Source organism: Streptomyces sp. NPDC048196, assembly GCF_040652715.1.
In the GTDB taxonomy this organism is placed as follows: Bacteria; Actinomycetota; Actinomycetes; order Streptomycetales; family Streptomycetaceae; genus Streptomyces; species Streptomyces siderophoricus.
The window spans coordinates 1-57,671 of the sequence record NZ_JBEZMM010000046.1; the positions used below are offsets into that span (position 1 = coordinate 1).

A 57,671-nucleotide genomic window follows, 5' to 3' on the forward strand; every position below is an offset into this window, starting at 1 on the left:
TCCTCCCCCCCCCCCCCCGTGCGCGCCCGCCGCCGGCCCCCCCCCCCCCCGCCGCAGCGCACGTACGGGTGCGCTACAGCCAGGCCGCGAACTCCAACAGCAGCTCGCCGCGCTGGCGGTCGCCCACGGCCGCCTCCCGCACCCCGGCGTCCACCGCCCGGAACAGCGTCCAGTCGCGCAGCCGCCCCCGGTCCACCTCCAGGGAGTCGGCCAGCTTGGCCATCCGGCGGCGGACCGCGGCGGCCGCACCCGACCCGGCCACCAGGTCCTCGAAGCGGTCCAGCACCAGCGCCGCCAGGTCGTACGCCCGCTCGCCGACCACCGGGGACGGGCCGATCGCCAGCCACGGCGCCCGCTCACCGGCCAGCACCTTGCCCTGGCGGAACGCCCCGTGCAGCAGGAACTGCTCCTCCGAAGCGGCCGCCAGATCACGGCGCAGCTCCTGGGCCTCCGTCACCAGCGGACCGGCTGCCCGGGTCAGCCCACCGACCGTCCCCAGCGCCTCCACGTCCTCCTCGGTACGCCCGGCCAGGGTCTCGAACGGATGGTCCGCCGGCGGCTCCACCCACAGGCGGCGCACCGTACCGGCCGCCTCCAGAAGGGCCTTGGCCTCCGGCAGCGAGCGCAGCGACACCCCGCTCTGCAGCCGCTCCAGCAACAGCGCACCGCTCGCCGCGTCGGCCCGCAGCAGCCGTACCGCGCCCCAGCCGTTCCAGGCCGCGAGCGCCGCCGCCTCGTGCCCGGCACGGCGGCCCGGCACCGGCAACTTCAGCGCCGCCGGCGTACCGTCCACCTGCCGTACGAGCGCCAGCAGACTGCTGCGGCCACCGGGGGCGTGCACCCGCTCCAGCGTCAGCTCCCAGTCGTCCAGCCGCTGCTGAACCAGCGTCGGCAGCGCGTCGAGCCACTTCCGTACCGGGCTGTCCGGGTCGCCGCTCACCGAACTCACCAAACGCTGCGGCGGTTCGATGGGTGCCGTTGCCATGCCTGCGCTGTCCCTTTCCTGGGGCCTTTCCGGGGTGGTGACCGCCGGTCGTTCAGAGCGCGCCCGCGGACGCGCTCGCGGAGCCGGACGGAGCGGCGGCCGAAGCCCGCTCCGTGAGCCCAGGGAAGGCTACGCCGCCGCCGCGCCAGCGCACCGCCCGCACCGCCGCCTCCCGCAGCGCGGCGGCCGCCTCCCGCCGCCGGGCCCGGCCACCGGCCCGTACGAGGTCCGCGTAGACGGCGGCCAGCCGGTCCTCCAGTTCCGCCGCCAGCCGCGCCGCGGCGGCCGGGTCGGGCACCGGGAACGGCAGTTCGTACGCGGCCGCCGCGGCCGCGGGCGTGCCGCCCAGCGCCAGCACTTCGCGGCGCAGCGCGTCCCGGCGGGCGCGGTGGGCGTCGTAGGCGGCCTGTGCCTCGGTGCGCCGGTCGCGGGAGATCCGGCCGCCGACCACGCCGTAGCCGTAGACCGCGGCGTGCTCGGCGGCCAGCGCCGCCTGCACGGCGGTCAGCTCCGCGCGGCCGTCGTCGCTCCGCTCGTCGCTCTTCTTCCGGGAGGTCATCGGGGCGGCTCCGTCAGCAGATAGGCGTGCGCCGCGCCGGCCGCGGCCACCGAGGCGAGCAGCCGGGCCAGTTCGGGCGGCGCGGTCAGCAGCGCGGTGGTCCGGTTGTCGGCGAGCTTGCGTTCCGCGGCGGCCAGGGCGCCCTGCGCGGCCTTCTCGTCCCCGGGCACCGGGGGCGCGCCTGCCTTGTGCGGGCGGCCCCGGCGGGCGGAGCCGGCGGGGGAGGGGGCGGCGTCCCCGGTCGTGAACGCCTGGACGTGCCGGGCCACTTCGGAGCGCAGCGGGCGCAGCCTCGGCTCCAGCGCCGGGTGGGCGGCGAGCGTCGCGTCGTAGCGCGCCAGCAGCGCCGTACTGTCGTGGGCCGCGGCCGTGCGCAGCCGGTCGGCGGCGGAGGAGTGCTCGTCCCGGTCGGGGGAGACGTCCTCGGAGCAGCCGGTGAGCAGCGCCGCGCCCCCCAGGGCGGCGCCGGCCAGCAGGGTCCTTCTGCGTGTGAGCGCCACTTTCGGCACGTTGCACTTCCCGGGGTCTTCCGTCGTGATCACCGCAGGCGAGAGTATCCGTGACCACCCACCGAATCGTCAGTACCCCGCCGGAACCGATAGGCTTTGATCCGACACGCGATCCACCCACAACAGCACACGCGGCCGAGGAGTCACCCGGATGAGCACCACCCAGAGCGAGAGGCTGCGCGGACTGCTTGAACCGCTCGTCGCCGCGCGAGACCTGGATCTGGAAGAGATCGAGGTGACACCGGCCGGGAAGCGCCGGGTGCTGCGGATCGTGGTCGATTCCGACGAGGGCGTCCAGCTGGACGAGTGCGCCGAGCTGAGCCGCGAGGCGTCCGTGGTCCTGGACGACACCGACGTGATGGGCGGCGCGCCCTACACCCTTGAGGTGACCTCCCCGGGCGCCGACCGCCCGCTGACCGAGCTGCGCCACTACCGCCGCGCCCTCGGCCGCCTCATCAAGGCCCAACTCACCGAAGCCGCAGGGTCCGGGGAGCTGATCGCCCGGATCACCGGCGTCGACGACGACGGCCTCGATCTGGAGGTGCCGGGCGTGAAGGGGCGCAAGCCGACGGCCCGCCGGGTCTTGTTCGACGAGATCGCCAAGGCGCGCGTCGAGCTGGAATTCAGCCGGAAGCCCGAGAAGCCCGAGACGGCGGACAAGCGCGACGCGCAGCACGAAGAGAAGATCGACGAGAACGACGAGAACAAGGAGGAGGCGTAGCCGTGGACATCGACATGAGTGCCCTGCGGGGGCTGGTGCGGGAGAAGGAGATCTCGTTCGACCTGCTGGTCGAGGCGATCGAGTCGGCCCTCCTCATCGCTTACCACCGCACCGAGGGCAGCCGCCGGCGGGCGCGGGTGGAGCTGGACCGCAGCACCGGCCATGTGACGGTGTGGGCGAAGGAGGACCCCGAGGACCTGGAGGAGGGTGCCGAGCCGCGCGAGTTCGACGACACCCCGTCCGGCTTCGGGCGGATCGCGGCGACCACCGCCAAGCAGGTCATCCTGCAGCGGCTGCGGGACGCCGAGGAGGAGATCACGTTCGGCGAGTACGCCGGGCGGGAGGGCGACGTCGTCACCGGCGTCGTCCAGCAGGGCAAGGACCCCAAGAACGTCCTGGTCGACATCGGCAAGCTGGAGGCCATCCTGCCGGTGCAGGAACAGGTCCCCGGTGAGGAGTACACCCACGGCACCCGGCTGCGGTCGTACGTCGTCCGGGTGGTCAAGGGTGTGCGCGGCCCGTCGGTGACGCTGTCGCGCACCCACCCCAACCTGGTGAAGAAGCTCTTCGCCATGGAGGTGCCGGAGATCGCGGACGGTTCGGTGGAGATCGCCGCCATCGCCCGCGAGGCCGGACACCGTACGAAGATCGCCGTGCGCTCGACGCGGTCGGGGCTGAACGCCAAGGGTGCGTGCATCGGCCCCATGGGCGGGCGGGTGCGGGCCGTGATGGCCGAGCTCAACGGCGAGAAGATCGACATCGTGGACTGGTCGGACGACCCCGCCGACCTGGTCGCCAACGCGCTGTCGCCGGCCCGGGTCAGCAAGGTCGAGGTCGTGGACCTGGCGGCGCGTTCCGCCCGGGTCACCGTCCCCGATTACCAGCTGTCACTGGCCATCGGCAAGGAAGGGCAGAATGCCCGTCTGGCGGCCCGGCTCACCGGATGGCGGATCGACATCCGGCCGGACACCGAGCACGCGTCGCACGCCGGGGATCACACGTCGTAGCCGCCGGAGCCGCGGCCCACGGAAAAATTGGTGGCGCCGCGGCCCTCCGACGGGAATTCTGAGCAACCGTTCGGCCCTTACCCCATCGGGGTGCGGTCGACGCGGGGAGGTAGACTTAAGCAGTGTCTGGCCGGACGCATGCCCGCGCATGCCCTGAGCGCACATGTCTGGGATGCCGGGAGCGGGCGGCCAAGGGCGATTTGCTGCGCATCGTGGAGATCGAGGGCGAGTGTGCCCCTGATCCTCGCGGTACGCTGCCCGGCCGGGGTGCATACGTGCATCCGACACTGGTCTGCCTCGACCTGGCGGTCCGCCGCCGGGCGTTTCCCCGGGCCTTTCGGGGCCGGGGGCCGTTCGACACGACGGACGTGCGTCGGTTCCTCGAACGGCACGCCGGTTGAAGCCGCCCACTGCAACACCGCACAGCAAGAACGCACAGCGCACGGAAAACCGTGCGGTCAGGTACCTCGCGAGTCGGAAGTAGGTCGAGATTGCGATGAGCACTCGATGAGTACGCGATGAGTACGCCCATGAAGTAGCGACGGTCCGGTGGACACCCCGGACCTAGAAGGAGCGAAGTGGCTAAGGTCCGGGTATACGAACTCGCCAAGGAGTTCGGCGTGGAGAGCAAGGTCGTCATGGCCAAGCTCCAAGAACTTGGTGAATTCGTCCGTTCGGCGTCCTCGACGATCGAGGCGCCGGTTGTTCGCAAGCTGACCGACGCTTTCCAGGCAGGCAGCGGCAATGGCCGCGCCGCCGGGAAGCCCGCGGCGCCGCGCAAGTCGGCCCCCGCGAAGCCGTCGGCGCCCTCTCCGGCGCAGGCGGCTCGTCCTGCTGCCCCGAAGCCGGGTGCCCCCAAGCCGGGCCCCGCGGCCCCGGCTCCGGCCGCCTCCGAGGCGCCGGCCCCCGCGGCCCCCAAGAGCACCACCCCGGCTCCCGGCCCGCGCCCCTCCCCGGCGCGCCCGGCAGCCCCCAAGCCTGCTCCGGCCGCGCCCGCGCAGCCCGAGTTCCAGGCGCCCCCGGCCGCCCCGTCGGCCCCCCGTCCCGGTGCCACCCCCGGCCCGCGCCCGGCCCGTCCGGCGCCCGGCGGCGGTCAGGGTGGTCAGGGCCGTGGCAACGCCCCGCGTCCCGGCGGCGAGCGTCCGGCCGCGCGGCCCGGCGGCCGTCCGTCCGGCCCGCGTCCGGGTAACAACCCCTTCACCTCCGGTGGCTCCACGGGCATGGCCCGTCCGCAGGCCCCCCGTCCCGGTGGCGCGCCGCGTCCCGGTGGCCAGGGTGGTCCCGGCGGACCGCGTCCGCAGGGCGGCGGCCAGGGCGGCCCCCGTCCCCAGGGCCAGGGCGGCGCGCGTCCGACCCCCGGTGGTATGCCCCGTCCGCAGGGTGCCGCGCCCGGCGCCGGCCCGCGTCCCGGCGGTGGCGGCGGTAACCGCCCGAACCCGGGCATGATGCCGCAGCGTCCGGCTGCCGGCCCGCGTCCCGGCCCCGGTGGCGGCGGTCGCGGTCCCGGCGGTGCCGGTCGTCCCGGCGGCGGCGGTCGTCCCGGTGGCGGCGGCTTCGCCGGTCGTCCCGGTGGTGGCGGCGGCGGTCGTCCCGGTGCGGGCGGCGGCTTCGCCGGTCGTCCCGGTGGCGGTGGCCCCGGCGGCGGTGGCGGCGGCTTCGGCGGTCGTCCCGGCTTCGGTGGCCGTCCCGGCGGTCCCGGTGGCCGTGGTGGCACGCAGGGTGCGTTCGGCCGTCCCGGCGGTCCGGCGCGTCGCGGCCGCAAGTCGAAGCGGCAGCGCCGTCAGGAGTACGAGGCCATGCAGGCCCCGTCGGTCGGCGGCATCATGCTGCCGCGCGGCAACGGCGCGACGGTTCGGCTGTCGCGCGGTGCCTCGCTGACGGACTTCGCCGAGAAGATCAACGCCAACCCGGCGTCGCTGGTCCAGGTCATGCTCAACCTGGGCGAGATGGTCACGGCCACGCAGTCGGTCTCCGACGAGACGCTGCAGCTGCTCGCCGACGAGATGAACTACATCGTCGAGATCGTCAGCCCGGAGGAGGAGGACCGCGAGCTGCTCGAGTCCTTCGACATCGAGTTCGGCGAGAACGAGGGCGGCGAGGAGATGCTCGTCTCCCGTCCGCCGGTGGTGACCGTCATGGGTCACGTCGACCACGGTAAGACCCGACTGCTCGACGCGATCCGCAAGACGAACGTCATCGCGGGCGAGGCCGGCGGCATCACCCAGCACATCGGTGCCTACCAGGTCGCGACCGAGGTCAACGACGAAGAGCGGCGCATCACCTTCATTGACACCCCCGGTCACGAGGCGTTCACCGCCATGCGTGCCCGTGGTGCCAAGTCGACCGACATCGCGATCCTCGTGGTGGCGGCCAACGACGGTGTCATGCCGCAGACGATCGAGGCCCTGAACCACGCCAAGGCGGCCGACGTGCCGATCGTGGTCGCGGTCAACAAGATCGACGTCGAGGGCGCCGACCCGACCAAGGTGCGCGGTCAGCTGACCGAGTACGGCCTGGTGGCCGAGGAGTACGGCGGCGACACCATGTTCGTCGACATCTCCGCCAAGCAGGGGCTCAACATCGAGTCGCTGCTGGAGGCCGTGGTCCTCACCGCGGACGCCGCGCTCGACCTGCGGGCCAACGCCGAGCAGGACGCGCAGGGTATTGCGATCGAGGCCCACCTCGACCGCGGCCGCGGCGCCGTGGCCACCGTCCTCGTCCAGCGCGGTACCCTCCGCGTCGGTGACACGATGGTCGCCGGTGACGCGTACGGCCGGGTCCGTGCGATGTTCGACGACAAGGGCAACAACGTCGAGGAAGCGGGTCCGTCGACCCCCGTCCTGGTCCTGGGTCTGACCAACGTCCCGGGCGCCGGCGACAACTTCCTGGTCGTCGACGAGGACCGCACGGCCCGCCAGATCGCCGAGAAGCGCGCGGCGCGCGAGCGCAACGCGGCCTTCGCCAAGCGCACCCGCCGGGTCTCCCTGGAGGACCTGGACAAGGTGCTCAAGGCCGGCGAGGTCCAGCAGCTCAACCTCATCATCAAGGGTGACGCTTCTGGTTCCGTCGAGGCCCTGGAGTCCTCGCTGCTCCAGCTCGACGTCGGCGAAGAGGTCGACATCCGGGTGCTGCACCGCGGCGTCGGTGCGGTCACGGAGACCGACATCAACCTGGCGTCCGGCTCCGACGCGATCGTCATCGGCTTCAACGTGCGGGCCGAGGGCCGCGCCACGCAGATGGCCGAGCGCGAGGGCGTCGACGTGCGCTACTACTCGGTCATCTACCAGGCGATCGAGGAGATCGAGGCGGCCCTCAAGGGCATGCTCAAGCCGGAGTACGAAGAGGTCGAGCTCGGTACGGCGGAGATCCGCGAGGTCTTCAAGTCGTCCAAGCTGGGCAACATCGCGGGTGTTCTCATCCGCTCCGGCGAGGTCAAGCGCAACACCAAGGCGCGCCTCATCCGCGACGGCAAGGTGGTCGCGGAGAACCTCAACATCGACGGTCTGCGTCGCTTCAAGGACGACGTCACCGAGATCCGCGAAGGCTTCGAGGGCGGTATCAACCTCGGGAACTTCAACGACATCAAGGTCGACGACGTCATCGCGACGTACGAGATGCGCGAGAAGCCCCGCGGCTGATCACGCAGCGACCTTTCGGGGCCGGTCGGCGGAAGAAACTCCGTCGATCGGCCCCGGCCGTTGCGTGTACGGTTCGAACTGACACGCACACCCCCGGCCCATGCCGGGAGGTGCCCCCAAGGCCCCACGGGTGGCTTGACCCGGCTTGCATGTACGTAGGGACGCTGTCCTTCGACCTGCTTCTCGGCGACGTACGGTCGCTGAAGGAGAAGCGCTCCGTCGTCCGCCCGATCGTCTCCGAACTCCACCGCAAATTCGCGGTGAGCGTGGCGGAGGTCGGGGACCAGGATCTGTACCGCAGGGCCACCATCGGCCTGGCGGTGGTGTCCGGGGACGTCGGGCACCTCACCGATGTCATGGACCGCTGCGAGCGCCTGGTCGCCGCACGGCCCGAAGTGGAGCTGCTGTCGGTACGCCGACGGCTGCACGGCGACGAGGACTGACCTGATGACGGGGCAGGTCGCCGCCGGTGGAAGCACAATTGTGGAAGAAAAGAAGGAGACGGACCAGTGGCCGACAATGCGCGGGCGAAGAAGCTGGCGGACCTCATCCGGGAGGTGGTCGCCCAGAAGCTGCAGCGCGGCATCAAGGACCCGCGGCTCGGCTCACACGTGACCATCACGGACACCCGGGTCACCGGCGACCTGCGGGAGGCTACGGTCTTCTACACGGTCTACGGCGACGACGAGGACCGGGCCAGCGCCGCCGCCGGGCTGGAGAGCGCCAAGGGCATGCTGCGCTCCGCGGTCGGTGCCGCGGCCGGCACGAAGTTCACGCCGACCCTGGCGTTCGTCGCGGACGCCCTGCCGGAGAACGCCAAGACCATCGAGGACCTCCTCGACAAGGCACGGGCCTCGGACGCCAAGGTCCGGGAGGCCTCCTCGGGCGCCAAGTACGCCGGCGAGGCCGATCCGTACCGCAAGCCCGGCGACGACGAGGATGACGAGGGCACCGCGTAAGAATGAAGCGTGAGAGCAACAAGCCGGGCGGCCTGATCATCGTCGACAAGCCGGCCGGCTTCACTTCGCACGACGTGGTGGCGAAGATGCGCGGTATGGCCCGCACCCGCAGGGTCGGCCATGCCGGCACCCTCGACCCGATGGCCACCGGCGTGCTCGTCCTCGGCCTGGAGCGGGCCACCAAGCTCCTCGGCCACCTGGCGCTGACGGAGAAGGAGTACGTCGGCACCATCAGGCTGGGCCAGACCACGGTCACCGATGACGCCGAGGGCGAGATCACCGCGTCCAAGGCGGCGCACGGCCTCGCCCGCGAGGCCATCGACGCCGGGGTCGCGCGGCTGTCCGGCGCGATCATGCAGGTGCCGTCCAAGGTCAGCGCCATCAAGATCAACGGCAAGCGGTCGTACTCCCGGGTGCGTGAGGGCGAGGACGTGGAGATCCCGGCCCGCCCGGTCACCGTCTCCTCGTTCGTGGTGCACTCCGCGCACGAGACCGAGGCGGACGACGGTACGCCGGTGACCGACCTGCTGGTCTCCGTCGAGTGCTCCTCCGGTACGTACATCCGTGCCCTGGCCCGCGACCTGGGCTCCGGGCTCGGCGTCGGCGGCCATCTGACCGCGCTGCGCCGCACCCGCGTGGGGCCGTACAAGCTGGACCGGGCGCAGACCCTGGAGCAGTTGCAGGCGGCGGTGGACGCCCCCGAGGGCGGCGGGCTGCCGATCATGCCGGTCGGTGAGGCGGCGGACGCGGCCTTCACCCGCTGGGACGTCACCGAGGCACAGGCCCGGTTGCTGCTCAACGGCGCGCGGATCGCGATGCCGCGCTTCGAGGCCGACGGGCCGGTCGCGGCCTTCGGGCCCGACGGGCGGTTCCTGGCGCTGGTGGAGAACCAGGGCGGGAAGGCCAAGAGCCTGGCGGTCTTCGCCATCTGACCCTGGAAGGCCGACCGGAATCCCGGTATCCGGGAGAGCCGGAAACCCGGCTTCCGGGAGGGGTGGTGGAACGCGGGCCGCCCGGCAGACACGGTGCCGGTCCGCGCTCCACCATCCCCCTCCTCTTGATCTCTGTCCAGCGCACCTCGGGCATTCACTCATTCGGTCAGGCGCTCGGAGTGAATCAAGGCGCGGACGGGGGCGCGTTCGCCGCACACCCCGCCAGGACGATCACGGCCTGCTTACCGTTCCAAGGACGGTACCGGCGGGAAGGATCGGCAATGGCATTGCTGGATGCCGATGCGGACACCGCACTGGTGCGGATCCGCGATCTGGCAGGTCACACGCGCGGAACGGGTTTCCTCGCGGACCACGAGGGCACGGTGGTCACCAGCCACGAGGCGGTGGACGGCGCGGCCGGACTGGTGCTCCAGCCCATGCGGCCGGTCACGGCCACCGGCGCGGCGGCCACCGCCTGGGCCCGCCCGGTGGAGCCGAGCGCCATCAACCCTCTCCCCGGTAGCGGCCTCGCGCTCATCAGGACCACCGGCTTCCGCCCGGACCGGCTCCGCCCCCTGCCGATCGGCACGGCCCGGCCGGACGCCGGCGCCCCGGCCCGGCTCTGGACGGGCGGCTGGCTGGACGGCACGGTCGTCGGCCCCGCCTCCGGCGTCACGTACACCGCCGGCGAGCGCGTCCACCACCTCGACCACATCCTGGAGCTGGCACTGTGCGCGGGCGGCCGGGAGGCCCTGCGGCTGGGCGGGCCCGCGATCGGCGGGCCGGTGCTCGACGGCCGGACCGGTGTGGTGCTCGGCGTCCTCGGCAGCGCACTGCACGCCGGCCGACGGGCCGGCGGCTTCGCCGTCCCGCTGCGCGCGGTCGCCGAGGCCGCACCCAGGGGCCCGCTGGCCGCCCTGCTGGCGCGCAACGCGGCGACCGTCCCCGCGTACGGCAGCGAACTGAATCCCGCCGGGGTGCTGCGGCTCACGGCCGTCTCCGCGGGCCCGTCCACCGCCGGCCCGGGCCCCGAACCGGTCGAACGTCCCGAAGTGCAGGGGGAGTTGACCCGCTTCACGGAGACGGCGGCGTACGGGGCGTCGGGGGCGCACGTGCTGGCTCTGGTGGGTGGCCCGGGCACCGGGCGGAGCACGGAGCTGGCCCGGCTGGCGGCGCGCCGGGCGGCCGGCGGGCCGCCGGCCCCCACGGTCCGGCTGCGCGGCGCCGACCTGCGGGCCGGCGACGAGGGCCTGCGCACCGCGGTGGGGCGCGCGCTGCGCTCCGCGGGCCGGACCCTCGTCGGCTCGGGACGTACGGCCGGCGATCCGACGGACGCCACCCCCGAGACCGTCGCCGCACTCGCCGTCGGCACCGGCCGCCCGCTGCTGGTGCTCCTCGACGGCCCGGAGGAGATGCCGGCCGCCCTGGCCCGGCACGAGCGGCTGGCCGAGTGGACCGCCGCGACGGTCCACTGGCTGCGCACCGCCCGCGTCCAGCTGGTCATCGCCTGCCGCCCCGCCTACTGGGAAGGAGCCGGAGCGCTCTTCCCGCCGGGGCTGCTGCACCGGCCGCGGCCGGGCGGTGCGGCGCCCGCCCTCCCCGACTGTGTGGCGATCGGCGACCTCCCCAAGAGGGCGGCGGAGCGCGCCCGGGAACGCTATGGCCTGCCGCCCGGCGCCCCGGCCGCCCCGGACGCCCGCCACCCGCTGACGCTGCGGCTGCTGGCAGAGGTGTGGGAGGAACTGGCCGGGGGCGGTGACCGGGCCGGGGCCGAACGCGGGGCCGGAGAGTCGGGCGGGAAGCCGGGTGGTGCGTCGGCCGGGGAGTTGTGCGGGGAGTCGCTCGGCGCACCGGACCGCCACCAGGTCTTCGACGCCTATCTGGACCTGATGTCGCTGCGGATCGCCGTACGCATCGCCGACGGTTACCGGCCCGCGCCGCGTGGCACCGCGGTGCGCAGGCTGGCCGCCCAGGTCGCCGGTCAGGTGCACGAGGCGGCCCGCCGCTGCCTCGCGTCCGTGGAGGGCGCGTTGGAGCGTCCGTCCTTCGAGGAGGTCTTCCCGGTCCGGGCCGGCTGGTCCGCCGCGGTGCTCGCCGAGGGCCTGCTGGTGCCGGCCGGCCCCGGATACCGCTTCGCCCACGACGAGTTCGGCGAATGGCTGCAGGGCGCCCACGTCGATCTCGACCTGCTGACCGTCCCCGGCCACCGCCCCGCCCCGGTCGTCGAGGCCCTCCTCCGGCTCGCCCGGCAGGCGGGGCGGGTCCAACTCGCCTTCCGGCTGGCGGAGTTGGTGCCGGCGGCGACGGCGACAGCGACGGCGGCGGCGATGGCCACGGCGGACGGCGAGGGTCTGCTCGGGGTGTCCCGCGGAGGCGGCCTGCTCCCGGGCCCGCGGGAGGACGTACCGCAGACCCCGCTGCTTACGTGCGGCGGTGACTCCAACTCCGGGGACGACGACGCCGGGAACGGCGGCTCTTGCGACTGCGACTCTTGCGGCGGGCACTCTTACGGCGGCCCCTCCTACGGCGGCCCCTCTTACGGCTGCGGCTCTTGGGCCTGCGGCTCTTGCGGCGGGCTGTCGGCGGACCTTACGGACGAAGGGGCGGAGCCGACTGTCCTGGGGGGCGAGCCGGAGCTGGAGTCGTGGCCGGGTCCGGGGCCGGGTGCGTTGGGGGAGGGGGCTGCGGTTGCGGCGTCACGGGCCGTGGGTGGCCCCCGGTGGGCCCGGCAGCTGCTGGCCGGCGTCCTGCTCAAGCTCCCCGACGCCGGGCCGTACACCGGCGTGCTGCGGCTGCTGGCCGACCGGATCGCCGAACGATCGCTGCGCGCGGGCGGATTCGCGCACACCGGACTGGACGCGTTCGGGCCGTGGTTCTGGGAGCGGCTGGCACTGGCGGACAAGGACCGGCTGGACTTGCTGCGGCGGCTGGTGCCGGCGGACGGGCGGGTGGCCGACGGAGCGGTGGGCCCACCGGCGCGCTTTCTGGACGCCGCGGTGGGGATGCTCCGCACCGACCCGCAGCGCGTCCAGCCCCTCCTCTGCTCGTGGTTCGACGACACCCGCCTCCTGGGCGCGGGACTGTCGAACCGCCCGGCCCACGGCCCCGTACCCCCGCCCCGGGCTTCCGCGCCGTTGCCGCCCGACCCAACGCCCCTGCCGGCCCCCTCCACACCGGCGCCGCGCGAGATCACCGTGGCGGCCGCCGCGCAGGCCCTGCTGTACGCCCACCGCCGGCGGGCACCCGATGCGCTCACCGAGGCGCTGGTGGCCACCGCGAACCCCAGGGGAGACGAGCTGCTCGGCGCGCTCGCCGAGGACGAGCCGTCGACGGTCTGCCGGGCCGTCGCCCGCTGGGCCCACGACCCCTCCCCCCGCCGCCGGGCGGCCGCCGCGTCCTACGGCCTGCGCGCCGCGCCCCACGCCCGTACCGAGGCCGACCGCGCCCTGCTCCGTCAGGCGGCGCTCGACCTGCTCTCCGGGCCACAGGGCACGGCGTACGAGATGCGGTCCGAACCGAGGGGCGAAGCGAGGGGGGAAGCGAAGGAGGAAGCGAAGGGCGAGCTACTCGCCGGACCGCTCGACGAACCCTGGACCGGTTCGGCGCTGGCGCTTCTGGTGGGCGACCCGGTCAGCCGCCCCCGCTACCTGGCCCGGGCGCTGGCCCGCTTCGTCGCGGGAGACCCGCAGCTGCCGCCCACGGCGTTCGCGGGTGCGCTGGCCGAGCACCCCGTGCCGGTGCTGGCCGCCTTCCGGGCCCGGCTCGTCGGGGGCGAAGGCCCACCGGTCGCCGCGGCCCTGCTGCGGCTCCTCGCCGGGCTCGACGCGCCCGGGACCGCCGCCCGTGCCGCCTCGCTCGTCCGGGACTACGCCCGGCGCAGCCCGGACCGCGCCGCGCGCCCGGTCGCGGAATTCGTCGCCCATCGCCTGGAGCGCGGACCGGCCGCCCGCGCCGCGCTGCGTCCGTTCGTCGGTGAGCTGATCACCGACTGCGCGGCGCCGGTCCGGTGCGCGCTGGCCGACGTGCTGGCGGAGGGCGGTTCCGGCGCCTCGGAGGCGCTGCGCGGTGACCTGCTGGAGGCCCTGCTGGCGCAGGAGGAACAGGAGAGGGGCCCGTACGGCTTGGGCCAGGGCGAGCACGGCGCCGCCGCCGACACCAGCGTCCTCGAAGCGCTGCTCCGGGCTGCCGCCGAGGGCTGCGCACGGCGGCCCGCGGAGCGCACCCGTGACCTGGTGCGGCGCACCGGCGCGCTGCTGGCCCGTACGCCGGGCGGCGCGGCCGGCTTCGAGCGGCAGCTGGCGGAGCTCGGCCGCCGAACGCCCGGCTTCGCCCGCCGGCTCCGGGGTGGGGCGGCGGATCCGGCGGGTACCGCCGCGGCGAGGGGAGCCCGCCCCCGTACGACCGCTGCCGGGGGTCGGGGCGGGTGAGGGGACCGGCGGGCGGGGCCGGGGTGCAGGCACCGGCCTCTTGGTCGGATGCCGCCGCGGTCGTCTTAGTCGGCTGCCTACGGTCGGGCACCCGCAGGCAGCCTCCGCAGGCGCCCGCAAGCCCCCGCAGGTGGCCGCAGTGGTCCGCAGGCAGCCAAGGCTGGGCACCCGCGGTTTGGCGTTCGCGGTCAGGTGTCCGTGAGACGGAGACCGGGTACCCGGCCCGGGGCGGAGCCGGTGTGGTGCTGCCATGAAGATCCACCGGGCGGTCGCCGGTGACCCTTCGCGCGAAGCACCACCCGGGGCATGGCAGTCTTAGACCTGCGCCATGCCGACGTGGCGCAGTGGACTGACAAGAGTTCGGGCGAGGAGCGGGCAGAGTGCAGCGCTGGCGTGGCTTGGAGGACATCCCCGAGGGTTGGGGACGCAGCGTCGTCACCATCGGCTCGTACGACGGTGTGCACCGCGGCCACCAATTGATCATCGGCAAGGCCGTCGCGCGCGCCCGTGAGCTGGGGATCCCGGCGGTGGTCGTCACCTTCGACCCGCACCCGAGCGAGGTCGTACGGCCCGGGACCCACCCGCCGCTGCTGGCACCGCACCACCGGCGTGCGGAGCTGATGACCGAGCTGGGGGTGGACGCGGTCCTGGTGCTGCCGTTCACCAAGGAGTTCTCGAAGCTGTCGCCGGCCGACTTCGTGGTCAAGGTGCTGGTCGACAAGTTGCACGCACAGGTCGTCGTCGAGGGACCCAACTTCCGGTTCGGCCACAAGGCGACCGGCAACGTCGAGGCCCTCGCCGAACTCGGGACCACCTACGACTACACCGTCGAGGTCGTCGACCTCTTCGAGCGCGGGGAGGCGGGCGGCGGTGAGCCGTTCTCCTCCACGCTCGCCCGCCGGCTGGTCGCCGAGGGCGATGTGACCGGTGCGCGGGAGGTCCTGGGGCGGCCGCACCGCGTCGAGGGCGTCGTCGTCCGCGGTGCCCAGCGCGGCCGTGAGTTGGGCTTCCCGACGGCCAACGTCGAAACCCTGCCGCACACGGCGATCCCGGCCGACGGCGTCTACGCGGGGCTGCTGCAGGTCGAGGGCGAGGCGATGCCGGCGGCCATCTCGGTCGGCACCAACCCGCAGTTCGACGGCAAGGTCCGCACGGTCGAGGCGTACGCGATCGACCGCGTCGGGCTGGACCTGTACGGGCTGCACGTCGGGGTGGACTTCCTCGCCTACATCCGCGGCCAGGAGAAGTTCGACACCCTCGACGCCCTGCTGGACCGGATGGCGGTCGACGTGAAACTGGCCCGCGGCCTCATCGCCGACGCCGGCTGACTGGCGGGACTTGGCGCCCTGACGGGGCTTGGCGCCCTGGCGGGGTTTGGCGTCCTGGCGGGGCTTGGCCTCCTGACGGGGCTTGGCGCCGCAGCCGGTTGAGGTCTGAGGGCTCGCCGCGGCAGACCCCCGCCGACGGAGGTCCCCCGCCGATGGAGGTCCCCGCCGACGCAAGCCTTTCTCGTCGCCTTTCGGCCGAACCACTTTTTTCCCCGCCGCCCACCCCCCTTCGGGGGGTGGGCGGGTGTAGTGCTGCGGGTGCCGGGTGCCGGGTGCCGGGTGCCGGGTGCCGGGTGCCGTGTTGCCGGGACCGGGTGGTAGTGCTGCGGGTTGCCGGGGCTGGGTGGTAGTGCTGCGAGTGGCATGTTCCGGGCCCGGTGGTATTGCTGCGGGTGCCGTGTCCGGGCGGGTGTTGTGCTCCCTGCAGGGCTTCCCGGCAGCGCTGCGGCGCATGCCAACTCGGCTGGAAGCAGGCGGAGTTCGACCGGGAATGGTTCACTCGTTCGGGTCGGCGTGCGGTATGGGCGTGACGGCTTCCGCGGAGTCGCAGCCCGCCGCGACGTACATGACCTTCATGACGCTCACAACGGTCATGACGCTCACAACGGTCATGACGCTACAAACGGTCACCACGTTCGCAACGCTCGCGACGTTCGCAACGCTCACGCCGTCCACGGAGCAGCCCCGCATCGCATGCCGGGCCGGCAGCCAGGCATGGCAAACGGGTCGGGGCCCGGCACCAACAAGGTGCCGGGCCCCGACCCGTATCGCTCGCTCTGCCCGTGCGCGTAGAGCGATACGCGCGCTACTGCGGAGGCGGCTGCTGCTGCCAGCCCGGGGCCAGGCCGGACTGGTCCGGCTGGGGGGCGTCCGGGGCGGGCTGTTGCTGCTGCCAGTGGGCCGGCGGCTGGGCGGGCTGCTGGGTCCAGCCGCCCTGCTGCGGCGGGTAACCGGCCGGCGGCTGGCCCTGCTGAGGGTGCTGTTGCGGCTGCGCCTGCTGTGGCTGTCCCTGTTGCGGGTGGCCCTGCTGGGCGGCGTACTGCTGCTGTTGCTGGGCGTACGGGTCGCCGCCCATCTGCTGCTGCGGGTACATCCCCTGCGCCTGCTGGGCCCGCGCGAAGTCCTCGGCCACCAGGGCGGAGAGGTTGAAGTACGCCTCGCGGGTCTTGGGCCGCATCATGTCGAGGTCGACCTCGGCACCGGCGGCGAGATGCTCGTCGAAGGGGACGACCACGACGCCGCGGCAACGGGTCTCGAAGTGCGACACGATGTCGTCGATCTTGATCATCTTGCCGGTCTCGCGCACACCGGAGATGACCGTGATGCCGCGCTGCACCAGGTCGGCGTAGCCGTGCGCGGAGAGCCAGTCCAGGGTCGTACTGGCACTGCTCGCACCGTCCACGGACGGGGTGGAGATGATGATCAACTGGTCGGCGAGGTCGAGGACTCCACGCATCGCGCTGTAGAGCAGACCGGTACCCGAGTCGGTGAGGATGATCGGGTACTGCTTGCCGAGGACGTCGATCGCCCGCCGGTAGTCGTCGTCGTTGAAGGTCGTCGAGACGGCCGGGTCGACGTCGTTGGCGAGGATCTCCAGACCCGACGGGGCCTGCGAGGTGAACCGGCGGATGTCCATGTAGCTGTGCAGATGCGGGATCGACTGCACCAGGTCACGGATGGTCGCACCGGTCTCGCGGCGCACCCGTCGGCCGAGCGTGCCGGCGTCCGGGTTGGCGTCGATCGCGAGGATCTTGTCCTGCCGCTCGGAGGCGAGCGTGGAGCCCAGCGCAGTGGTGGTCGTCGTCTTGCCGACGCCGCCCTTGAGGCTGATCACCGCGATCCGGTAGCAGGACATCACCGGCGTACGGATCAGCTCCAGCTTGCGCTGCCGCTCCTCCTGCTCCTTCTTCGCGCCCAGCTTGAACTTCGACGGCTGCGCGTTGGCGCCCGGCTTGCGCTTCTTGGGCTGGTTGCGCAGCAGCCGGTCGGAGGTCAGCTCGACCGCTGCGCTGTATCCGAGCGGAGCGCCGGGAGCCGCCCGCTGCGGCTGCTGCTGGCCGGGCTGTGAGTACGTCGCGTAGTTCGCCGCGGCGTTGGGGTCCGCCTGCTGGCCGGGCAGCGGCTGATACGGCGTCTGCTGGCCCTGCTGGCCCTGCTGAGCCTGCTGCTGTGCCTGGGCGGCCTGCTGTGCCTGGGCCGCCTGCTGGGCCGCCTGGTGCGGGTCGTATCCGGCCTGCTGCTGGCCCTGCTGGGGGTAGCCCTGGGCCGCGGTCTGCGGGTAGCCGTAAGCGGGCTGCTGCGCGGCCGCGTTGGGGTGCTGCTGCGGCTGGCCCTGCTGCGGATAGCCGTACGCGGGCTGCGGATAGCCGTAGGCGCCCTGCTGCTGCGCGGGCTGGCCCTGCTGGGGGTAACCGGCCTGCTGGGGCTGGGCCTGCTGCGGGTAAGCGGCCTGCTGCTGTGCCTGGGCGGCCTGCTGTGCCTGGGCCGCCTGCTGTGCCTGGGCCGCCTGCTGGGCCGCCTGGTGCGGGTCGTATCCGGCTTGCTGCTGGCCCTGCGGGGGCACGCCCTGCTGCGGCTGCTGGCCCTGCTGGGCCGGCTGCTGCTGACCGGCCTGGGCCTGGGCCATGCGCGGGTCGGCCGGCTGGAACTCCGGCGGCAGCGGCGGCAGTCCACCCTGGCCGGGGACGCCCTGCCCGGGCACGGCCTGGCTCGGGACACCCTGCTGCTGACCGTCCGTCGCGGCGCCCCACGGAGCGCCCTGCTGCGGCACACCCTGCTGCTGCGGAGCACCCTGCGGCCCGCCCTGCTGGGGCTGACCGGGCGGACCCTGCTGAGCCTGCGGCTGGCCCTGCGCGCCTGCGCCCTGCATGCCTGCGCCCTGTACGGGTGCGCCCTGCGGCTGCGCCTGCTGCGGCACCGGCGACTGGCCCGCCTGCGCGCCCTGAGCGGCAGCGTCGGGAGCGGACTGGACCGGCTGGGCCGGCGGGGCCTGCTGTGCCGGGGGAGCGGCCGCCGCGGCCTGGGCGGCGCCCTCGGCCGGGGAGTTGGGGGCCACGGCCTCCGGTTGCGGTGCCGGGGCGGCGGCCGCGTGCTCCGTCCCGGGCGTCGCCGCGGCCTCCGGCTCGGTGTCGTCCTCGTCGTCGTCCCAGAGGGAGGCCGACGGGTCGACGCCCGTGCCGGAACGCTTGTTGCCGCCGTCGGACGCGTCGTTCGCGGCCGGCGCGGGCTCCGCGGCAGCCTCCGGCGCGACCGGGGCAGCAGCGGCGGCCGGCGCGGCGCCGTCCGCGCCCTGCGGCCGCAGCGTCGGGAAACCGGGTGGTGCGGCGTCCACGGCCGGTGCGCCCTGCTGCGGCAGGCCCGGCACCGGTGCGCCCTGAGACGGCCCGGTCAGCGGCTGACCGGTCGGGGGACCGGGCGGCGCCGTTGCGGGCGGAGTGGTGGGCGAAGGCGCAGGAGAAGCCGCGGCACCGGCGCCACCACTGGTGTCGTTGCTCGCGTACCAGGCCGGCGCGGCAAAGTCGATCTTGAACTCGCCGGTCAGGTCGAACTCGGACTGGTCGTCGTCAGGATCGTTTCCGTCCGGACGGAAAGCCTCCTGCTCGTTCACTGTGCCTCCTGGTGTACTGCAACGCACCTGAACGGCAGGACCGGATACAGGCGGATCGTTCGGGTGTAGCGGAAGTCGGAACACACCACCCGGGGTTGCGCCAACACTAACTGTCTCCATCCCCGTATCGACTGCCGTCGCGCTGTGCTCCTGCGGCTCTCCCACACAGCCTAATCAAGAGTCGGCCCATAACGGCAGTCGGTGCCATGTCGTCTTCAAGCCCTTCGGCACACCTACGGGCGCACCCGGCGATTACGCCTGTGGATGCGCCCGTGCGGCCGTGCCGAAGGTGTTTGTTCAGGTATCAGTCCATACGGCGCGGGCCGCCCAGCAGGTTGGTCTCCGCCTCCGTGGGCTGGGTCATGACGAATTGGTGACCACCGTCACGACGGCACCACAGCATGGCATTGTCGCTGAGCGTCGGCAGCACCGCGCCGACCTGCTCCGGCAGCCGCATGATGCGCGTCACGACCTCCGCCTCCTCCGGCGACAGCCGCTGCAGGCCGACGAGGTCGGCACGGCTGAGCATCTGCGGCGACCGCGGGCCGAGGAACGGCAGCACGGTCAGCACCGACTGCCAGGGGCTCGGGGCGAGCTGATTGCGCGGCGGCCGCGCACCCATGTCCCGTACGACCAGCACGGGGCTGGAAACCGACGGCCCCTGGGGCGCGATCTGGCGGACGTCATGGACGGACACGCACTGCTGGCCACCGCCCGCGCTCTGCGCCATCTGGCCCCAGGCGGGCGGCCGGGCGGTCTCGACCGCGACCCGGGCGCCGGTGGCGACCGTACGCAGCGCCAGCACCTGCGCCATCCACATGCTGCCGACGAGGACGACCTCCAGCGGGGTCGGGCGCAGCAGGCTGAGCACGGCGGGCTGGTTCTGCGGGTCGATGCCGATGATCACGCCGTCGTCGCCGACCGGCAGGGTCAGCGCGGCCAGCGACTCGGCGGTCAGCACATGCGGGCTGCGCCGCGGGCCGCGCAGGCCGTAACCGGGCCGGGGCCTGGGCCCGGACGGCCCGTTCTGCTCCTCCTCCGGACGCGGCTGGTGCGACAGCCGGCGACCGTCACCGCCACTGACACCCGCCGACAAAGGGGGATTGCGCCAGCCGTCGCTGCTGGTGTTGACGCGGGGCTGATACGTGGGCGAGGCCATCAGCGGGTACCTCCGAGGGGGAGCGTGGCCAGCAGGCCGGGCAGCTGTTCACGGTCGAGGCGGACCAGCCCGACCTTCGCGGAACCGGAACGGCGCTCCAACTCGTCCTGGGCGGCGGAGAGTTCGTTCTCGCTGCGGGTGGAGAGGCGGACGTAGCCCGAGATCGCCGGGGCGCGGCCGCCGCCGTGCGTGGCGGTCAGCGCGAACGTGCTGGCCATCGCCCTGGTGCTGGTCAGCAGCTGGGTGACGGCCGCCAACGGTGCGCCGCCCTGGCCCAGTTGGGGCCACCGGCCGATCCAGTACGTCGAGTGCCAGCGGTCGTCGCAGCGCATCGCCCGCGTGGTCTCCTGGGTACGCCGGACCGCCCGGCCGTCGCGGCCCATCGCGCCGTTGGCGGCCCGCGGGCTGACGCACACGGCCGTGCCGATCGAGGCCGTGACCTCGCGCTCGTTGAGCACCCTGGCCCGCACGCCGTGCGCGGTCAGCCGGCTGACGAGCTGGTCCGCGGCGCGCAGCAGCGAGCGCTTGGCGCCCTCCAGACCGCCGCCGCGGGCCTCGATGGCCTCCGAGCACAGCTCCGGGTCGAGCTTGAGGGCGATCCAGGTCAGCTGGATGGCCGGGGTCTGCGACTGCGCCTGCAGCGGGGCGTACGAGCGGGACGCCACGGCCTGTTCGGGCAGGTGCGGCGCCGGCGCGGGCTGGGTGTACTGCACGAACTGGACGGACTCCAGGTGGATGTCCTCGATGTCCAGGGCGGTGTGCAGCACCTCCAGCGGCAGCATGTGGCTGCCCCGCTGCGGCCGCAGCGGCTCGTCGCGCGCGTCCACCTGGACGATGGCCGTCAGGAACGTGCCGTCGCCGACGAAACCGATGGCCCGCTGATCGGCCTCGGTCGTGTACTCGTAGGTGCGCAGGGCCGGTTCGCACTCCACCACGGGGGCGATCGCCGGGTCGACGCCCTGGGTGGCCGCGAGCGCGGCGGTGCTGTTCTTGCTGCGGCGCTTCATCGCGCGCACGGTCGTGATCCACTCCGGCAGCGGGATCTTGCGCCGCCGGCCGAGCGCGAAGACGACCAGCACGGCCGCGACGACGGCGGCCGCGGTCAGCGCGGCCGGGTGGATCGACCAGCCCACCAGCACCAGTGCGGCGGCGAGTTCGATGATGGCCAGCTGCTGGACGCGGACACCGCCGATCGTGCCGGCCTGCTGGCGCAGCCGCGGTGCCACCGGGCCCGCCGGGCGGGCCGCGGAACTCCGGCCGCCATTTCCTCTGTTGCCCGAAGCTGTGCCGTTTTGGCCAGCATTTCCCGCGGATTGCGGTGCCCCGGAAGGCTGTTGCTGCTGTTGCCGCCCATTGCGGCGTCGAGCCCTGGTGGCGCTGGACATCCCCCGGCCTGCTCCTCTACTGGTGATGTGGGCCTCTAGGCGTATGGGCCGCCGCTGAGACTGGTGCGTTGGAAGGTGGCACCCGTACCGTACGGGTCGATCGACACACGGCATAGTAGAGGGCGCTACGGCGTGAGTGCCGGGGGCGGTTCGATGTGGATCCAACAGGCGGGGAGAGAAAGCAATAATGGCATCACGTCGGGACGAGCTGAATGCGTATTCGTTTGCCCGAAAGCGCACGAATGCGGCATTCCTGAAGCCGCTGCCGAACGGATCGATCGAGAGCGCCCCCAAGCCGCTCAAGGCGGTGGTGCCCAGCATGATCATGGGCGTCCTGATGCTCGTGGGATTCGGCGCGTGCGGCATTCTCAAGCCGGTGGCGCCGTCGGGGTGGGACAAGCCCCAGGCGAATCTGATCGTCGGAAGCGATTCCTCCACGCGTTATGTGGTTCTTCCCAACACCGACCTCAACGGCCACAAGCAGAATCTGCTGCACCCCGTGCTCAACCTCGCATCCGCGAAGCTTCTCCTCGACCCCGATAAGTACAGCGTGGTGAAGGTCCAGGAATCCGAGCTGGACGGGAAGATCACGCATGGTCCGGCGGTGGGTATCCCGTATGCACCCGATCGCCTCCCCACCCCCCAGGACGTCGACAAGCCGAAGGTATGGGCGGTGTGCGACCGGCCCGGTAGCGGCAAGAACAGCAAGCCTCAGCAGGCCGTCTTCGTTCTGAGCGGAAAGGACACGCAGCTCGTCGACGACCCGCGCAAGGGCAGGCTCGACGTTCACGAGGCCCTGTACGTCGAGGATCCCGACGGCAAGAGGTGGCTGGTGGACAACAACGGGACGGCCTTCCAGTTCGATTCCACACTGGGTGGGCACATCGCACCTCCCCAGGGGCCGGAGAAGACCAACAGGGACCTGGAGCGCATCATCTTCGGGGACTCCGTCGAGCCACAGAAGGTCTCTCCGGAGTTCATGGCCACGCTGATCAAGAGCCCGGTGCCGATCGCCATGCCCAGGATCACCGGTGCGGGTCAGCAGACCCCCGTCAAGGACGCGCCGGACAAGTACCGGACCGTCGGCACCGTGCTGCAGGCCGACGACTCGCCGCAGAAGTATGTCGTCATGGGCGACGGCGTCTACAAGGTGTCGAACTTCATCGCCAAGCTCCTTCTCCAGGGGCAGAACGCGCAAGACCTCAACAAGGACGGATCTGCGCTGACGCCCAAGACCGTCTCCACCACGAGCTTCACCCCGAAGACGGATGACTCCGGCCACGTGATGGACTTCATGGGCAAGATCCCGAACACCGATGTGCCCATGCCCTGGCCGGCGGACGAAGTCTCAGCCGCGAACAACTACAAGCAGGACTCCCAGACCGGTGGCCTGAACACCCCCACCGGCAACGGGGTGGCTTGCAGTGTCTACAAGGGCACCAACACCAAGTACCCGGGTGAGGCGAACAAGCTGCTGGGATTCCCGAACGGCGTGCCCAACATGCAGACTTGGGTCGGAAAGGACTATCCCGCCAAGATTGCTCCGGGCGCCAGCTCCTACGTCACCCCTGGCAGCGGCCTGCTCTACCGACAGGCGAGCACACCCTCCGCGAAGTTCGGGAGCCTCTTCCTGGTCACCGACACCGGGCTGCGGTACTCGATTCCGGAGAACAATGACGGTGGAAACAAGGCAGGTAAGGCAGACCAGGATCAGGGTCAGTCGCAGCTCCACCTCGGGTACAAGTCGGCCCACCCACCGCTGATCCTCAAGACCTGGTCCGAACTCCTCTCGGCCGGCCCTTCCCTGGATGTGCAGAGCGCCAAGAAGCCTCAGGCGTCCTGATCGCCGGATGCCGTACCGAATGCCGATGTACCGGTATCGGTGCGGCATCCGTCCGTAGGGCGGGCCGGACCAGATTCGCTTGCAATTCTCCACACGCCACACATTTCTCCATCTGACCGATAGCGCCTCATCTGCCCGAATTCCATGAACGGCACTGTTCTGGCCGGGAGTTGGGATTGTTGTGATCCCGTCACAAGGGCAGGCCTGCTGTTGGGTGGGGGCGCGCGGAGTGGTTAAAGTGGTCAGAGGCGTCAGCAGGAGATGCCGACCACGCAAGCTGGCGAGCCGGCGGGCGCGGGACAACGTACAAGTCTCATGGGGGACGTTGACTATGGCTGGTCAGCAGTACACAACCACCGAGGAGGAGATGGTCGCGTTCAGCGGCAAGATCTCCTCGGTCAATCAGTCGATCCAGGGTGAGATCTCCCGCCTGAACACGGTCGTCGACACCATCACCTCGGGGTGGAAGGGTGCTGCGGCTTCCTCGTACAACCAGCTGCAGTCGCAGGTGAACGAGGACGCCAACCGTCTCAACCAGCTTCTGGGTGAGATCAAGGAAGCGATCGACGAGACCACGAAGAACTACTCCGCCTCCGAAGAGGAGCAGGCGCAGTCGATCTCGCACATCTCCGCCTCGGCTTCCCCGTTCGGATGATGGGGCCGCGCCGCTGACCGCGGCGCCCGGCCTACTCGCCGCAGCCCGTGCCGGCCCTCGCGCCGGCCCGCTGCGGCATGTGAATCGACCAGCAGCATCAACTCCTGAGGAGACACCATGTCAGGCCAGATCCTCGTTAATTTTGCGACGATCCAGCAGGCCAGCTCCGACGTGCGCGGTACGGCCAACAACATCCGCCAGCAGCTCGACGACCTCGAGGCGGGCGTCAAGAAGATCGCCGCCAGCTGGGAAGGTGCGGCGCAGGAGGGCTACCAGGCCCGCCAGCGCGAGTGGGACCAGCGCGCCGCCTCCCTGCACTCCACGCTGGAGGCCATCGCCAAGGCTCTGGACACCGCTGCCCAGAACTACCAGTCCACCGAGCACAAGAACGCCGGTATCTGGGGCGGCTGACCCAGGTCGGCACGGCTACGGATGGCGATCGGCTGAGCAGCCCCGACGGCTCGCACAGTGGTCAATGAGGGCGAGCGCGCTGCATCAGTGCGCTCGCCCTTCTGCCGTCCACCGCCGCGACCAGCCCCCGAACGCCAGCAGTGTTTCCTTACCGTCCCCCCTCCTCGCACCGCCTATTCCGACACACATGGAGAGCAGACAACCCGTGGGATCTCGCGCCATTGGTCACCGAGCCGGGCACCGTCGACGAGCGGCGGGCGCACTGGTCACGGCGGCTTGCATTGTCGGCCTGTCGGGCGTAGTCGCCGCGCCGGCGGTCGCGGATGAGAATGTGCCGCTCAACAGCGGTGAGTGCAAGTTCGGTACCGACAACATCAAAGAGACGCCCTGGTCGCTGCAGCGGCTGCTGACCGCGCAGATGTGGGAGCACGGCAAGGGAGAAGGGGTCCGTGTCGGGGTCATCGACACAGGTATCGACGCGGGCAATAAGCAGCTTCATGATGCGATAGGCGCCGGTGGGGCATCACTCGTCAACGGCAAGCCCACGGATGACAAGGTCGGTCACGGCAGCAAGGTGGCAGGCATCATCGCGGCCCAACCGATCAGCGGATCCGGCTTCTTCGGTATTGCGCCCGGAGCCAAGGTCATCCCGTTTCAGCAGACGTCGGAGGAGAAGCCGGGCACAGCAGAAAGCCTCGCGAAGGCCATCAGATCGGCTGTCGACCAGCGCGTAGGCATCATCAACATTTCGCAAGGCACCGGCGCCAACCGAAAGCTGCTGCCCACCCTTGAGCAGGCGGTCAGCTATGCCGAGAGGCACAAGGTGCTCATCGTCGCCTCGGCAGGCAACGGTGGCGCAGACGGCGGTGAGAAGAGCATGTATCCCGCAGCCTATTCGGACGATTACTCGAATGTGCTGGCAGTGGCAGCCTCTGACCGCAACAACGAGCGCGCCCCCTTCTCCCAGTCCGGGAACTTTGTGGACATCGCCGCTCCCGGTGTCGACATGGTGTCCACCGTTCCTGACGGCGGCAACTGCGTTGACCAGGGCACCAGCTTCGCCGCCCCCTATGTGACGGGAGCCGCGGCACTCCTGAAGGCACGCCACAAAGACTGGACCCCGCAGCAGCTCATCTGGCACCTCGAGCAGACCGCCGAGCGTGTGAAGAGGGGCCGGGACGACTTCATCGGCTGGGGTGTCGTCGACCCGGTGGCAGCACTCAAGGACGACACCACACCGACCGCCTCGCCGACGCCGGACAAGCCGTCCCAGGCGGCTGATGGCTCCAACATCCATCCGGTCGCCCTCACCGTCGGTGAAAGCGCCGAGGATCGGCGCGCCCGCATCTCGATCTACGTCATCGGCGGTGCAATGCTGGCTGTCGGCGCAGTAGTTGGCACCGCCATCGCAATTCGCGACTGGCGCCGAAAGACAAGCTGAGAACACACGGGGAGACTTACTCATGGCTCAAGGGCAGTACGGCGTTGACCTGGACGCACTGGACCAGGTCATCAAGGAGCTCAACCACGTCCTGAAAGAGATGGGCGACTCGAAGAGCACTGCCAAGAACAGCACCTATTTGCCGAAGGGATCCCTGGGCGAGGGGTTCAAGGAGGAGACGGTGCTCTACAACGCCCACGACAAGGTAAAGGGCGACATCGAAAAGATGCTGCACATGGTCGAGGGGCTAGTCGACACTTTCGGGAAGAAGTCGTCCAAGGTCAGGGGCGCCTACCAGGACGCGGAAGCGGACAACTCGATCAAGATGACCGGGCACTGACGTCAGTCGGTGGGTTGACGGCAGGCATGGGCCACGTTCGTTGAGTGAGTGGGGGACAGAAAATGACAGCGAAGGACAGCGATTTCAAGCCGGCGAAGGTGCATGCGCCGGAGCCACGTAAGAAGCCGGCCAAGGGCTCTGGCGAGTACCAGGAGATGGACCACGACGTCATCTCAAGTCGCCCTCAGTTCACCGAAAAGGGACTCAACGATCTCAAGCGGATGGTGCAGGGCGCCAACCCGGAAGAGGTTGCCAACGTCGCCAAGGGCTGGAAGGACGTTCGAATTGCCCTTGTCGGTGAGGGCTGGGACGGAGGCATCAAGAAGCACTTCGATGATGCCGTGACAAAGGTCCTGCAGACGTGGCACGGCTCCTCCGCGGACCAGTTCGCCGTAGCAGCTCAAAAGATCAGCGACAACTTCGCGAACCTCGCCCCGTACCCTCACCACACCGGCGAGGTACTCCAGCAGATCAGCGAAAACCTGAGGCAAGTCCAGAAGTGCGTCGAGGACGTCAAGGAGCCGAGCAGCTGGGAGAGCAAGGAGGACTGGCTCGCTGACAAGGCGACTTCCGGCGTCGGCAAGGGCGCAGCGATCGGGAACGCGATCGCTCCGGGAGCCGGTGGCCTGGTCGGCGGTCTCGTCGGCGGGATGGTCGGCGGCGACGGCCGCGACGACTCGCAGCTGAAGGTTGACCTTCAGAATCCCAAGATGAGCATCTGGGATGCCATGAACAAGAACCGCCACAACCTGTCGCTCGGGAAGGAGCGTCAGCTCGAGGCTGCTCATTACATGGAGCAGTTGGGGACGACTTATCGGGTTGGGGCTAAGGTCCTTGGCGGCAGTGCATCGCGCGGCATCGACGGTGGCGACCGGATCGAGAAGCCTGACCACGATCCGAGCGGTGGTGCCATTCCGCCCATCGGTCCTTATGGCCCCCCACCGTCCGCGCCCAAGGGAGGCGCACCAGCACCGAAGTTGCCGAGTATGAACGGTGGGGGGTACAAGTCGCCCCAGCCGATGGAGCCGCCGCGGCCCCCCGGCATCGACGGTGGTGTCGGCAGCATTCCGAAAACTCCTGGCCCTTCTGCCCCACATGTCGGTACGGGGCTTGACGGCCTCTCCGGAGGCAGCCGCCTCGGGACCGGCGGTGGAGGAATCGGCGGCGGTGTAGGCACCGGGGGGCTGGGCGGAGGCGCTGGCATTGGCGGAGGCGCCGGCATCGGTGGAGGCCCTGGTGTAGGCGGGGGGTCCGGTTCGGGTATCGGGTCCCCTGGCATGCCAGGCATGGTCGGAGGCGCCGGTGCGGGTGCTCGTGCCGGGGGTGCCGGGGCTGGAGCGGGCGCTCGTGGTGGCCGTGCTGGCATGCCAGGGATGGCTGGCGCTGCTGGTGCCGGCAAGGGCGCCGGCGCCAAGGGCGCAGGAGCCGCAGGAAAGGGCGGTGCGCTTGCTCGCCAGAAGGGCGGCGTGATCGGTGGCAAGGTCGGCAAGACGGGTGCAGGTGGGCAAGGCGGTTCAGGATTGCACCGCAGCCGAGGCGGTACCCAGCAGGGCGCGGCCGGCGGTCGCCGTCCTGCCGGAATGGCAGGAGCGCACGGTGCTCACGGCGCCAAGGGCAAAGACAAGGCTAAGGAGAACGGACAGCGTCCGGACTACTTGGTAGAGGACGAGGAGACTTGGACGCCGGAGCGTAATGTGGCGCCCAGGGTCATCGAGTAGGGACCTGCCCGCCAGCGCGAACCGCTCGGCGGACTCGACGGGGCCCGCAGTCTCCGGGCTGCGGGCCCCAGCTTGCTACGGGAAGGTGTAACGGCATGAGCTTCACGCGGACGCTGCGTGCAGTGGGCGGCGCGGTGGTGGCGGGAGCGCTGCTCTTCACTGCCGCCCCGATTGCCTTGGCAGACGAGATCAGAGACGCTCAGTGGCCGTTGAAGGCCTTTGATACTCGGAGTGTGTGGAAAGAGTCGACGGGTAAGGGCGTCACGGTCGCCGTAATTGACGACCCGATTTATGGCAGCCATCCAGATCTGAAAGGCAATGTGCTGCCCGGAAAGAACTTCATCGACGGCGGGACCGCCGATCACGGGAGTGCAGACGATCACGGTACTGCCATGGCCTCACTTATTGCAGGGCACGGGCATGGTCCCGGAAACTCCGATGGCATCATGGGGCTTGCGCCGGATGCGCAGATCCTTCCCGTTGGACGGCCCACCATCGGGAACGGCGTGGGCGATGTCGGCCTCGGTGGATGGATTCGGTACGCAGTCGACCAGCACGCGAAGGTCATCAATCTATCCATCGAAGTTTCGAACTTCACAGATGCTGACAAAGAAGCGCTGGCCTATGCGGCGAAGAAAGATGTCCTGGTGGTAGCGGGCGCTGGTAATGACGGGGTGAGCCCCATCAGCGAATTGGCTGCTCAGCCGGGGGTGGTAGCCGTAGGTGCCGTGGACAAATCCGGGAAGATCTGGGCGCAGTCTAACTACGGTAGTCAGTTGATGTTGTCGGCCCCTGGCGTGGAGATCACCTCTGCCTCTGCAGCGCGGTCCGACTACCCCTATCGACGTGGGAACGGCACTTCTGACGCCACCGCATACGTCTCGGCTACCGCCGCACTCCTGCGGTCGAAGTTCCCGGACCTCACCGCCGGTCAAATCGCCAATCGCCTGGTGAAGTCCGCTGGTCTTCCTCCTGGGGAGAAGGGCCTGAAGCTTCCTGACCCGCACTACGGATACGGCTTCATCCAGCCGTTGAAGGCACTGACTGCCGACATCCCTGCCGGCTCCAAGAACGGTCCCCTGAAAGCCCCCAAGACGGATCCTGCTGCAGGGACTGCCGGAGCCAACGCTGCAGGGGCGTCCGGCAATGGTAACGAGCAGGGCGATCAGGGTAGCGGGCTCGGCTTGGGCGCCATCGTGGGCATTGCGGTCGGGGTTCTCGTGGTCGCCGGCATCATCGTCATCGTGATTGCCCGTCAGAAGAAGAACGGACGTAACGGTCCGCCTCCGGGTGGGTTCGGCGGCCCCGGAGGGGCTGGCCTTCCGCCGCAGCCTTCTGGGCCGTACCAGCAGCAAGGCGTCTATCAGCAGCCCGGGCCGTACCAGCAGCAGCCTGGTGGTTCCGCGGGGTTCCCCCCGCCGGCGCCGCCCACGCAGCCGCCGGGGCAGTGAAAGGCTGACGCTGTTACTGCGCTCGTGAACGCAACTTGAGGTCCGTGGCCTGTGCGCTACGGACCTCATCGTTTAGCGGATCAATCTGTGTCACCGGCTGCGTCGCCGACCTGGGCGATGACATGGTGCGGACTAGGGGTGAGGCGAACCTCTATGGCCCATGCTCTTCTTCCTGGGCCGGGATGGCTGCGAGGAAGTCGGAGACCAGGTCCATATCAATGTGTCCGCTGCGGGCCGGGGCAGTGCCCAGCCGGTGCTGGACGAGGGTGTTTGCATTGACGCCACAGAATTACCTGCCCTCGATCAACGGGATCTCGTAAGGCGGATAGAGCTATACAGGCTGACAGGCCGGGGAGCAATTTCTGATTATTCAGGGTCGGCCAAGCCGAGGCGCGTGGGTTCACCGACCATGTTGTGCAAACATCAACCACCCTTCCCGGGGTGCTTTTCTCGGTCGGTGCACTTTCCTCAAATCAATACTGATTGCACTTGCTGGCCCTACTGCCTGATTTGATCCTGTATCACCGAAAATGACGGACATGGGGTAGATATCGCCAAGCTTCAGAAAGTGGCGTTGCATCACCTCGGGCCGAACGAATGGTAACTGGCCAGATGGCATCCCTAAGTGCGGATGGATGGACAGGGGCCTGTATGGTTTGCGTTCCGGGGTAACCGTCTTGCTGTGCGCTTAGCTTCTCATGGGGGATGTATGTCATTCGAGGTTCAGCCAGCCGACCTTTCCGCCTTCGCCAAGCAGTTGGAACGAGCTTCAGACGACGCAACTCATGCCCTGGAATTCACCCGGCGTGAGTGCTCGATCGGTACCTTCGACAAGGGGCCGATCTCGGCGCTGGCAAGCATCTTCGGAGGTGGGCATGACGGGGTCCTGGGGAATGTGGAGTCCGCACTGAAGAAGCTGCATCGCATTCTGGATGCGTCTCAACGGGAGATGGCGCGCAGCGCGTCGTTCTATCAGCACACCGATCATGGTGAGGCCTCAAAGCTGGATGCCACGTATCCCGCTTCCAAGCGATGACCCAGTTTTTCGTAAAGGAACATGTGCGGCGCCACCTGCAGGGGGAGCGGTTTGAGTTTTCATGATGCGACGGAGCCGACCAGCAGGCTTGTCAAGCCCAAGGTCGACGGGGACAAGGACGAGCCGGGGACGCTCTATCGCGACCTGACCTCGTACGGTGATGTGCTCAGCCCTTCCGCCATGATCAGCAAAGGGCTGGAGCTGGCATTCGACTTCAACCCGGTCGACGAGGCCAAGAAGCTGCTCGGCGGGAATTGGGAAGAATACGCCCAATGCGCCAAGGCCTGGGGCGCCCTTGGGAACTTCTGCGCCGATCTGTCAAAGAACCTGGAGTCCGGCAACAAAGCGCTCGATGCCACGTGGTCGGGCAACGCCGCAGACTCGGCCTATGTTTACGTCGAAACGCTGGCCAAAGACGTCTCGGCGATGAAGGAGTCCTTCGACGGGCTCAAGGAGCAGTACGAGCGGGTGACGGAGGCCGTGTGGCATGCTGCCGAGGCCTGCGGCGATCTGCTGAGCGGAATTCTCGACCTGGCGTTGACCGTGGCCATCACGGCTGCCGCGGGGGCGTCCACGAGTTTCACGTTGTTCGGCCCTGTCATTGCGGCCGGCGCCGTGGCCGCTGAGGTCGCGGCCATGATCACTCTGTGGGGGAGGCTGACGGCACTGGTCACCGAGGTGCAGAGCATCGTCAGCGGCTCCGTGGGCACGGTCGTCCAATTGACCCGTTTCCATGCAGCGAACATGGAGAAATTCCCGTTGCCCGGCAAGGGATACGACAACCCCGCGGTCTGAACCGGCCGGGCAGGGAAAGGCGGCTCGAATGAGCAACAAGGACAATGAACCCCGGGTTGGCGACGACGAGTTCATGTCGGTCACCCGAGACCCAGCCATGGCCCGCGTGCTGAGAAAGCAACTGGAGGTGTTGGCCGACGGCAAGGGCGGCGACGTTCTGGCGGAGATGGCGAGAGAAGTCTTGTCAGGGCGGATGGGGCTCAGGGAAGCAGTGCGGGTCGGCGCTTACGAAGAGGAACTCGTCCAAAACGTTGGAAAGTTCCAGCAGAGGTGGGACGAGATGTCTGCGGAAGAGCGCTCGCAAGCCGAGAAGGAGGGGGCGAGGTTCCTGGAGGAGCAGCGCGCTGAGATCGAGCAGGAACGGCGCGAACGCGCTCGTGGGACACAGGCCAAGAGCCGACACAGTGCGGGCGGATTCAGTGTGTACTAGCGGTGGCCCGCTGTCCGCCGGGGCAACGGAACATGCCGACTGTGTGGCGGCTTTTTGGCGACGATGGAGGTACGTATGAACTCGGAGCTGCCGAACCTAGATCCCCCGTCCCCGGCCGACGAGATGGCCTTGCGGGAGCGGGGGCAATTCACTTCATTGCTGCTGGGCGGGGGAGTGCTGGCGCCCTTGGTGCTTGTCGTCATGGCAGTGATGTCAGGGAGGCACCTCTGGGTCACTCTGCTCAATCTGGCGGGCATGTACGGGGGGCTGTTCGTCATGGTGCGCGGCTGGCGTCACGACCGTGCGAGGCTGGTGACCCTGGGCGGATGGATTATGGGCGGATCGCTCGCCGTTTGTCTGGTGGTCATGTCTCTCATGGCCTGACGAGGTGTTCAGGACGGGGCGTGGGACGGTCGCCTGCTGTTTCAGGGTGCCGGTTCGTGAGTAGCGGACCAACGGCTTGGACAAGCGGTATCGGCAGGCAGGCGCCATGCTGGAGCCAGCTTGCAAGGCTTACAGCAGGAGGTGCGATGCGACACGCGTTTCGCCTCTGCGTGGGGGCTTGGTGTGCCCCACGATGGCAAGGAGTGCTCTAGATGAATGAGTCCGTTGTTCTCAGTGGTCGTAGGCGATCAGGGATCGTTTGATCTTGGCGTCGGTGGTCCAGTTGTGCCAGATGGCTGAGGCGAGGGCGAGGAGGCGTTGGCCGACGCGGGCGAAGACGCCTGCTGGTGTCCTGGCGCCGTGTTGTTCCAGGCTGAGCTGGCCTTTGAGGGTGTCGAAGACGGCCTCGATCCATTGACGGACGTGGGCCAGACGACCGTGCCGGACAGGTTCGTCCTTTCGATCCGGCCGGACCAGATGAACGCCCAGGTGCTCGGCGAGGAAGGTCTCGAACCTGCGCCCGGTGAAGCCTTTGTCGGCGAGGATCACCTGCCCGGTGCGGATGAGGTGATGGGCGCGCTCCAGCAGCGCGACAATCATCTGGCGTTCGCCGAGTTTCGGGTTCGCCAGGCACCAGGAGATGGGCATGCCTTCTGCGGTGGTCAGCAGGTAGAGCCTGAATCCCCAGAAGAAGCGGGAGTGGCTGCGGCAGTAGCCGTAGCCGGCGTGGCCGGCCAGCTCGGAGTGTTTGGTGCTCTCACGGGAGGCCGCGCAGGGCAGTGGGGTGGAGTCGATCAGCCGCAGGTTGTCGTGCCAGGTGGGGACCTGACGGGCGAGGGCGGCGATCACCTGGCTGATCAGCGGTCCGGCGGCGTTGAGGCGCTTGTTGTAGGCCGATTGCTGGGGCAGGTATCGAAAGAGGTGCCCCAGGCGGGCGTGCGCGAAGCGGATCCAGTGCCGGGCGGAGGGAAATCCCAGCAGTACCTGGGCCACTGCCAGACACAGCAGTTCGGCGTCGGAGAGTTTCGGAGGTCGCCCGATCCGGCGACAAGGGGCTACATGGTCGTCGATGAACACGTACAGTGCCGCCAGAAGGGCGTCCAGGCTGGTAGTCACACACGAGCCAACGGACGCCCTTCGCCATGTCGCGGCCAGCCCAAACATCGGACTCAATCATCTAGTCCGGCGGATGCGCTGGAGGGGCGGCGCTGGTGACTAGTTTTGACGGTCGATAGACCGTGCCGATGATGCGTGTGATGCACGCCGCCCCGCGCCCTCGACAGGAATCGGCGGCGTGCGGGAGCCGAGGGGATGACGGGGCTTCGCCGCGGGGCCGCCGAGCGGTTGGACCGCGCACCTTCCCGGGCAGTTGGAGGCCGGAATCAGCCGAAGACGTCCTCGACGCTGCCGCTCACCGTTTCCCGGGCGGCGTCCGTGGCGCCCTGGTGGCGGGTGGCGGCGCCGCCGGTGCGTTGGTCGGCGTGGCGTTGGGCGGCGTTGAGGCCGCGGTCGGTGAGGTCCTGGCGGGCGTGGTCGACGTAGGTCTTGGGGTCGGTGAGGTCGTTGGCGCCTTCCTTGATGCCGTCGACGTATTCACCGGCCTTTTCCTTGCCGATGTCGGCCGTTTCTCCCCAGTCGATGCCGTCGCGGGCTCCGAAGTGGCTTTCGATGCCCTGCTGGGCGACGTTCTGGGCCATTTCGGTGCCGGCTTCCGTGGCCTTTTCCTTGGCCGCGTCGACAACCTTTTCCTTCACGGTGTCCTTGACGGTGTCCTTGACCGTCTTCTTGGCGTAATCCATCGCCAGCTTGCGGGCTTCCTTGGACACGGCCTTCTTCGCCATCTTCTTGATGGCGTCCATGGTGGCGTGCTCCATGGCCTTGGTGGCCGCCTCCATGACCTCGCGTTTGATCTTGTCGAGGATCTGGCGGACGATCAGGCGGGTCGCCTGCGTGGCGCCGGCGGCGCCCAGTTCGGAGAGACCGAGGGTGAAGGGTGCGGCGGCCTGTGCAGCGATGAGTTCCGCGGCCAGCATCACGAGCTGGACGATGACCGCGACCTTGCCGGCGAGAACGGCGATGGCGGCGGCGTCGAAGGCGACGGCGATGACTTCCGCCGCTGCGGCGGCGTCGCGGAGGTAATTGTCTCCGCTGTTACCGCCGCCGGAGAAGGAGCCCCATTCGTTGGTGAAGCCCTCGACCGCTTCGCCGGAGTTGGCGGAGACGACTTCATTGGCTGCCGAAGTGCCCGAGGAAGCTGCTTGGTTGACGGACTCGGCGAAGTTGCGCCAGACCTGGGCGCATTCGTGGAGCTTGTCCTCGTCGGCGTCCGGCCAGCTGTAGCCGAGCAGGTCCAGGACCCAGGTGACCTCGCCTGGCAGCGTCAATGACACAGTGATCGTCCCCCGTGCAGTGGTAGCCCATTGCGGAGAGCAACGGAAAGGGTGGGAAGTGAGAGTTGGGGAATCGGGCTGAGGGGGTGGGAGGTGGAGAGGGAGGAGCTTTCACGCCCTCGGCCCGGGTTGTGCGGCCCGACGTTAAGTACGGTGGGCGGAGCGCGTCAGATGACCGGGCGGCCGACGGCGCTGATGGTGTGGATGCCCTGCTGGTCGGACTCGGCGTACGTCTGGGCCATGTGCTGGAGCTTGTCGCCGATGCCTTCGAGGCGCTCGCCCAGGGAGTCCATGGACTCGAACATTCCGTCCCTGATGGGCGTGTAGATCGTTTCGAAGATGTCGCCGAAGTCGCAGTTCTCCCAGGGGCTGCCGAGGTCCTCCAGGTCGGCCTTCAGCTTCTTCGAGGCCTTGGAGAAATCGCCACCGATGTGGACGAACGCGTTGCCCTGCGTGCGCAGGACATCCGGATCGACGTCAAATTCCTTGCCTGCCACCACAGCCCCCGTTTTTCCGGTGCGTCCACTCGGACGCTTAGCGTCTGACTCTTGGCGCGAGTTTAGCGTTCCCAGGTTAGGTGAACCGAACGTCGACCTGTCAAGGCGGGTGATCCTGCGGTGGATTCAAGGGAATCTCTTTACTTGGTGCCGTGGAGGTTCCGTGAAAATTGGTCTGTCTATGGCATTCGTGGCACATACCGCATACCGCATACCGCATACGCATACTGCGTTGAGGCATAGGGGATTGCGGGTGAGGCGGAGGGGTGGGCAGGCCCGCCCGCCCGTGGCGCCTCTTGGGGCGTTGCCCGCTCAGCAGCCCGTAGTGAGTCGGTCGGTGGCGGGGGATCCGTGGCGGAGCAATTTGCTACCGCCCAAGAGGCTTTGCACAAGTTCGCCAAAACTTCGGTCAACGGGCCGAGAAGGTGCGGGCGATAGCTGGAAGCCTTGCCGTGCGCTCCGTGCCCCGAGAAGCCTTCGGGTTGCTGCTGGAAGCGGGCGAGACGAGATCAGCGCGGATTACGAGGACCGTCAAGAGGACGCCCTGGAAACGCGCACGCCCTGGAAACGAGGATCTCCTGGAAACGCGGACGCCCTGGAGACGTTGGAGACCGTCGCCAAGCTTGAGGAGAAGGTCAGTGAAGGTGTGGCCGCCGCGGTGCAGTTCTGGAGGAGCAGCGTTGGCGGGTAGCGCAGCGCTTGGGCCTCCGAGTTCCCGGAGATGGTGGTTGACCCACGCCGTGATCGAGCGGACCTCTTGCACGAGTGGACCGGTCCGGCCCCGAGGTGTTCCATGACCTGATCACCTCGCTGGGCTGGCAGCCGAGTTGGAGACCGCCGTGGAGGCGGAAGCGGCGAACGCCACCGGCAGGACGACACCGGCCGATGTGCTGGACTGGAAGATGCTCAAGGAGGCCAAGGAGCTGTCCGAGGTCAAGCGGTACAATCCGCTGACCTGGAAGCACCTCAAGGAGGCTGGTGAAGGGGAGAAGTTCGCCGTCTCCCAGGGAGCCAGGGTGACGCGCAAGGCGATCAAGCGCGGTGCCAAGGGCGTGATCTACGACCTCGGCTTCACGGGAAATCCGGTGAGCGGCGCGGTGCAGCCCGTCATCAGTCACGAAATCGACGAGACAGCCGAGACAGCCGAGACGGCTGAGACCGCCGAGAAGATCGATGAGGCGTTGAGCGGTGAGCGGTTCCCGTCCGGTTGCGGCGGCAGGCGCAGGGTGCGGGTGCTCTCGGCAGCTACCAGCTACCAGCTACCGGCTACCAGCTACCGTCGCCCTCGGACTTCGACCCGTCGCCCGTCGCCCGTTGCCCATCGCACAGGAGCTGCTCGGCCGTTGTCGCGAACCGGCAGTCGAGAGAAGGACCCCGCGGCCGGCCGTGCGCCCGGCAGTGGTCCAGCAGTGCAGTGGTCCAGCAGTCCCACAACTCGACAACCCGCTTCGGCTGATGCCCCACTTCGGTCGACGCCCGTCCGACGAGAGGAGCCGCGCCGTATGAAGCCGGAGTACCGCGACTGCTTTCTGCCGTTTCTCCGGCCAGGCGAGGGGTTGGTCATCGCCTGTGGCTACTTCGCCAATGCGGCGCTGCTCTGCGTCCCCGTTGAGCTGCGCGCTCCGACCGCTCCGGGCACTTCGCCTTCTCCGACCACGCCGGCCACTCCGCCTTCTCCGTCCGTGCTTGAGGAGCGGGTGCGGGGTGTGCTGGACAGCGCACTCGGCGCGGTGGCCCGTCCGTTGGGGGCGGTGACCAACAGCCACCCGGTCAACAACTCGTTCGCCCAAGCCGCAGGGCGCGTCGGCGACCGGGGCGAGCGCACGGTGGATGCCTTGAACCAGGTGGCCGACCGCGCCGTCGAGAAGGCGATCTGGGGCACCGTCATGGACGGTGGCTGGGCCAGCACGGCCGGCCGTTTCCTCGTCGACCTGACGAACGCCGGGGGTACTCCACGGCGGCAGGCGATGACCGACAGCCGGTTGATCCTGCTCGTGGACCGCAACACGGGTTGGCGTGACCCCACACCGCGGTGGGGTTTCGGGGTGGCGGTGTCTTGTGCGGACATCGCTCGGGTCAATCCGCATCCCAAGGGCGTGGGTGGCCGGGGACGGTTCGATGTCGGCTTCACCGACGGGTCATGGATCGCCCTGGGCAGCGCAGTACGCACGCATATGGAGGCATTCGTCAGTGCATGGAACCGAGGTGCATGAACCGCTCATGAACGAACCCGACAAGGAAGAGCCCGTTTCCGGCAAGGAAGCGCCCGCCTCCAGTATGGAAGAGCCCGTTTCCGGTAAAGAAGCACCTGTCTCCAGTATGCGAGAGCCCGTTTCCGGTAAGGAAGAGGCCGGCTCCGATAGGGAAGAGCCCCTACCCGGTAAGGAAGAGGCCCTTCCCAAGGACGCCGACGAGCTCGTTCCCGAGGAGGAAGGGATCCCTTCACTCGAGAAAGAGACCCCCTCACCCGAGGAAGAGATCGCTTCCACCAAGGAAGAGATCCCTTCCGATGAGGAGGAGCTCGCTGCCGACGAGGAAGAGAGTTCTTCCGACGGCGAAGAGGGCGAGTCCCCGAATCGCGTGGGGCTGACCCCGCGTCAGGCGCGGCGGATACGCATCGTCCTGGCCTCGGTGCTCATGGCCGCGATGGCGGTGGTGCTGGTGGTGCGCCTGGCCTCGCGTACGTCGGTGCTGGTGGTCGGGGTGTACGGAGCCGCGCTGGTGCTCTGCGGCGTGGTGATCGAACTCAGCCGGCACGGACGTACCCGGCTCGGCACCTGGCTGCTGGGTATCGGCCTGGCGGCCGCACTGGCCGCGGACTGGCTCCTGCTGCCGTAGGACTGAGTACTGAGGACTGAGTACTGAGGACTGAGGAAGACCGGCGAACCTCCGCCCCCGCCCCGTCCCTGCCCCCGCCCCGTCCCTGCCCCGCCCCCCGATCGGCATCGAGGGGCGGGGGACGTGACAGTTGCCTAGAACAACACAGTTCCCTCAGAACAACCCGTGCCACATCTGCTCGATCACCAGCGACCACCAGTTGCCGGGGTCGTCCAGGGCCCAGGAGTCGATCGCCGCGAGCTGTTCCTGGAAGGCCGCCACCGTCGTGCCCGCCGCTGTCGGGTCCAGGCCCTGCATTTCCTGGCGGGTGGTGGTGAGGAGGGCCAGGGAGCGGAGGTAGGCGGAGAGAGTGCGGTTGATGAAGCGGCCGCCGCCGGAGGAGGGCTGGACGGCCCAAAGGGTGCCGATCAGGCTCTGGTTGGTCTCCGGGGCGGTGCACTGGACGGCGATGGTGTAGAGGCCGTCGGTGCCGATCCGGACGTAGCCGGCCAGCGTTTCGAGCGTCTGCTCCTTGGCCTGCGTGCCGATCTCGCGGAGGTGGGTCGCCACGTCCGTGAACGGCCCGCCGGCGGGCGGGGCGTCGGGGCGGTCGGCCGTGAAGAAGTACGGGACCTCGGACGGGAGTCCGGCCCACACCAGGGTGTTCCTGGTGGCCTCGGGCAGCTGGGTCGCGGCCAGGTCGTCGGCGTCCGGGCGGCGGATGCCCTCGGGACCGTAGACCTCCACCAGGTGCTTGCCGAGGGCCACGTCCCGCATCTGCGGCGCCGGCTCGACGCGCTCCGGCACCGGCACCCGGTGCGGCCGCGGCGGCGGCTGCTGGCCCGCCAGCTGGTGCATCATCTCGACGTGCCGCAGCAGCCCCGCGACGCCCTCGGCGCGCTCCTCGGGGCGCATGCCGTAGCCCTCGGTGCAGGAGAACGAGGCGTTGGGGAACGTACGGAGGACGAAGTCGCCGGGGTAGCCGCCGGGCAGCAGGGCCGGGCGCAGGTCGGTGTGGACCGCGCGGACGGCCGCCGGGTCCACACCCAGCCGCCGCAGCTCCTCGTACAGCTGGTACTCCACGGGCGGCCGGCCGGGGGCCGAGACGCGGGCGAGGCTGGTCTCCTCGCCGGTCGCGGGGTCGTCGTAGGTGGCGACGGCGGTGTTGCCGGGGCCGGTGACCGGCGGCCGGGCGGGTTCCGCCGGGGGCGCGGCGGCCGCGCCGCCGCCGTGCTTCTGCTGGTACATCCGCACGACCTCGTCGACCGGTACGGACGGCCAGACGGTCAGCTCGCCGGAGGCCCGGTCGACGACGCCGCAGGCGGTGCCGATCTCGGCGGGCGGGCGGCGCTGCCCGGTCTCCGGGTCGACCTCCGGGGGCGGCGGTACGGCCCACACCACCCAGCCGAGGTCGAACTCCTGCATGGCCACCTGACGCGGCGGGCCCTGGTGCCCCTCGGGGTTGAGCCAGCGGGCGGCGGTGGCGTGTGCCTGCGCCTGGGTGATCACGAGTGGTCTCCTTCGAGGCCGTGGGAAGCATCGGCGTCAGTGGTGCCGGCGCGCTGGGCCGGCACGGTGGGTGCGGCGGGGGCGGCCGCGAGGATCTGCCGGGCGGTCACTCCCCGCTCGGTGGCCACGACGAGCACACCGTCCGGGGAGAGGTCGGCGCCGGTGATCGGGGCGTCGGACACCAGCGCGGCCACCACCTCCTGGGTCGGCCGGGCCCAGACCCGCACGTAGTCGGCGCCCCGGCTGAGCCCGAAGGGCGCCACGGCGCGCTCGTCGTCCGAGGGACGCAGCACCTGCGCCGGGTCGGCGTCGAGGAACTCCGGGCTCCGGAGGTCGTGCAGGAGGAGCGCCCGGCCGCCGGCGCCGGCGGCGACGTCAGCTGCGCCCGCCCCGTCCGCGCCCTCTGCGGCAGCCGCCTCGGTCCCGGTACCTGCCCCGCTCCCGGTGCCCTCCGTCGCGCCCTCTGCGGCACCCGCCCCGGTCCCGGCACCCGCCTCGGTCCCGGCGCCCTCCGAAGGGGACGACACCGTACGGGAGCCGGGGGTGCCCTCGGGGACGACCAGGGCGACGACGGCACGCGAACCGGCGGCCTCAGTGCCCTCAGTGCCCTGGGTGCTCTCCGCGTCCCCCTGGAGGAGGGCGCCGGTCGTCACCGCCTGGACGCCGGGCAGCGGTGCGCTCCAGAGGGTGCGCCACGGCAGCCGGAAGCCGCGGGTGTGCAGCGCCTCGGCGTACGGCGTCAGCCCGTCCTCGACGAACGCGGTCTCCAGGAAGGCCGCCCGCATCTCGGCCGGGGCCTGCGAGCGGGTGAGCAGCGGGGCCGTGCGCAGATACGTACGGGCCGGTGCGCCCAGCGCTTCCAGGGGGACGGCCTCGACGGCGGCCCGCAGGACCACCGGGTCGGCGTGCGCGAACAGCCCCGGGTCGGTGAGGAGTTGGGGCAGCAGACCGGCTTCGAGGGTGTGCGCCGCGAGGTGGTCGCGGATGTACGGATCGGCCTGCGCCCAGTCCTGCTGGGGGACCGCCTCCAGCAGCGCCATGGCGATCTTGGTCTGGGCGTCCCGGACGTCGGGCAGGCCGGCGCGGATCTCCTCGGCGAGGGCGGGGTGCATCAGGCGGAGCAGCGTCCGGGCGGGCCCGGCTCCGGGGGCGTCCGTGGCGCCCTCGCCGTCCGCCGGCGCGGCATCCGCCGTGTCGTCGTCCGTGCCGGTCTCGACCGGCTGGATGAACGGGGCGGCCAGCAGCATGCCGTCCGCGATGTCCTGGCTCATGTCCCGTCCGGCGACGGCGTTCGCCAGCGGGCCCAACAGCTGGACCGGCAGGCCCTCGCCCTCGGCGAACGCCAGCGGGGCCAGCATCAGCCGCAGGGTCTGCGGGTCGGCACCCAGCCGGCGGGCGTGGACATCGAGCGCCTCGCCCACGCTGCCGGGCAGCAGGGTGGGGTCCGCCGGGTCGAAGCCCTCCGGCTGCATGATCAGCGACTGCACCGCCAGCTGGACGGTCAGCCGGCTGCCCGCCGCGCGTCCGGCCAGCGCCTCGGCGAGCGCCCGGCGGGCCGACGGGTCGGTGGTGTAGGGCAGTTCCGGAGCTCCGGTGTCCGGGTCGAGCGCGGTCTCGGCGTGCAGCACCAGACCCGCGGGGTCGGCCCACTCGGGCGCGTCGAGGTCGATGACCTGGACCTGCCCGGACGGCAGCGCCGCGGCGAGCTCCGCGGCCAGTTCGCGTGGGACGTCGGCCAGCAGCTGAACCGTTTCGACGGCGGCGAGTGGGGCGAGCACCTCCCGTACGAGGCGGGCCGGCTCCTGGGCCGCGCGCACCGGACCGGCCCGGTCCACGTCCGGCACCACGATCGTCACCGGCTCCTCGCGCGCGGCGAGTTCGGTGAAGACGACCTCGGTGCGGCCGGCCCGCAGGCCGAAGTGGTCCGCGAGGAGCCACAGCACCTGCGCGGCGGTACGGCCGTCGGCACTCGGTACGGCGGGCGGCGGCAGGTCCGGCGGCACCGTGGCCGGGTCCAGCTCGTCCAGCGGCAGCTGCTTGCGGTAGTCGGGATCGCACATCATCAGGAAGCCGGTGACCAGGCGCGAGCGCCCGCTGCCCGGATTTCCGGTGAGCACGATGACGCGCGGCGCCCCGGGCCAGCGCATGCGCCAGGCCGCCAGGGCGCGCAGCACGGCGGTGCGGCCGCCGATGTGCGGATGCGGAGCGTATCCGGCCGTTCGGGCGTTTCCCTCTTCTGAGGCGCTCATGGCTTCCTCGTCCCCCATCAATCCCGCCCTCCACCTTCGTGGATTCCTGCGTGTACCGGCTTACCGGTTCGATCCTATGATCCGGGCCGCGTACGCGGGACGCCGCGGGTCCGGCTGTTCCGGAACTGGAACACGCAGGCCGGAGCGGGTGTACGGCCGGCCTGCCGGTGGCGCGTGGGGCGTCGGTGACGGTGGGGGCTCCTGCGGCCCGGTCTGCCGGGTGAGGCCGCCGGTTGTGGAGAAATCGCGAGTGCTGGAAATCTCCTGTGGAGAAAGAAGCAGATCAATGCCCGAAATTCCCGGGTATTGATCTGCTTCCTTCGCTCTGCGGCAACCCTGGGCTCTTTGCATGCCGACGCAATACGGCACAAGGCGGCACACGCGCGTCCAAGCCCCGGCGGATTCCGGAAATTCGCTCCGGGGGGTCAGGGACGGCAGTGGCGGGCCGGTTCAGCCGCGGTGGCCGCGACCGCCGCGCCGCGAGCCGGTGACGATGTTGCCCGACGGGCCGTCGCGCTCGGCGCGCTCCTGGTCTTCCTTCTCTTCCTGTTCCTTCTGCCAGGCCGCGAACTTCTCCCGCGATTCCTCGCGCTCGGCCATGGTCTGGTCCTCCGCGGCCCGCCGCATCTCGCTCAGCCGGTCACCGATGGCGTCCATGTAGCCCGGCGTCTGGATGGCGTCCTTCATGCCGATGCGGCCGGACAGCACCTCCTGGGCCATCTCCTGGAGCTTGCCGCCGACGTTGGGGTTGTCCGCCAGGACCTTCAGTGCCTTCCGCAGCCGGTGTGCCTGCTCCGGATCCTGGGCGACGTCCATCAGGTCCTCGTCCTGGATCTGCCGCTCGTTGCTCATCTCTGCCCCCTTGACGTGATGGCACAGCAACCACGCGTGCTGCACCGGCGTCCAGAGTCTAATGACGGATGTGAACGCGTCGTCAAGGCGGGGGTTGTCGGTATTGCCGCATATTGCTCCGTATCCATTCCGCGGCCGGGCGGCCGGCCGATCAACAGTGGGCTTCGGGGCTATTGCGGGTGTGCTAGACCTGAGGCGATGTTGGCAGGCAGCTGTCATTCAATTCGGGGAGAAATGATGTCCGACGAAGTCCGGCTCAGTACGGAGGAGTTGCACGCGCTCGGTGCCTCCTTCGGGATACGCGCGGAAGAACTGAGCCGGCAGCTGGCCGCATTCAGACGGCGGGCCGATGCCGAGGCGCTGCGGGACGGATTCGGCAGCGACGAGGCGGCCCGGCCGTTCCGCGAGCTGTACGAACAGGCCGAGCACGCCCTGGTCCAGCTGCAGGAGCGGCTCGCCGAGGTCAGCAACGGCATCAAGGAGACCGTCGCCAACACCGAGACGGCCGAGGACGAGCTGGTCGACACCCTGCGGAGCGTCGAGAAGATGCGGAGCGCCAAGTGAGCGGACGACGCAACCCCGAGGCACTGCACGAAGCGGCGGCCGGCTGGCGGGAGATGGGCAAGCACCTCGACGGCATGGTCCGCGACCTGGACCGGCACGTCGGTACCGCGGCCGCGGCCAACTGGCACGGCCCGGCCGGCGAGGCGTTCGCCGCGGAGTGGCACCGCCTCAAGCGGTCCGTCGACGAGGCGCTGCCGACCTTCGAACTGGCCGCGGCCGACCTGGAGAACGCCGCCGCGCAGCACCCCGACGACGACAAGGACGACCAGGACCACGGCGCCCCGCAGGCGCAGAGCGCCTCGGGCGGCGGCCAGGGCTCGTCCGGTCCCCAGGTCGCCTACGGCTTCATGGCGCTCGGCCAGCTCGCCAACGGCCTCGGCGGCGCGTTCGGCAAGCGCGGCGGCAAGGGCGGCGGCCAGAGCTCGGTCCCGCAGGTGACGCACACCTGGGAGACCTCCACGGTCGCCCACGGGCCGGACCCCTTCGGGCCGGCGCGGGACGGCGAGGCCGCGACCCGCGGCGGCGAGGGCCTCGCCAAGGGCGTACGGACCCGGCCGGCCGAACCGGAGCCGGCACCCGGCGCGGCACGCGACCCCAAGGCCGCACCGGCCACGTCCGCCGGCTCCACGACCTCGGGCGCGTCCGACACGAAGGACGCACCGGCCCCGGCGGAGAAGAAGCCCGCGGAACCCCCCGCCCCGGACCCCACCCAGCACGGCGCGTTCGGCTGAACGACCGGTCGCACCGCCCACAGCGGCCCGGCCGTAGCGCGCACCCCACACGAAACGGCGGTGGGGCGCCCCTCCCAGAGGGACGCCCCACCGCCGTTGCCGTGCTCGCCGGTTACCCGCCGTGGGCCGGCAGCCAGCCCGTCTGGACCAGCTGCGCACCACGCTTGCGCGTGATGAACGTGGCCCGGCCGGGCGTCAGCTGCTGACCCTTGATGTTGCCCATCAGCGGGCCCTCCGCCGGGTCGGCCGACAGGATCAGACCCTGCGCACCCAGCTCCTTCGTACGCTGCATCACGGGCTCGAACGACGACCGTCCGGCGCCCGAGGAGCTGCGCGCGATGATCAGGCGCAGACCCAGGTCACGGGCGAACGGCAGGTACTCCAGCAACGGCTGCAGCGGGTTGCCGCTGCTGGTCGCCACCAGGTCGTAGTCGTCCACGATCACGAACGCGTCCGGCAGGTCGTACCAGCTGCGGTTGCGCAGCTGCTCCGGCGTGACGTCCGGCCCGGGCATCCGGCGGCCCAGCGAACCGGCCAGTCCGCTGATGACCTCCTGCAGCTGCGGGCCCGCGGCGCAGTACTTGTACAGATGGCTCTCCGGGACCTCGCCGAGCAGCGCGCGACGGTAGTCGGAGACCACCATCAGCGCCTTGTCGGACGGGTACCGCTCGGCGATCTGCTTGGTCAGCAGGCGCAGCAGCGACGACTTTCCGGACTCGCTCTCGCCGTAGATGACCAGCAGCGGGTCGGTCTCGAAGTCGATGAACGCCGGGGACAGCGTGGTCTCGTCGACACCGATCGCGATGCCGTGCTCCGGGTAGTCGCTGCCCTTGGGCAGGTCGGTGGCGCGCAGCATCGTCGGCAGCATCCGCACCTTGGGGGCGGGCTCGCCCTGCCAGTGCTCCTTGACCGTCGCCACCAGGTTGGCGATGCCGTCGCTGATCGTCTCCGGGTCGCTCATGCCGTCCAGACGCGGCAGCGCCGAGAGGAAGTCGAGCTTCTCCGGGGACAGACCACGGCCCGGCTTGCCCATCGGGACGTTCTCCGCGCGCTTGCGGTCGAACTCCGACTCCATCGGGTCACCCAGGCGCAGCTCGACGCGGTTGAGGAGCTGGTCGCGCAGCGCGGGCCGGACCTCGGTGTAGCGGGCGGCGCCGAGGACCAGGTGGACACCGAAACCGAGGCCACGCGCGGCGATGTCCAGGATCACCGGGTCGAGCTGCTCGTAATCGGTCTTGAAGGTTCCCCAGCCATCGATGATCAGGAAGACGTCGCCCCACTTCTCGTCGGGGAAGGCGCCCGCGGCCCGCCGCTGGCGGTAGGTCGCGATCGAGTCGATGCTGTTGGCCCGGAAGAACTCCTCGCGCTGGTTGAGGATGCCCACGACCTCGGCGACCGTACGGCGGACCTTCTCCGCGTCCAGACGCGAGGCGACCCCGCCGACGTGCGGCAGGTCCTCCATCGTGAGCATGCCGCCGCCACCGAAGTCGAGGCAGTAGAACTGCACCTCGCCCGGGGTGTGGGTGAGCGCGAACGCCGCGATGGCGGAACGGATCAGGGTCGACTTGCCGGACTGCGGACCACCGACGACCAGACCGTGACCGGCACCGGCCGAGAAGTCCAGGTACATCACGTCACGCCGCTGCTCGAACGGCTTGTCCACCAGCGCGACCGGCACCACGAGCTTGCCGAGCGCGGTGTACTCCGCCGCGTGCACGCCCCGCTCGGGCGTGACCGCCAGCGCCGGCAGCAGCTGGTTGACGGTCGGCGCCTCCTCCAGTGGGGGCAGCCACACCTGGTGCGCCGGCGGGCCCTGGCCCTGCATCCGCTGCACCATGACGTCCAGCACGGTGTCGGCGAGCGCGTCGTCGATCTCCGGCTCCGTCGCCTCGACGACGGGCTCCTCGATGATCTGCTCGATGACCGGGGCCGCGGTGAACGGCACCGGCATCCGCATCGACCGGCCGCCGCTGCCGCCCCGGCCGCCGCCACCCGGACCGCGGTAGGTACCGGAGACGTACGCGGCCTTGAACTGCACCATCGTCTCGGTGTCGTACTTCAGGATGCCGGAACCGGGGACGTTCGGCAGGTGGTAGGCGTCCGGCACACCGATCGCGGTCCGCGACTCGGCCGCGGAGAACGTCCGCAGACCCAGCCGGTAGGACAGGAAGGTGTCCAGACCGCGCAGCTTGCCCTCTTCCAGACGCTGCGAGGCGAGCAGCATGTGCACACCCATCGAACGGCCGATACGGCCGATCTGGATGAACATTTCGATGAAGTCGGGCTTGGCGGCGAGCAGCTCGGAGAACTCGTCGATGATCATCACCAGCGAGGGCAGCGGGTCCAGCGGGGCACCCGCGGCACGCGCCTTCTCGTAGTCGGTGATGTTGGCGTAGTTGCCCGCGGAGCGCAGCAGCTCCTGACGGCGCTGGAGTTCACCGGTGATCGAGTCGCGCATGCGGTCGATCAGCGTGACGTCCTCACCGAGGTTGGTGATGACCGCCGCGACGTGCGGCATGTCCGACATACCGGTGAAGGTGGCGCCACCCTTGAAGTCCGCGAGGATGAAGTTCAGCGTCTCGGAGGAGTGCGTGACCGCGAGGGCGAGCACCAGGGTGCGCAGCACCTCGGACTTACCGGAACCGGTCGCACCGACACACAGACCGTGCGGGCCCATGCCCTGCTGCGAGGCTTCCTTGATGTCCAGCATGACCGGCTGGCCGTCGCGGTCCACACCGATCGGGACGCGCAGCCGCTCGGCCAGCGTCCGCGGCCGCCAGGTGCGTGACACGTCCAGGGACCCGGCGTCACCGATGTTGAGCAGGTCGGTGAAGTCCAGGGCGGACAGCAGCGGTTCCTCGCCGTCGGCACCGGAGCCCGCCCGCAGCGGAGCCAGCTGACGCGCCAGCGCCTCCGATTCGGCGATCGAGAGGGTGTCGCAGACACCGTGGTAGACCGCGCCGCTGGCCGACTCCAGCACCAGCTTGCCCGGCCACACCTGGACGGCCAGACCGCCGCGGATCTCGTCCAGGTCGCCCGGGACGACCTCGATGATGGTGACGCCCTGCAGGCCCTCGGCCCCGGCGATCACCGAGTCCATCGGCACCTCGCCGCCGTCCAGCACGATCACCACGTGCGGGGTGTCGGTGACCGGGGTGCCCTGCGGGTTGAACCGCCCGCGCCCCTCCAGCTCGTCCGCCAGCAGCTCCTCGACCTCGCCGAGGTCACCGACGACCAGCCGGCGGCTGCCCGCGCCGTCCGTGGTCTTGTCCTGCACCTGCGGCAGCCACTTCGTCCACTCCCACTCCGCCTGCGCACCGGGCGCGGCGACGACCGCCACGACCAGGTCCTCGGGGGAGTGCAGGGTGCACAGCTGGGAAATGATGGAACGGGCCGAGCCGTAGACGGTGTCCGGGTCACCGGAGACGGTCAGGTGGTAGAAGGCGCGCAGCGAGACCGCGAGCGGCAGGTTGTCCAACTGCCCGTGCTTGTCGAGGAATTCCTTCATCGCGTGCGCGGTGAGCGGCTCCAGCTCGTCGACCGGAGCGGTCTCCGGAGCCCTCAGCGGGGTGGCCAGCTGCTGCGGCCCGAGCCCGAGACGCACCTGCCCGAAGTCCGGATCGGTCGCCCGCCGTTCCCAGACGCGTTTGCCCTCCGCGACGATCGACCACAACTGGCTCGGATCGGGGTGGGTGAAAAGCTGTGCATCCCGCTGCTTGCGCGCGGTGCGCCGTACCTCTTTCCGCTTCTGCGCAAGGTACTTGAGGTAATCCTGGCGCTCCTGGACCATTTGTCCCGAAGGGCCTTGCCGCGCCTTGACGATCTGCATGATCGCCATTGCCAACGTGGACGCCACCATAAAGCCACCCATGATTTTCATGAACGGCTGGTTGCCCATGAACAGGAATCCCGCGGAGGACGCCATACCCATCATGGGCATAAACGTCATGAAGAGGTTCTCCTGCTCACCTTCGCGGGGCAGCTCAGGCGGAGCCTCAAGTGTCACCTCCTCCGAGGGGACTTCGGGTGGCAGCGCGCGGGGCGGGCGCTTGACGATGACAACGCTCACCGAGGCATCAGTCCTTCATGCATCTCGCAGTCTCGGACCGCCCCCGTTGGATTCGACGGTCCCCCCGAGCCAAGTCCTTGGCCCGAACCAGGCGTTGATCCTACTGTTAAGCGTCAAGTCACGGGGTGGGTGGGGCGGTCGCCGAATTGGACGGTACGCTGACGCCTCGCGAGCGTGCCACGGCCCCGCAGAGACGGCTCTATATATACGGCGCGCGAAGCGACAAAACGCCCAACGGATAGGGGGAACCGCCAGGTGAGCACGAGCACTGGCACCGGCTTTTGCCGGGTCACGGTCGCCGCGCCCGATGCACGGATCGACGTGGCACTGCCGGAGGACGTCGCACTCGTCGACATTTACCCGGAGATCCTGCGGCTCTCCGGACAGTCCCAGGCGGAGGGCGCGCCGACCGGCTTTCACCTCGTACGCCGCGACGGAACGGTCCTCGACGCCGGGCAGTCGCTCGCGCAGCAGCAGATCCTCGACGGCGACCTCCTGCTCCTGAAGCCGTTCGCCGAATCGCTGCCGCTCCCGGTCTTCGACGACGTCTCCGACGCCGTCGCCTCCGCGGTCAAGCGCAACCGCAGCCGCTGGAGCGACGACCTCATGCACACCCTCGGCCTCAGCGCCGGTGTGCTGCTGCTCGTCATGATGGCGTTCGCCCTGTGGTTCTCGAACCCGATGAACCGCGACATGCACCGCCTGCCCGGCATCATCGCCGGCGTCGTCGGCATCGTCCTGGTCGCCCTCGCCGGCGTCCGCGCCCGGGTCTACGACGACCACGGCTCCTCCATCGCCCTGGGCCTGTCCGCGCTGCCGCACCTGCTGATCGCCGGCTCCGGCATCTTCCCGGTCGACGACGGCGCCGGCCCCGGCCGGCTGCACCTCCTCGTCGGCTGCGTGACCGTACTCATCGCGTCCGTCCTGCTGGTGGTGCTGCTGCCGCGCGGCGACGCCCCCTTCGTCGCGGCCGCCTTCCTCTCCGCCATCGGCACCCTCGCGGTCTTCGCCGCGATCCTCACCGACGCCCAGGGCAGCGAGGTCGCCGCCGTCACCGCCGTCGTCGCCATCGCCATGGTCGCCTGGCTCCCCGGCCTCTCCGCCCGCTTCGCCCGGCTGCCCATCGGCTACCGCTCCCCGGACCAGATCGCCAAGGGCTCCCTGGACAACGGCGGCGAGACCGAGTCCGTCGACTTCATCAAGATCGGCAACCAGGCCAAGCGCGGCCACGAACTGCTGCTCGGCCTCGTCGCCGGCTGCTCCGCCCTCGTCGTCGGCTCCGCCGGTGTCGTCCTCGGCTTCTCCGACAACATGTGGGCCCAGCTGCTCGCCCTGGCCGCCGGCATCACGATCATGCTTCGCGCCCGGCTCTTCGACTACACCGCCCAGGTCGCCTGCCTGACCATCGCCGGCATCCTGACCATCGTCCTGCTCATCCTGGGCATCGCGCTGCACCCGCCGCAGGACATCTTCGTCGACCTCCTGCAGTACCAGGACGCCGGACCGCTCAACATCCGCACCGTCTGGTTCTCCAGCAGCATCGCGGTCGGCGCGGCCGTCCTCGTCGGCGTCGGCCTGGTCGTCCCCCGCAAGGGCGTCACCCCCTTCTGGGGCCGGATCTTCGACATCTTCGACGGCCTCGTGCTGCTGTCCCTGGTGCCGCTGTGCCTGGCGGTCCTCGACGTCTACAACACCGTGCGCGGCCTCACCGGCAACTAGCACGGCCCCCGCTTACGAAAACGGCCCCCCACCACCCGGTCGGGGGGCCGTTTTCCAGCTGGTACGCTGTGTAACGGCCCGGACGAGTCATCCAAGATTCCCTGTGATGTCAACCAGGGACGCTCACCGGCCGGAACCCTGAGGAGTACCGCGTGTCGCTCGACGCCGCTACGAAGAAGCAGATCATGGCCGAGTTCGCCACCAAGGAGGGTGACACCGGCTCCCCCGAGGTCCAGGTCGCGATGCTCTCCCGCCGCATCTCGGACCTGACCGAGCACCTCAAGACCCACAAGCACGACCACCACTCCCGCCGTGGTCTGCTGCTGCTGGTCGGCCAGCGCCGCCGCCTGCTGCAGTACCTGGCGAAGAAGGACATCACGCGCTTCCGCGCGCTGGTCGAGCGCCTGGGCATCCGCCGCGGCGCGGCGGGCGCCAAGTAAGACGCCGTAAAGGGAGCGGTTCCCACCGGGGGCCGCTCCCTTTGCCGTACGCACCGGACACCCACGCCACCTCATGGTGGACGGAACCTTTGTAGTCTGGTGCCATATCGCAAAACTGAACGCGGTAGGAGCGCCTCCTGGCCGCCGGTCCTCGGTAGTGGCCCCCGGACGATCCATGCACGGCATGTCGCATCACTCCGGGTGCTTCGATCGAAGACCGGCCCGCACCGGCGCTCCACCGAGAAGGTCTGCTGCCACACGGGCAGCAGACGCAGACGAGGAGATATTCCTGGTGGAGAACGAGACCCACTACGCCGAAGCCGTGATCGACAACGGTTCCTTCGGCACCCGCACCATCCGCTTCGAGACGGGCCGCCTGGCCAAGCAGGCCGCCGGCTCCGCCGTGGCGTACCTGGACGACGACACCATGGTGCTGTCGGCCACCACCGCTTCCAAGAACCCGAAGGACCAGCTGGACTTCTTCCCGCTGACCGTCGACGTCGAGGAGCGGATGTACTCGGCCGGGAAGATCCCCGGCTCCTTCTTCCGTCGTGAGGGCCGCCCCTCCGAGGACGCCATCCTCACCTGTCGCCTGATCGACCGCCCGCTGCGCCCGTCCTTCAAGAAGGGCCTGCGCAACGAGATCCAGATCGTCGAGACGATCATGGCGCTCAACCCCGACCACCTCTACGACGTGGTCGCCATCAACGCCGCCTCCTGCTCCACGCAGCTGGCCGGCCTGCCCTTCTCGGGCCCCATCGGCGGTACCCGCGTCGCCCTCATCAAGGGCCAGTGGGTCGCCTTCCCGACGCACACCGAGCTTGAGGACGCGGTCTTCGACATGGTCGTGGCCGGCCGGGTCCTGCCCGACGGTGACGTCGCGATCATGATGGTCGAGGCCGAGGCCACCGACCAGACGATCCAGCTGGTCAAGGACGGCGCCGAGGCCCCGACCGAAGAGGTCGTCGCCGCCGGCCTGGAGGCCGCGAAGCCGTTCATCAAGGTCCTGTGCAAGGCCCAGTCGGACCTGGCCGCCAAGGCCGCCAAGCCGACCGGCGAGTTCCCGATCTTCCTCGACTACCAGGACGATGTCCTGGAGGCCCTCACCAAGGCCGTCAAGGACGAGCTCGCCCAGGCGCTGACCATCGCCGGCAAGCAGGAGCGCGAGTCGGAGCTCGACCGCGTCAAGGCGCTCGCCGCCGAGAAGCTCCTGCCGGAGTTCGAGGGCCGCGAGAAGGAGATCTCCGCCGCGTACCGCTCGCTGACCAAGACCCTGGTCCGTGAGCGCGTCATCAAGGAGAAGAAGCGCATCGACGGCCGCGGTGTCACCGACATCCGCACGCTGGCCGCCGAGGTCGAGGCCATCCCGCGCGTGCACGGTTCGGCCCTGTTCGAGCGTGGCGAGACCCAGATCCTGGGCGTCACCACCCTCAACATGCTCCGCATGGAGCAGCAGCTGGACACCCTCTCCCCGGTGACCCGCAAGCGCTACATGCACAACTACAACTTCCCGCCGTACTCCACCGGCGAGACCGGCCGCGTCGGCTCCCCGAAGCGCCGCGAGATCGGCCACGGCGCGCTCGCCGAGCGCGCGCTGATGCCGGTCCTGCCGACCCGCGAGGAGTTCCCCTACGCGATCCGCCAGGTGTCCGAGGCCCTCGGCTCCAACGGCTCGACGTCCATGGGCTCGGTCTGCGCCTCCACCATGTCGCTGCTGAACGCCGGTGTGCCGCTCAAGGCCCCGGTCGCCGGTATCGCCATGGGCCTGATCTCCCAGGAGATCGACGGCGAGACCCACTACGTCACCCTCACCGACATCCTCGGTGCGGAGGACGCCTTCGGCGACATGGACTTCAAGGTCGCCGGCACCAAGCAGTTCGTCACCGCCCTCCAGCTCGACACCAAGCTGGACGGCATCCCGGCGTCCGTCCTGGCCGCGGCCCTCAAGCAGGCCCGCGACGCCCGTCTGCACATCCTCGACGTGATGATGGAGGCGATCGACACCCCGGACGAGATGTCCCCGAACGCCCCGCGGATCATCACCGTCAAGATCCCCGTGGACAAGATCGGTGAGGTCATCGGCCCCAAGGGCAAGATGATCAACCAGATCCAGGAGGACACCGGCGCCGAGATCACGATCGAGGACGACGGCACCATCTACATCGGTGCCGCCGACGGCCCGGCCGCCGAGGCCGCCCGCGCCACGATCAACGGCATCGCCAACCCGACCATGCCGGAGGTCGGCGAGCGCTACCTGGGCACGGTCGTCAAGACCACCACCTTCGGTGCGTTCGTCTCCCTGCTCCCGGGCAAGGACGGCCTGCTGCACATCTCGCAGATCCGCAAGCTCGCCGGCGGCAAGCGCGTGGAGAACGTCGAGGACGTGCTCGGCGTCGGCGCCAAGGTCCAGGTCGAGATCGCCGAGATCGACCAGCGCGGCAAGCTCTCCCTCATCCCCGTGATCGAGGAAGAGGACGCCGCCAAGGAAGACAAGAAGGACGACGCCGCCAAGTGACGTCCCGTACGCACGCGACGACGGCCCGCACCTCCACGGAGGGGCGGGCCGTCGCCCGTACCCAAACGCTTCTCAAGGGCACCGCGGGCGCCGGCACGGTCCGCCGGACCACCCTGCCCGGCGGCCTGCGCATCGTCACCGAGACGCTGCCCTCGGTCCGCTCCGTCACCTTCGGCATCTGGGCGCACGTCGGCTCCCGCGACGAGACCCCGACCCTGAACGGCGCCACGCACTACCTCGAACACCTGCTGTTCAAGGGCACCGAGCAGCGCAGCGCACTGGACATCTCCTCGGCCATCGACGCGGTCGGCGGCGAGATGAACGCCTTCACCGCGAAGGAATACACCTGCTACTACGCGCGGGTGCTCGACACCGACCTGCCGCTCGCCATCGACGTGGTGTGCGACATGCTCACCGGCTCGCTGATCGAGGCCGAGGACGTGGACGCCGAGCGCGGCGTCATCCTCGAAGAGATCGCGATGACCGAGGACGACCCGGGCGACTGCGTCCACGACCTGTTCGCCCACACCATGCTCGGTGACACCCCGCTCGGCCGCCCCGTCCTGGGCACCGTCGACACCGTCAACGCCCTCACCGCCGACCGCATCCGCCGCTTCTACCGGAAGCACTACGACCCCACCCACCTCGTCGTCACCGCGGCCGGCAACGTCGACCACGCCAAGGTCGTCCGCCAGGTCCGCCGCGCCTTCGAGCAGGCCGGCGCGCTCGACCGGACGGACGCCGTCCCGGTCGCACCGCGCTCCGGAGCGCGCGCGATCCGCACCGCCGGCCGCGTCGAACTGCTCAACCGCAGGACCGAACAGGCCCACGTGGTCCTCGGCGTCCCCGGCATGGCCCGCACCGACGACCGCCGCTGGGCCATGGGCGTACTGAACACCGCCCTCGGCGGCGGCATGTCCTCCCGGCTCTTCCAGGAGGTCCGGGAGAAGCGCGGCCTCGCCTACAGCGTGTACTCCTACACCTCGGGCTTCGCCGACTGCGGCCTGTTCGGCGTCTACGCGGGCTGCCGCCCCAACCAGGTGGACGACGTCCTCAAGATCTGCCGCGACGAACTCGACCAGGTGGCCGCGCACGGCCTGAGCGACGACGAGATCCACCGCGCGATCGGCCAGCTGCGCGGCTCCACCGTCCTCGGCCTGGAGGACACCGGCGCGCTGATGCACCGCATCGGCAAGAGCGAGCTGTGCTGGGGCGAGCAGATGTCGGTCGACGAGATGCTCGCCCGGATAGCGGCCGTCACCCCCGACGAGGTGCGCGAGGTGGCCCGCGAGGTCCTGGGCCGGCGCCCCTCGCTCTCCGTCATCGGCCCGCTGAAGGACCGGCAGGCGGCGCGCCTGGACGACATCGTCGCCTAACGCTGCCCGTGTGAGCGGGCCGCCCGTCGCCGTACCACCGACAGAAGGACAGGAAACGATGAGCAAGCTGCGCGTGGCCGTACTCGGAGCCCGGGGCCGCATCGGCTCCGAGGCCGTACGGGCCGTCGAGGCCGCCGAGGACATGGAGCTGGTCGCCGCCCTGGGCCGCGGCGACAAGCTGGAGACGCTGGTCGAGAACGACACCCAGGTCGTGGTCGAACTGACCAACCCCGCCTCGGTCATGGGCAACCTCGACTACTGCGTCCGGCACGGCATCCACGCCGTCGTCGGCACTACCGGCTGGACCGAGGACCGCCTCGCGCAGCTGCGCACCTCGCTCGCCGCGGCACCGCAGGCGGGTGTGCTGATCGCCCCGAACTTCTCCATCGGCGCGGTGCTGACCATGCGGTTCGCCCAGCAGGCGGCCCGGTTCTTCGAGTCCGTCGAGGTCGTCGAGCTGCACCACCCGAACAAGGCCGACGCGCCCTCCGGCACCGCGGCGCGCACCGCCCAGCTGATCGCCGAGGCCCGCGCGCAGGCCGGGTGCGCGCCGCAGCCGGACGCCACCGCCACCGCGCTGGACGGTGCCCGCGGCGCCGACGTCGACGGCATCCCGGTCCACTCGGTCCGCCTGCGCGGCCTGCTGGCCCACCAGGAGGTCCTCCTCGGCGGCGAGGGAGAAACCCTCACCATCCGCCACGACTCCCTCCACCACAGCAGCTTCATGCCCGGCATCCTGCTGGGCGTCCGCCGCGTGGTGACCACTCCGGGCCTGACGGTGGGCCTGGAAAACTTCCTCGATCTGGGCTGAGGCACGGCAGTCATGGGCGGAAAGTTCACCTACTTCTTCCTCGCCACCGTTCTGGTCCTCGTCTTCGGCGTGGTGGCCATGGAGGGCGTACTGCTGCTGCTGACCGGCGAGCCGGCCGCCATGGGCATGGGCGCGGTGGCCTTCGTGCTGCCCTGCCTCGGCGGCTGGTTCCTGTGGCACAACACCCGCTTCGCCCGCAACGCCCACCGGCTCGCGGCCGTACTGGAGTCGGAGGGCGGCCTCCCGGCCGACGAACTGCAGCGGACCCCCGGCGGCCGCATCGACCGGGACTCCGCCGACGCGGTCTTCGCCCGCCGCCAGGCCGAAACCGAAGCCGCCCCCGGCGACTGGCGCACCTGGTTCCGCCTGGCCGTCGCCTACCACGACGCCCGCGACACCCCCCGCGCCCGCAAGGCCATGCAACGCGCGATCACCCTGTACGAGGCCGCGGCAACGTCCTGACCGGGGGCGGCAACAGGGGTGAGGCCGGGGCGGGTCGGCGGTCTGGCCGTGGACCGGTGACACGCAGAGCCGGGGGACGGTCGGCGGGCTCGCAGGCACCGGCAGCACGCGGGGCCGGGGGCGGGCCGGCGGGCTCGCCAGGCACCGGCAGCACGCGGCGCCGGGAGGTGGCCGGCGGTCTGGCCATGGACCGGTAACACGTGGGGCCGGGGGGCGGCCTGGCCAAGGACCGGCAGCACGCGGGCGGGGCTGGGTCGGGCCCGCGCGACGCCTACCGAGCCGCCCGCCGCCCCAGCCCGGCATCCCGCTGAAATACCTCCCGCCGTCAACCGGTTGTGGCCCGCCCCCAACCGGTTGTAGCCGCGGGGGCGCGCCCCAACTGGTTGTGGCCCCGGTGGCCCCCAACCGTTTGTGGTCCCGCAGCCGGTGCCCACCTGCCCGGCCCGGTGCCCACCTGCCCGGCCCGGTGCCCACCTGCCCGGCCCGGAGACCACCTGCCTGGCCCGGTGCCCACCTGCCCGGCCCGGAGACCACCGGCCCGGCCCGGAGACCACCTCCCGGCCCGGAGACCACCTGCCTGGCCCGGTGCCCACCTGCCTGACCCGGAGACCACCGGCCGCGACCTGCCCCCCCGGCTGGGAATAACCCCCCACCCCCAACCGGTTGGGGCCTCGCAGGGGGCCTTCGCGTCCCTTAGGTGATCTGTTCGACCGCCCCCTAGGGAACTTCCCCCCTCCGCCCCCTACCGCCACTACCCCCGCCGGTACTCCGCCGCCCAGGCCTCCAGGACGTCCGCGGCGCGTTCGAAGGATTCCCGGCGGCCGAGGAAGTCGCCGCTGTGGTCCGTGACCAGGGTCCGCAGTGGTTCGCCCTGGTGCCGCTCGACGAAGAGCGCCTGGCCCTGCACGGTCCGCGGCAGGCCGAGCCAGCGCACCGGCTGCTGGACCGTACGGACCGACGCGATCGCGCTCCACGGTTCCGTGGTCGTCCGCAGCAGGTTCACCTGGCGCAGGCCCCGGGCGCTGACCCACACACCCACCCGCAGCAGCCGCAGCGCGAGCGCGATGAGCAGGGCGCCGATCGCCACCACCGCGGCCGCCGCGGGCAGGGAGCCGGCCATCGCGATGATCATCGCGGACAGGAAGACGAACGACGCGAGCAGCAGAAACACAGCCGCCGCCCCTACCCGCCACGGTCCGGGGCGGTAGGGACGGCGCCAGTGGTCGGGCTCGTCGTACGGCAGTGCGGCCTGTTCGGCGGCACCGTTGTCGAGGTGGCGGTCGGCCGTCAGGAAGGGCAGGGGCACGGCTGATCCTCACTGGTGGCTGCTCGGCACGCGGGGGCGTACCGGTGGAAGCTGTGACCGGTGAGGCTATCGGGGCCGGCGGGGCGGAACCACTTGGTCCGCCCCGGCCCCCTGCCGCTCAGCGGTGGGCGGCCTCGGACTGATGCACCCGGTTGGAGGCCGAGCTGTCCTGCTGCAGTGCGGGAACGCCGAACAGCAGGGCGCCGGCAAGGCCGCCGACCACTGTTAGCGTGATCAGTGACTGGCCGACGAGCTGCGTACGTGAGAGACGTGCACGCGGCGGGGGAGTGACATTGCTGCGGAACCGGTCTGCCTCTGCGACGAAGGCGAACGGGACGGGCTCGCGCCGGCGGAACATGAGGGGGCTCTCCTAGGAACCTCGTAGTGGGCACTGTCACAGGGATAGACGTCTGCGCCGCCCGTTTGGTGCCCGTTTTCCAAGACTTCTGTGAAAAATATCAACTCCCGCTCGATCCCCTGCTATAGAGCGTCCCTTTTGCGGCTAACGCGGCATCACGCCGCATTTCCTGGACTGTCAGTGGCGGGCCGTAGGCTGGTCACGCACGAGGATCGAACGGAAGGAACCGCCGGTGTCGCACACCCCCGCCGAGAGCGCTGAGAGCCCCGAGGCTGCAGCCGTCAGCTTCCGGAGCGAGGTGACGGTCGAGCTGGTCAAGCACAGCGCCGCGGACAGCGACGTGCTCTGGGCGGCCCGGGTCTCCACGGCCGGCGAGCAGTCCCTCGAAGAGCTCCAGAAGGACCCCGAGCGCTCCAAGGGCCTGATCAACTTCCTCATGCGCGACCGGCACGGCAGCCCGTTCGAGCACAACTCCATGACCTTCTTCATCAGCGCGCCGATCTTCGTCTTCCGCGAGTTCATGCGCCACCGCGTCGGCTGGTCGTACAACGAGGAGTCCGGCCGCTACCGCCAGCTGGAGCCGGTCTTCTACGTCCCCGGCGAGGCCCGCAAGCTCGTCCAGCAGGGCCGCCCGGGCAAGTACGAATTCGTCGAGGGCACCCCCGCGCAGCAGGAGCTCACCGGCCGCGTCATGGAGGACTCCTACCGCCAGGCGTACGCCGCCTATGAGGAGATGCTCGCCGCCGGAGTCGCCCGCGAGGTCGCCCGCGCGGTCCTCCCCGTCGGTCTGTACTCCTCGATGTACGCGACCTGCAACGCCCGGTCCCTGATGCACTTCCTCGGCCTGCGGACGCAACACGAGCAGGCGAAGGTGCCCTCCTTCCCCCAGCGCGAGATCGAGATGGTCGGCGAGCAGATGGAGGCCCACTGGGCCAAGCTCATGCCGCTCACGTACGGCGCATTCAATGCGAACGGCCGGATCGCGCCGTAAGGCCCAGGCCGCGGGCCGGACGCCGGGGTGCGCGGGAGAGGCGTACGAGGTGTCCGGATTGCGGCATTTTGAGAAGTTCATCTACGCTGAACAGACGGACCCGGCACTGCTTGAACCCCCGAGCAGGCAGTGCCGGAGTCCACATCCCTGCTCCCCAGAGGCGCATCCCACGGTGAGCTACGAGTAGCGTGGGACCCATGGCTCCGACTTCCACACCGCAGACCCCCTTCGGGCGGGTGCTGACCGCCATGGTCACGCCGTTCACGGCGGATGGCGCTCTCGATCTCGACGGCGC

The 57,671-nt window shown here is 70.2% G+C and carries 47 protein-coding genes (1 of these 47 running past the window's edge); 32 read left to right on the forward strand and 15 right to left on the reverse strand.

The window, feature by feature from the left end:
• Nucleotides 1–73: 73 nt before the first annotated feature.
• The 3 genes from AB0E02_RS31175 to AB0E02_RS31185 are packed head-to-tail and all read right to left on the reverse strand — an operon-like array spanning nt 74 to nt 2,044.
• A complete protein-coding gene (locus tag AB0E02_RS31175; protein ID WP_362145450.1) occupies nt 74–985 on the reverse strand; it encodes an aminoglycoside phosphotransferase family protein in 912 nt (303 codons plus the stop codon).
• A 52-nt stretch (nt 986–1,037) separates the two neighbouring features.
• Nucleotides 1,038–1,544, reverse strand: coding sequence for a ferritin-like domain-containing protein (locus AB0E02_RS31180; RefSeq protein ID WP_362145453.1), 507 nt, complete (start codon nt 1,542–1,544; stop codon nt 1,038–1,040).
• Nucleotides 1,541–2,044: a hypothetical protein gene (locus AB0E02_RS31185; protein ID WP_362145456.1), complete on the reverse strand. Its 504-nt coding sequence runs from the start codon at nt 2,042–2,044 to the stop codon at nt 1,541–1,543. The genes AB0E02_RS31180 and AB0E02_RS31185 overlap by 4 nt, the downstream gene beginning before the upstream one ends.
• 160 nt (nt 2,045–2,204) lie before the next feature.
• Here AB0E02_RS31185 and rimP point away from each other — a divergent pair, with 160 nt between their 5' ends.
• From rimP to AB0E02_RS31230, 9 genes are all read left to right on the forward strand, one after another.
• A complete protein-coding gene (gene rimP / locus AB0E02_RS31190) occupies nt 2,205–2,774 on the forward strand; it encodes a ribosome maturation factor RimP (RefSeq protein WP_362145459.1) in 570 nt (189 codons plus the stop codon).
• 2 nt (nt 2,775–2,776) lie between these two features.
• Entirely contained in the window at nt 2,777–3,781 is a 1,005-nt protein-coding gene (gene nusA / locus AB0E02_RS31195) for a transcription termination factor NusA (RefSeq protein ID WP_362145462.1), read from the forward strand.
• Between the two features lie 122 nt (nt 3,782–3,903).
• Nucleotides 3,904–4,182: a YlxR family protein gene (locus tag AB0E02_RS31200; protein WP_362145465.1), complete on the forward strand. Its 279-nt coding sequence runs from the start codon at nt 3,904–3,906 to the stop codon at nt 4,180–4,182.
• Between the two features lie 177 nt (nt 4,183–4,359).
• Nucleotides 4,360–7,419 carry a translation initiation factor IF-2 gene (infB, locus tag AB0E02_RS31205; protein WP_362145468.1) on the forward strand — a complete coding sequence of 1,020 codons (3,060 nt, stop codon included), beginning with the start codon at nt 4,360–4,362 and terminating at the stop codon, nt 7,417–7,419.
• A 149-nt stretch (nt 7,420–7,568) separates the two neighbouring features.
• On the forward strand, nt 7,569–7,862 hold the full coding sequence (locus AB0E02_RS31210; RefSeq protein ID WP_362145471.1) for a DUF503 domain-containing protein: 294 nt from the start codon (nt 7,569–7,571) through the stop codon (nt 7,860–7,862).
• Nucleotides 7,863–7,928: 66 nt separating this feature from the next.
• Nucleotides 7,929–8,378, forward strand: coding sequence for a 30S ribosome-binding factor RbfA (rbfA, locus tag AB0E02_RS31215; RefSeq protein ID WP_030414191.1), 450 nt, complete (start codon nt 7,929–7,931; stop codon nt 8,376–8,378).
• Nucleotides 8,379–8,380: 2 nt separating this feature from the next.
• Nucleotides 8,381–9,310 (forward strand): tRNA pseudouridine(55) synthase TruB, encoded by a 930-nt coding sequence (gene truB, locus AB0E02_RS31220; RefSeq protein ID WP_362145475.1) that lies wholly within the window; start codon nt 8,381–8,383, stop codon nt 9,308–9,310.
• 281 nt (nt 9,311–9,591) lie between these two features.
• Complete coding sequence (locus AB0E02_RS31225) at nt 9,592–13,737, forward strand: hypothetical protein (protein ID WP_362145478.1); 4,146 nt, start codon at nt 9,592–9,594, stop codon at nt 13,735–13,737.
• Between the two features lie 380 nt (nt 13,738–14,117).
• A complete protein-coding gene (locus AB0E02_RS31230; protein WP_030802587.1) occupies nt 14,118–15,065 on the forward strand; it encodes a bifunctional riboflavin kinase/FAD synthetase in 948 nt (315 codons plus the stop codon).
• A gap of 805 nt (nt 15,066–15,870) precedes the next feature.
• On the opposite strand, the gene AB0E02_RS31235 is transcribed toward AB0E02_RS31230, so the two are convergent.
• The 3 genes from AB0E02_RS31235 to eccE form a co-directional block, all read right to left on the reverse strand.
• Nucleotides 15,871–18,672, reverse strand: a complete 2,802-nt coding sequence (locus AB0E02_RS31235; RefSeq protein WP_362145483.1) for an SCO5717 family growth-regulating ATPase — start codon at nt 18,670–18,672, stop codon at nt 15,871–15,873.
• 304 nt (nt 18,673–18,976) lie between these two features.
• On the reverse strand, nt 18,977–19,831 hold the full coding sequence (locus AB0E02_RS31240) for a hypothetical protein (RefSeq protein ID WP_362145486.1): 855 nt from the start codon (nt 19,829–19,831) through the stop codon (nt 18,977–18,979).
• Nucleotides 19,831–21,057 carry a type VII secretion protein EccE gene (gene eccE, locus AB0E02_RS31245; protein WP_362145488.1) on the reverse strand — a complete coding sequence of 409 codons (1,227 nt, stop codon included), beginning with the start codon at nt 21,055–21,057 and terminating at the stop codon, nt 19,831–19,833. The genes AB0E02_RS31240 and eccE overlap by 1 nt, the downstream gene beginning before the upstream one ends.
• A gap of 346 nt (nt 21,058–21,403) precedes the next feature.
• On the opposite strand from eccE, the gene AB0E02_RS31250 reads away from it, so the two are divergent.
• The 11 genes from AB0E02_RS31250 to AB0E02_RS31300 all read left to right on the forward strand — a co-directional run bounded on the left by AB0E02_RS31250 (nt 21,404) and on the right by AB0E02_RS31300 (nt 31,720).
• The gene (locus tag AB0E02_RS31250) at nt 21,404–23,059 is read left to right on the forward strand and encodes a type VII secretion protein EccB (protein WP_362145491.1); all 1,656 of its coding nucleotides are present in this window, start codon (nt 21,404–21,406) and stop codon (nt 23,057–23,059) included.
• A gap of 331 nt (nt 23,060–23,390) precedes the next feature.
• Complete coding sequence (locus AB0E02_RS31255) at nt 23,391–23,714, forward strand: WXG100 family type VII secretion target (RefSeq protein ID WP_033269492.1); 324 nt, start codon at nt 23,391–23,393, stop codon at nt 23,712–23,714.
• 117 nt (nt 23,715–23,831) lie between these two features.
• Complete coding sequence (locus AB0E02_RS31260) at nt 23,832–24,125, forward strand: WXG100 family type VII secretion target (RefSeq protein WP_030414182.1); 294 nt, start codon at nt 23,832–23,834, stop codon at nt 24,123–24,125.
• A gap of 331 nt (nt 24,126–24,456) precedes the next feature.
• Nucleotides 24,457–25,566 (forward strand): type VII secretion-associated serine protease mycosin, encoded by a 1,110-nt coding sequence (gene mycP / locus AB0E02_RS31265; RefSeq protein ID WP_362145495.1) that lies wholly within the window; start codon nt 24,457–24,459, stop codon nt 25,564–25,566.
• A 22-nt stretch (nt 25,567–25,588) separates the two neighbouring features.
• Entirely contained in the window at nt 25,589–25,906 is a 318-nt protein-coding gene (locus AB0E02_RS31270) for a hypothetical protein (RefSeq protein WP_362145498.1), read from the forward strand.
• Between the two features lie 62 nt (nt 25,907–25,968).
• A complete protein-coding gene (locus tag AB0E02_RS31275; protein WP_362145501.1) occupies nt 25,969–27,624 on the forward strand; it encodes a hypothetical protein in 1,656 nt (551 codons plus the stop codon).
• A 95-nt stretch (nt 27,625–27,719) separates the two neighbouring features.
• Complete coding sequence (locus AB0E02_RS31280; protein ID WP_362145504.1) at nt 27,720–29,075, forward strand: S8 family serine peptidase; 1,356 nt, start codon at nt 27,720–27,722, stop codon at nt 29,073–29,075.
• Nucleotides 29,076–29,784: 709 nt separating this feature from the next.
• Complete coding sequence (locus tag AB0E02_RS31285) at nt 29,785–30,111, forward strand: type VII secretion target (protein WP_362145507.1); 327 nt, start codon at nt 29,785–29,787, stop codon at nt 30,109–30,111.
• Nucleotides 30,112–30,162: 51 nt separating this feature from the next.
• The gene (locus tag AB0E02_RS31290) at nt 30,163–30,906 is read left to right on the forward strand and encodes a hypothetical protein (RefSeq protein WP_362145510.1); all 744 of its coding nucleotides are present in this window, start codon (nt 30,163–30,165) and stop codon (nt 30,904–30,906) included.
• A gap of 28 nt (nt 30,907–30,934) precedes the next feature.
• Nucleotides 30,935–31,336 carry a hypothetical protein gene (locus AB0E02_RS31295; protein ID WP_362145513.1) on the forward strand — a complete coding sequence of 134 codons (402 nt, stop codon included), beginning with the start codon at nt 30,935–30,937 and terminating at the stop codon, nt 31,334–31,336.
• Nucleotides 31,337–31,411: 75 nt separating this feature from the next.
• On the forward strand, nt 31,412–31,720 hold the full coding sequence (locus AB0E02_RS31300; RefSeq protein WP_362145516.1) for a hypothetical protein: 309 nt from the start codon (nt 31,412–31,414) through the stop codon (nt 31,718–31,720).
• Between the two features lie 231 nt (nt 31,721–31,951).
• Here the strand turns inward: AB0E02_RS31300 and AB0E02_RS31305 are convergent, their stop codons facing one another.
• The 3 genes from AB0E02_RS31305 to AB0E02_RS31315 form a co-directional block, all read right to left on the reverse strand.
• Nucleotides 31,952–32,836 (reverse strand): IS982 family transposase, encoded by an 885-nt coding sequence (locus tag AB0E02_RS31305; protein WP_362145519.1) that lies wholly within the window; start codon nt 32,834–32,836, stop codon nt 31,952–31,954.
• A 266-nt stretch (nt 32,837–33,102) separates the two neighbouring features.
• Nucleotides 33,103–34,110 carry a PE-PGRS family protein gene (locus AB0E02_RS31310; protein ID WP_362145521.1) on the reverse strand — a complete coding sequence of 336 codons (1,008 nt, stop codon included), beginning with the start codon at nt 34,108–34,110 and terminating at the stop codon, nt 33,103–33,105.
• Between the two features lie 167 nt (nt 34,111–34,277).
• The gene (locus AB0E02_RS31315) at nt 34,278–34,607 is read right to left on the reverse strand and encodes a hypothetical protein (protein WP_261955376.1); all 330 of its coding nucleotides are present in this window, start codon (nt 34,605–34,607) and stop codon (nt 34,278–34,280) included.
• Nucleotides 34,608–35,446: 839 nt separating this feature from the next.
• Between AB0E02_RS31315 and AB0E02_RS31320 the strand changes: the two genes are divergently transcribed.
• Both AB0E02_RS31320 and AB0E02_RS31325 read left to right on the forward strand, forming a co-directional pair.
• Nucleotides 35,447–36,820 carry a hypothetical protein gene (locus AB0E02_RS31320; RefSeq protein ID WP_362145524.1) on the forward strand — a complete coding sequence of 458 codons (1,374 nt, stop codon included), beginning with the start codon at nt 35,447–35,449 and terminating at the stop codon, nt 36,818–36,820.
• A gap of 367 nt (nt 36,821–37,187) precedes the next feature.
• A complete protein-coding gene (locus AB0E02_RS31325; RefSeq protein WP_107052996.1) occupies nt 37,188–37,445 on the forward strand; it encodes a hypothetical protein in 258 nt (85 codons plus the stop codon).
• Nucleotides 37,446–37,598: 153 nt separating this feature from the next.
• Here AB0E02_RS31325 and AB0E02_RS31330 read toward each other — a convergent pair whose 3' ends face one another.
• The 3 genes from AB0E02_RS31330 to AB0E02_RS31340 all read right to left on the reverse strand — a co-directional run bounded on the left by AB0E02_RS31330 (nt 37,599) and on the right by AB0E02_RS31340 (nt 42,034).
• Nucleotides 37,599–38,933, reverse strand: a complete 1,335-nt coding sequence (locus tag AB0E02_RS31330) for an SUKH-4 family immunity protein (RefSeq protein WP_362145527.1) — start codon at nt 38,931–38,933, stop codon at nt 37,599–37,601.
• Nucleotides 38,930–41,182 (reverse strand): ATP-binding protein, encoded by a 2,253-nt coding sequence (locus AB0E02_RS31335; RefSeq protein ID WP_362145530.1) that lies wholly within the window; start codon nt 41,180–41,182, stop codon nt 38,930–38,932. The genes AB0E02_RS31330 and AB0E02_RS31335 overlap by 4 nt, the downstream gene beginning before the upstream one ends.
• A 450-nt stretch (nt 41,183–41,632) precedes the next feature.
• Complete coding sequence (locus tag AB0E02_RS31340; protein ID WP_362145533.1) at nt 41,633–42,034, reverse strand: hypothetical protein; 402 nt, start codon at nt 42,032–42,034, stop codon at nt 41,633–41,635.
• Between the two features lie 237 nt (nt 42,035–42,271).
• On the opposite strand from AB0E02_RS31340, the gene AB0E02_RS31345 reads away from it, so the two are divergent.
• Together AB0E02_RS31345 and AB0E02_RS31350 are read left to right on the forward strand one after the other, a co-directional pair.
• Nucleotides 42,272–42,598, forward strand: coding sequence for a hypothetical protein (locus tag AB0E02_RS31345; protein WP_362145536.1), 327 nt, complete (start codon nt 42,272–42,274; stop codon nt 42,596–42,598).
• On the forward strand, nt 42,595–43,329 hold the full coding sequence (locus tag AB0E02_RS31350; protein ID WP_362145539.1) for a WXG100 family type VII secretion target: 735 nt from the start codon (nt 42,595–42,597) through the stop codon (nt 43,327–43,329). The genes AB0E02_RS31345 and AB0E02_RS31350 overlap by 4 nt, the downstream gene beginning before the upstream one ends.
• 112 nt (nt 43,330–43,441) lie before the next feature.
• Here AB0E02_RS31350 and eccCa read toward each other — a convergent pair whose 3' ends face one another.
• Nucleotides 43,442–47,398 carry a type VII secretion protein EccCa gene (gene eccCa / locus AB0E02_RS31355; RefSeq protein WP_362145542.1) on the reverse strand — a complete coding sequence of 1,319 codons (3,957 nt, stop codon included), beginning with the start codon at nt 47,396–47,398 and terminating at the stop codon, nt 43,442–43,444.
• Between the two features lie 255 nt (nt 47,399–47,653).
• On the opposite strand from eccCa, the gene eccD reads away from it, so the two are divergent.
• The 6 genes from eccD (at nt 47,654) to AB0E02_RS31385 (ending at nt 54,721) form a co-directional block, all read left to right on the forward strand.
• A complete protein-coding gene (gene eccD, locus AB0E02_RS31360) occupies nt 47,654–49,117 on the forward strand; it encodes a type VII secretion integral membrane protein EccD (RefSeq protein WP_030414167.1) in 1,464 nt (487 codons plus the stop codon).
• A 152-nt stretch (nt 49,118–49,269) separates the two neighbouring features.
• Complete coding sequence (rpsO, locus tag AB0E02_RS31365; protein WP_006602744.1) at nt 49,270–49,557, forward strand: 30S ribosomal protein S15; 288 nt, start codon at nt 49,270–49,272, stop codon at nt 49,555–49,557.
• Nucleotides 49,558–49,849: 292 nt separating this feature from the next.
• On the forward strand, nt 49,850–52,072 hold the full coding sequence (locus AB0E02_RS31370; RefSeq protein ID WP_030414165.1) for a polyribonucleotide nucleotidyltransferase: 2,223 nt from the start codon (nt 49,850–49,852) through the stop codon (nt 52,070–52,072).
• Nucleotides 52,069–53,448, forward strand: coding sequence for a pitrilysin family protein (locus AB0E02_RS31375; RefSeq protein ID WP_362145548.1), 1,380 nt, complete (start codon nt 52,069–52,071; stop codon nt 53,446–53,448). The genes AB0E02_RS31370 and AB0E02_RS31375 overlap by 4 nt, the downstream gene beginning before the upstream one ends.
• Nucleotides 53,449–53,506: 58 nt before the next feature.
• Nucleotides 53,507–54,259 (forward strand): 4-hydroxy-tetrahydrodipicolinate reductase, encoded by a 753-nt coding sequence (gene dapB, locus AB0E02_RS31380; protein ID WP_030802662.1) that lies wholly within the window; start codon nt 53,507–53,509, stop codon nt 54,257–54,259.
• Nucleotides 54,260–54,271: 12 nt separating this feature from the next.
• The gene (locus tag AB0E02_RS31385) at nt 54,272–54,721 is read left to right on the forward strand and encodes a hypothetical protein (RefSeq protein ID WP_362145553.1); all 450 of its coding nucleotides are present in this window, start codon (nt 54,272–54,274) and stop codon (nt 54,719–54,721) included.
• A 751-nt stretch (nt 54,722–55,472) separates the two neighbouring features.
• On the opposite strand, the gene AB0E02_RS31390 is transcribed toward AB0E02_RS31385, so the two are convergent.
• Both AB0E02_RS31390 and AB0E02_RS31395 read right to left on the reverse strand, forming a co-directional pair.
• Nucleotides 55,473–56,027 (reverse strand): PH domain-containing protein, encoded by a 555-nt coding sequence (locus tag AB0E02_RS31390; protein WP_362145556.1) that lies wholly within the window; start codon nt 56,025–56,027, stop codon nt 55,473–55,475.
• A gap of 118 nt (nt 56,028–56,145) precedes the next feature.
• Nucleotides 56,146–56,385, reverse strand: coding sequence for a hypothetical protein (locus AB0E02_RS31395; protein ID WP_261955360.1), 240 nt, complete (start codon nt 56,383–56,385; stop codon nt 56,146–56,148).
• 232 nt (nt 56,386–56,617) lie between these two features.
• On the opposite strand from AB0E02_RS31395, the gene thyX reads away from it, so the two are divergent.
• Together thyX and dapA are read left to right on the forward strand one after the other, a co-directional pair.
• Nucleotides 56,618–57,376, forward strand: a complete 759-nt coding sequence (gene thyX / locus AB0E02_RS31400) for an FAD-dependent thymidylate synthase (protein WP_362145561.1) — start codon at nt 56,618–56,620, stop codon at nt 57,374–57,376.
• 197 nt (nt 57,377–57,573) lie between these two features.
• Nucleotides 57,574–57,671, forward strand: partial view of a 4-hydroxy-tetrahydrodipicolinate synthase gene (dapA, locus tag AB0E02_RS31405; protein ID WP_362145564.1) — the 5' end (the start) only. Its footprint extends 802 nt past the window's final position; the window shows 98 of its 900 coding nt (coding positions 1–98); the start codon lies at nt 57,574–57,576; its stop codon lies off the right edge, out of view.

What these genes read in the sequence shown, in the direction of transcription:
- AB0E02_RS31250 (WP_362145491.1), top strand. Translation starts at nt 21,404, where the DNA reads ATGGCATCACGTCGGGACGAGCTGAATGCGTATTCGTTTGCCCGAAAG.
- AB0E02_RS31270 (WP_362145498.1), top strand. Translation starts at nt 25,589, where the DNA reads ATGGCTCAAGGGCAGTACGGCGTTGACCTGGACGCACTGGACCAGGTC.
- AB0E02_RS31175 (WP_362145450.1), bottom strand. Translation starts at nt 985, where the DNA reads ATGGCAACGGCACCCATCGAACCGCCGCAGCGTTTGGTGAGTTCGGTG.
- AB0E02_RS31295 (WP_362145513.1), top strand. Translation starts at nt 30,935, where the DNA reads ATGAGCAACAAGGACAATGAACCCCGGGTTGGCGACGACGAGTTCATG.
- AB0E02_RS31395 (WP_261955360.1), bottom strand. Translation starts at nt 56,385, where the DNA reads ATGTTCCGCCGGCGCGAGCCCGTCCCGTTCGCCTTCGTCGCAGAGGCA.
- AB0E02_RS31385 (WP_362145553.1), top strand. Translation starts at nt 54,272, where the DNA reads ATGGGCGGAAAGTTCACCTACTTCTTCCTCGCCACCGTTCTGGTCCTC.
- AB0E02_RS31345 (WP_362145536.1), top strand. Translation starts at nt 42,272, where the DNA reads ATGTCCGACGAAGTCCGGCTCAGTACGGAGGAGTTGCACGCGCTCGGT.
- AB0E02_RS31180 (WP_362145453.1), bottom strand. Translation starts at nt 1,544, where the DNA reads ATGACCTCCCGGAAGAAGAGCGACGAGCGGAGCGACGACGGCCGCGCG.
- AB0E02_RS31210 (WP_362145471.1), top strand. Translation starts at nt 7,569, where the DNA reads ATGTACGTAGGGACGCTGTCCTTCGACCTGCTTCTCGGCGACGTACGG.
- AB0E02_RS31240 (WP_362145486.1), bottom strand. Translation starts at nt 19,831, where the DNA reads ATGGCCTCGCCCACGTATCAGCCCCGCGTCAACACCAGCAGCGACGGC.
- AB0E02_RS31335 (WP_362145530.1), bottom strand. Translation starts at nt 41,182, where the DNA reads ATGAGCGCCTCAGAAGAGGGAAACGCCCGAACGGCCGGATACGCTCCG.
- AB0E02_RS31225 (WP_362145478.1), top strand. Translation starts at nt 9,592, where the DNA reads ATGGCATTGCTGGATGCCGATGCGGACACCGCACTGGTGCGGATCCGC.
- truB (WP_362145475.1), top strand. Translation starts at nt 8,381, where the DNA reads ATGAAGCGTGAGAGCAACAAGCCGGGCGGCCTGATCATCGTCGACAAG.
- dapB (WP_030802662.1), top strand. Translation starts at nt 53,507, where the DNA reads ATGAGCAAGCTGCGCGTGGCCGTACTCGGAGCCCGGGGCCGCATCGGC.
- AB0E02_RS31300 (WP_362145516.1), top strand. Translation starts at nt 31,412, where the DNA reads ATGAACTCGGAGCTGCCGAACCTAGATCCCCCGTCCCCGGCCGACGAG.
- AB0E02_RS31285 (WP_362145507.1), top strand. Translation starts at nt 29,785, where the DNA reads ATGTCATTCGAGGTTCAGCCAGCCGACCTTTCCGCCTTCGCCAAGCAG.
- rimP (WP_362145459.1), top strand. Translation starts at nt 2,205, where the DNA reads ATGAGCACCACCCAGAGCGAGAGGCTGCGCGGACTGCTTGAACCGCTC.
- AB0E02_RS31260 (WP_030414182.1), top strand. Translation starts at nt 23,832, where the DNA reads ATGTCAGGCCAGATCCTCGTTAATTTTGCGACGATCCAGCAGGCCAGC.
- AB0E02_RS31280 (WP_362145504.1), top strand. Translation starts at nt 27,720, where the DNA reads ATGAGCTTCACGCGGACGCTGCGTGCAGTGGGCGGCGCGGTGGTGGCG.
- AB0E02_RS31340 (WP_362145533.1), bottom strand. Translation starts at nt 42,034, where the DNA reads ATGAGCAACGAGCGGCAGATCCAGGACGAGGACCTGATGGACGTCGCC.
- AB0E02_RS31275 (WP_362145501.1), top strand. Translation starts at nt 25,969, where the DNA reads ATGACAGCGAAGGACAGCGATTTCAAGCCGGCGAAGGTGCATGCGCCG.
- AB0E02_RS31255 (WP_033269492.1), top strand. Translation starts at nt 23,391, where the DNA reads ATGGCTGGTCAGCAGTACACAACCACCGAGGAGGAGATGGTCGCGTTC.